Origin of the sequence: Nonomuraea sp. NPDC048892 (genome assembly GCF_040649735.1) — a bacterium.
In the GTDB taxonomy this organism is placed as follows: domain Bacteria; phylum Actinomycetota; class Actinomycetes; order Streptosporangiales; family Streptosporangiaceae; genus Nonomuraea; species Nonomuraea maheshkhaliensis.
The window spans coordinates 1-57,671 of sequence record NZ_JBEZFZ010000041.1; the positions used below are offsets into that span (position 1 = coordinate 1).

Annotated in this window: 46 protein-coding genes and 2 pseudogenes (1 of these 48 running past the window's edge); 14 read left to right on the plus strand and 34 right to left on the minus strand. The window is 67.8% G+C overall.

Annotated features, from left to right (window positions below; translation table 11 throughout):
- Positions 1-53: 53 nt before the first annotated feature.
- The 9 genes from AB0C28_RS52395 to pglW form a co-directional block, all read right to left on the minus strand.
- Positions 54-488: a tyrosine-type recombinase/integrase gene (locus AB0C28_RS52395; protein ID WP_358084650.1), complete on the minus strand. Its 435-nt coding sequence runs from the start codon at positions 486-488 to the stop codon at positions 54-56.
- A 3-nt stretch (positions 489-491) separates the two neighbouring features.
- Positions 492-806, minus strand: a complete 315-nt coding sequence (locus tag AB0C28_RS52400; protein WP_358084499.1) for a hypothetical protein — start codon at positions 804-806, stop codon at positions 492-494.
- Positions 807-1,069: 263 nt separating this feature from the next.
- On the minus strand, positions 1,070-1,984 hold the full coding sequence (locus AB0C28_RS52405) for an ISAs1 family transposase (protein WP_358084502.1): 915 nt from the start codon (positions 1,982-1,984) through the stop codon (positions 1,070-1,072).
- Between the two features lie 54 nt (positions 1,985-2,038).
- A complete protein-coding gene (locus AB0C28_RS52410; protein ID WP_358084505.1) occupies positions 2,039-4,219 on the minus strand; it encodes a DEAD/DEAH box helicase in 2,181 nt (726 codons plus the stop codon).
- Positions 4,219-5,547, minus strand: coding sequence for a BREX system ATP-binding protein BrxD (brxD, locus tag AB0C28_RS52415; protein ID WP_358084508.1), 1,329 nt, complete (start codon positions 5,545-5,547; stop codon positions 4,219-4,221). Before brxD ends, AB0C28_RS52410 begins: the two co-directional genes overlap by 1 nt.
- A 25-nt stretch (positions 5,548-5,572) precedes the next feature.
- The gene (gene pglZ, locus AB0C28_RS52420) at positions 5,573-8,422 is read right to left on the minus strand and encodes a BREX-2 system phosphatase PglZ (RefSeq protein ID WP_358084511.1); all 2,850 of its coding nucleotides are present in this window, start codon (positions 8,420-8,422) and stop codon (positions 5,573-5,575) included.
- Between the two features lie 35 nt (positions 8,423-8,457).
- Positions 8,458-12,342: a hypothetical protein gene (locus tag AB0C28_RS52425; protein WP_358084514.1), complete on the minus strand. Its 3,885-nt coding sequence runs from the start codon at positions 12,340-12,342 to the stop codon at positions 8,458-8,460.
- A gap of 33 nt (positions 12,343-12,375) precedes the next feature.
- Positions 12,376-15,957, minus strand: a complete 3,582-nt coding sequence (gene pglX, locus AB0C28_RS52430) for a BREX-2 system adenine-specific DNA-methyltransferase PglX (RefSeq protein ID WP_358084517.1) — start codon at positions 15,955-15,957, stop codon at positions 12,376-12,378.
- Positions 15,954-20,756 (minus strand): BREX system serine/threonine kinase PglW, encoded by a 4,803-nt coding sequence (pglW, locus tag AB0C28_RS52435; protein WP_358084520.1) that lies wholly within the window; start codon positions 20,754-20,756, stop codon positions 15,954-15,956. Before pglW ends, pglX begins: the two co-directional genes overlap by 4 nt.
- Before the next feature lie 461 nt (positions 20,757-21,217).
- Between pglW and AB0C28_RS52440 the strand changes: the two genes are divergently transcribed.
- Positions 21,218-21,769, plus strand: coding sequence for a hypothetical protein (locus AB0C28_RS52440; protein ID WP_358084523.1), 552 nt, complete (start codon positions 21,218-21,220; stop codon positions 21,767-21,769).
- Here AB0C28_RS52440 and AB0C28_RS52445 read toward each other — a convergent pair.
- From AB0C28_RS52445 to AB0C28_RS52525, 17 genes and pseudogenes are all read right to left on the minus strand, one after another.
- Positions 21,766-22,908: a hypothetical protein gene (locus AB0C28_RS52445; protein WP_358084526.1), complete on the minus strand. Its 1,143-nt coding sequence runs from the start codon at positions 22,906-22,908 to the stop codon at positions 21,766-21,768. The two genes, AB0C28_RS52440 and AB0C28_RS52445, sit on opposite strands and share 4 nt — an antisense overlap.
- Positions 22,905-23,819, minus strand: a complete 915-nt coding sequence (locus tag AB0C28_RS52450; RefSeq protein WP_358084529.1) for a thiopeptide-type bacteriocin biosynthesis protein — start codon at positions 23,817-23,819, stop codon at positions 22,905-22,907. Before AB0C28_RS52450 ends, AB0C28_RS52445 begins: the two co-directional genes overlap by 4 nt.
- A gap of 32 nt (positions 23,820-23,851) precedes the next feature.
- Positions 23,852-24,991, minus strand: a complete 1,140-nt coding sequence (locus AB0C28_RS52455) for a lanthionine synthetase C family protein (RefSeq protein ID WP_358084532.1) — start codon at positions 24,989-24,991, stop codon at positions 23,852-23,854.
- Entirely contained in the window at positions 24,988-27,990 is a 3,003-nt protein-coding gene (locus tag AB0C28_RS52460; protein ID WP_358084535.1) for a lantibiotic dehydratase, read from the minus strand. The genes AB0C28_RS52455 and AB0C28_RS52460 overlap by 4 nt, the downstream gene beginning before the upstream one ends.
- 121 nt (positions 27,991-28,111) lie before the next feature.
- Positions 28,112-28,285: an FxLD family lanthipeptide gene (locus AB0C28_RS52465; protein WP_358084537.1), complete on the minus strand. Its 174-nt coding sequence runs from the start codon at positions 28,283-28,285 to the stop codon at positions 28,112-28,114.
- Between the two features lie 11 nt (positions 28,286-28,296).
- On the minus strand, positions 28,297-29,565 hold the full coding sequence (gene fxlM / locus AB0C28_RS52470; RefSeq protein ID WP_358084539.1) for a methyltransferase, FxLD system: 1,269 nt from the start codon (positions 29,563-29,565) through the stop codon (positions 28,297-28,299).
- Between the two features lie 72 nt (positions 29,566-29,637).
- A complete protein-coding gene (locus AB0C28_RS52475; RefSeq protein ID WP_358084541.1) occupies positions 29,638-29,985 on the minus strand; it encodes a hypothetical protein in 348 nt (115 codons plus the stop codon).
- Between the two features lie 497 nt (positions 29,986-30,482).
- Complete coding sequence (locus AB0C28_RS52480; protein ID WP_358084544.1) at positions 30,483-30,821, minus strand: hypothetical protein; 339 nt, start codon at positions 30,819-30,821, stop codon at positions 30,483-30,485.
- Positions 30,818-31,677: pseudogene (locus tag AB0C28_RS52485) on the minus strand (SAM-dependent methyltransferase). The gene AB0C28_RS52480 and the pseudogene AB0C28_RS52485 overlap by 4 nt, the downstream one beginning before the upstream one ends.
- 46 nt (positions 31,678-31,723) lie before the next feature.
- Entirely contained in the window at positions 31,724-32,392 is a 669-nt protein-coding gene (gene tmk / locus AB0C28_RS52490; RefSeq protein WP_358084547.1) for a dTMP kinase, read from the minus strand.
- Positions 32,367-32,987, minus strand: a complete 621-nt coding sequence (locus tag AB0C28_RS52495; RefSeq protein WP_358084550.1) for a 3'-5' exonuclease — start codon at positions 32,985-32,987, stop codon at positions 32,367-32,369. Before AB0C28_RS52495 ends, tmk begins: the two co-directional genes overlap by 26 nt.
- The gene (locus AB0C28_RS52500; protein WP_358084552.1) at positions 32,980-34,146 is read right to left on the minus strand and encodes a hypothetical protein; all 1,167 of its coding nucleotides are present in this window, start codon (positions 34,144-34,146) and stop codon (positions 32,980-32,982) included. The genes AB0C28_RS52495 and AB0C28_RS52500 overlap by 8 nt, the downstream gene beginning before the upstream one ends.
- A 126-nt stretch (positions 34,147-34,272) precedes the next feature.
- Entirely contained in the window at positions 34,273-35,151 is an 879-nt protein-coding gene (locus tag AB0C28_RS52505) for a helix-turn-helix transcriptional regulator (RefSeq protein WP_358084555.1), read from the minus strand.
- Between the two features lie 23 nt (positions 35,152-35,174).
- Positions 35,175-35,699, minus strand: coding sequence for a DUF6879 family protein (locus AB0C28_RS52510; RefSeq protein WP_358084558.1), 525 nt, complete (start codon positions 35,697-35,699; stop codon positions 35,175-35,177).
- Entirely contained in the window at positions 35,696-35,950 is a 255-nt protein-coding gene (locus tag AB0C28_RS52515) for a hypothetical protein (protein ID WP_358084561.1), read from the minus strand. Before AB0C28_RS52515 ends, AB0C28_RS52510 begins: the two co-directional genes overlap by 4 nt.
- 505 nt (positions 35,951-36,455) lie before the next feature.
- Positions 36,456-36,596: a hypothetical protein gene (locus AB0C28_RS52520; protein ID WP_358084564.1), complete on the minus strand. Its 141-nt coding sequence runs from the start codon at positions 36,594-36,596 to the stop codon at positions 36,456-36,458.
- 219 nt (positions 36,597-36,815) lie between these two features.
- Positions 36,816-37,346 carry a hypothetical protein gene (locus tag AB0C28_RS52525; protein ID WP_358084567.1) on the minus strand — a complete coding sequence of 177 codons (531 nt, stop codon included), beginning with the start codon at positions 37,344-37,346 and terminating at the stop codon, positions 36,816-36,818.
- Between the two features lie 189 nt (positions 37,347-37,535).
- On the opposite strand from AB0C28_RS52525, the gene AB0C28_RS52530 reads away from it, so the two are divergent.
- Together AB0C28_RS52530 and AB0C28_RS52535 are read left to right on the plus strand one after the other, a co-directional pair.
- Positions 37,536-38,965, plus strand: a protein-coding gene (locus AB0C28_RS52530; protein WP_358084653.1) for an IS3 family transposase whose coding sequence is annotated in 2 segments (ribosomal slippage) — positions 37,536-37,887 and positions 37,887-38,965 — 1,431 coding nt in all. Because the reading frame shifts where the segments join, the coding sequence is not laid out codon by codon here.
- A 73-nt stretch (positions 38,966-39,038) separates the two neighbouring features.
- Positions 39,039-39,197: a hypothetical protein gene (locus AB0C28_RS52535; RefSeq protein ID WP_358084569.1), complete on the plus strand. Its 159-nt coding sequence runs from the start codon at positions 39,039-39,041 to the stop codon at positions 39,195-39,197.
- A 59-nt stretch (positions 39,198-39,256) separates the two neighbouring features.
- Here AB0C28_RS52535 and AB0C28_RS52540 read toward each other — a convergent pair whose 3' ends face one another.
- Together AB0C28_RS52540 and AB0C28_RS52545 are read right to left on the minus strand one after the other, a co-directional pair.
- Positions 39,257-40,600 carry a hypothetical protein gene (locus tag AB0C28_RS52540; protein ID WP_358084572.1) on the minus strand — a complete coding sequence of 448 codons (1,344 nt, stop codon included), beginning with the start codon at positions 40,598-40,600 and terminating at the stop codon, positions 39,257-39,259.
- Positions 40,601-40,625: 25 nt separating this feature from the next.
- A complete protein-coding gene (locus tag AB0C28_RS52545; protein ID WP_358084574.1) occupies positions 40,626-41,090 on the minus strand; it encodes a hypothetical protein in 465 nt (154 codons plus the stop codon).
- A gap of 57 nt (positions 41,091-41,147) precedes the next feature.
- Between AB0C28_RS52545 and AB0C28_RS52550 the strand changes: the two genes are divergently transcribed.
- From AB0C28_RS52550 to AB0C28_RS52595, 10 genes and pseudogenes are all read left to right on the plus strand, one after another.
- Positions 41,148-41,525 carry a hypothetical protein gene (locus AB0C28_RS52550; protein ID WP_358084577.1) on the plus strand — a complete coding sequence of 126 codons (378 nt, stop codon included), beginning with the start codon at positions 41,148-41,150 and terminating at the stop codon, positions 41,523-41,525.
- Positions 41,522-42,349 (plus strand): SAM-dependent methyltransferase, encoded by an 828-nt coding sequence (locus AB0C28_RS52555; RefSeq protein WP_358084580.1) that lies wholly within the window; start codon positions 41,522-41,524, stop codon positions 42,347-42,349. Before AB0C28_RS52550 ends, AB0C28_RS52555 begins: the two co-directional genes overlap by 4 nt.
- Positions 42,350-42,544: 195 nt before the next feature.
- Complete coding sequence (locus tag AB0C28_RS52560; RefSeq protein ID WP_358084583.1) at positions 42,545-43,486, plus strand: phosphotransferase; 942 nt, start codon at positions 42,545-42,547, stop codon at positions 43,484-43,486.
- Positions 43,487-43,571: 85 nt separating this feature from the next.
- Positions 43,572-44,498, plus strand: a complete 927-nt coding sequence (locus AB0C28_RS52565; RefSeq protein ID WP_358084586.1) for a hypothetical protein — start codon at positions 43,572-43,574, stop codon at positions 44,496-44,498.
- Between the two features lie 352 nt (positions 44,499-44,850).
- A pseudogene (locus AB0C28_RS52570) lies at positions 44,851-45,792 on the plus strand (NrtA/SsuA/CpmA family ABC transporter substrate-binding protein); the annotation flags it as partial.
- On the plus strand, positions 45,789-46,895 hold the full coding sequence (locus tag AB0C28_RS52575; RefSeq protein WP_358084589.1) for a methyltransferase: 1,107 nt from the start codon (positions 45,789-45,791) through the stop codon (positions 46,893-46,895). The pseudogene AB0C28_RS52570 and the gene AB0C28_RS52575, both read left to right, overlap by 4 nt.
- Before the next feature lie 107 nt (positions 46,896-47,002).
- A complete protein-coding gene (locus AB0C28_RS52580; protein ID WP_358084592.1) occupies positions 47,003-47,788 on the plus strand; it encodes an ABC transporter permease subunit in 786 nt (261 codons plus the stop codon).
- A gap of 137 nt (positions 47,789-47,925) precedes the next feature.
- A complete protein-coding gene (locus AB0C28_RS52585; RefSeq protein WP_358084595.1) occupies positions 47,926-48,672 on the plus strand; it encodes an ABC transporter permease subunit in 747 nt (248 codons plus the stop codon).
- A gap of 48 nt (positions 48,673-48,720) precedes the next feature.
- Complete coding sequence (locus tag AB0C28_RS52590) at positions 48,721-49,677, plus strand: hypothetical protein (RefSeq protein WP_358084598.1); 957 nt, start codon at positions 48,721-48,723, stop codon at positions 49,675-49,677.
- Positions 49,678-49,919: 242 nt separating this feature from the next.
- The gene (locus AB0C28_RS52595) at positions 49,920-50,588 is read left to right on the plus strand and encodes a hypothetical protein (protein ID WP_358084601.1); all 669 of its coding nucleotides are present in this window, start codon (positions 49,920-49,922) and stop codon (positions 50,586-50,588) included.
- A 539-nt stretch (positions 50,589-51,127) separates the two neighbouring features.
- On the opposite strand, the gene AB0C28_RS52600 is transcribed toward AB0C28_RS52595, so the two are convergent.
- Positions 51,128-51,685, minus strand: coding sequence for an NUDIX domain-containing protein (locus AB0C28_RS52600; protein ID WP_358084604.1), 558 nt, complete (start codon positions 51,683-51,685; stop codon positions 51,128-51,130).
- A gap of 379 nt (positions 51,686-52,064) precedes the next feature.
- On the opposite strand from AB0C28_RS52600, the gene cobF reads away from it, so the two are divergent.
- Complete coding sequence (gene cobF / locus AB0C28_RS52605; protein ID WP_358084607.1) at positions 52,065-52,958, plus strand: precorrin-6A synthase (deacetylating); 894 nt, start codon at positions 52,065-52,067, stop codon at positions 52,956-52,958.
- Here the strand turns inward: cobF and AB0C28_RS52610 are convergent.
- The 5 genes in view from AB0C28_RS52610 to AB0C28_RS52630 are tightly spaced (each overlapping or abutting the next) and all read right to left on the minus strand, a layout consistent with a single transcriptional unit that may run on beyond the window.
- Positions 52,912-53,607 carry an ATP-binding cassette domain-containing protein gene (locus AB0C28_RS52610; RefSeq protein WP_358084610.1) on the minus strand — a complete coding sequence of 232 codons (696 nt, stop codon included), beginning with the start codon at positions 53,605-53,607 and terminating at the stop codon, positions 52,912-52,914. The two genes, cobF and AB0C28_RS52610, sit on opposite strands and share 47 nt — an antisense overlap.
- Positions 53,600-54,490 (minus strand): ABC transporter ATP-binding protein, encoded by an 891-nt coding sequence (locus tag AB0C28_RS52615; protein WP_358084613.1) that lies wholly within the window; start codon positions 54,488-54,490, stop codon positions 53,600-53,602. The genes AB0C28_RS52610 and AB0C28_RS52615 overlap by 8 nt, the downstream gene beginning before the upstream one ends.
- Complete coding sequence (locus AB0C28_RS52620; protein ID WP_358084616.1) at positions 54,487-55,371, minus strand: ABC transporter permease; 885 nt, start codon at positions 55,369-55,371, stop codon at positions 54,487-54,489. The genes AB0C28_RS52615 and AB0C28_RS52620 overlap by 4 nt, the downstream gene beginning before the upstream one ends.
- Entirely contained in the window at positions 55,371-56,363 is a 993-nt protein-coding gene (locus tag AB0C28_RS52625) for an ABC transporter permease (protein ID WP_358084618.1), read from the minus strand. Before AB0C28_RS52625 ends, AB0C28_RS52620 begins: the two co-directional genes overlap by 1 nt.
- Positions 56,345-57,671, minus strand: the 3' portion of a protein-coding gene (locus AB0C28_RS52630; RefSeq protein ID WP_358084621.1) for an ABC transporter substrate-binding protein. The gene runs 218 nt beyond the window's last position; 1,327 of the gene's 1,545 nt are visible here — the last part of the coding sequence; the start codon falls outside the window, past its right edge; the stop codon is at positions 56,345-56,347. Before AB0C28_RS52630 ends, AB0C28_RS52625 begins: the two co-directional genes overlap by 19 nt.

Below are 57,671 nucleotides of genomic sequence, written 5' to 3' on the forward strand. Positions count from 1 at the left end.
AACGGCATCTGGGCTCTCAAACCGATCACTGCATAGCAAGAGGGTGAGCCAGCTCATGCCGACCCACCCATCAAGATCTTCAGGACATTCCTAGGCCGGTGTCGGGGCAGATGCCGCGGGGGCTGACGATCTTGCCGGGGCCGGGACGCCGGTGGGTGACAAAGACTGGACCGCGGGCGGCCTTTGAGCAGGCGAGGGAGCAGCCGGGCGGCGCCGGCGTCCCAGTAGACGGTCTCCAGCACGAAGTCCTCGCGGGCCTGGCCGCGGCGGCGGGTCTTGGCGCGGGCGCCCTTGGCCTTGACCCGCGCCTGGCGGGCGATCAGGTCCAGGTCCTCGATGTTGAGGGTGAGGATTTCCTCGGCCCGGGCGGCGGTCTCGTACAGGAGCCGGTAGAGGGTCTTCTCCCGGATGCCGACGTCGCGGCGGGCGATCAGCCGGTCGATCGCGGTCTTGGAGTGGGCGGGGGTCTGGCTGTCGGGTGCGGCCAGCCGCTAGGCCCAGGCGGGTACGGCTGGTGCGGTGTGGCCGTGCTCGCTGCACCAGGCCAGCCAGGACAGTACGGCGGCGCGGCGGGCGTTCCAGGTGTTGACCGCCGCGCCGCCCCACAGGGCTTCCAGGGCCTCGCCGATCTCGTCGTCGGCCACTGCCGAGAGCGGGCGGTGCTCGCCGAGCTGGAGCGCGATCTTGCCGACGCCGGCGGCGTAGGCGCGCACGGTGTTGGGATTGGGCAGGGTGTCGAGGAAGGCGTCGGCCGCGGTGCGGACCGTCAGGCGCTGGGCGGCCGACAGCGACGTCACGGCGGGCACGGCGTCCTCCTTGCCGCAGATAACAGGGGCGCTTCACGTAGCGGCTCGCCTTCATTGCCGCAGGTCGTGATCAGCGATCCCCCAGATAATAGAGTGTTATCTGTGGCGAGGCTATGGCCTGCGACTGTGTCTCCGAAGCGGGATGAGCGACAGGCGGACGCCCTCGGACACACCCTCCGCATTGGTCAGCGATCCCCCAGGGCTCCGGGGTTCTCGCGTTTTCTGGCTTGATGTCCGGTTCGGTTAGGTGATGCCGAGGGTGGTCAGGCAGCGATGCGCTTGGCGGGCGTGGTCTCGGTGGCTTTGGCGATGTTGGTCGCTCCGGCGGCTTTGAGCAGGCCGATGGCCAGGGTGCGCAGGGCAGACATGACAGCGGGGCCGTTGCCAGTGCGGATGCGGCTGGAGTCTTCGCGGTAGGTCACGTCTTTCACGTGGTGCAGTGCCTCGACCTGCCAGTGTGCGCGGATCCAGACGGCCAGCTCGGCGGGGCCGGCCTGGTGGGTGGCCAGGCTGGTGATGGCGTAGACGGTGACGGTTTTCCATCGGCCGCCATGCCTGGGGCGGGTCTTCCGGATGATAGCGATCGCCTGGGCGGCATACGGAAAGGCGATGCCGGAACGCACGGTCAGCACCTTGAGCTGACGGCGTTCAGACCGCCCGTGCCCGTGATGATCCTCACTGTGCATGATCGGGGCTTGCCGCCACAACAGGCCCTTGACCTGGCGATACAGGTTCAGTTGGTTCTTCTTCACCACCAAGATGTAGTGGGCGCGCTTGTTCTCGACCAGGAAGGTCGCGTGCTCACGCTGAGTGTGCAGCGCGTCCACGGTCACCACAACGCCGGCCAGGTCGAGCGGGGCCAGCATCGGAGCGAACGCGGTTATTTCGTTACTCTTGCCGTCCACCTCGGTCTGGGCCAGCAATCCCATGGTGCGGGCGGTGACGGCGGTCAATACGTGGGCTGCGCGGCCGGTCGCGTTGCCGTGCCTCGTACCGCGCAGTGCCTTTCCGTCGACAGCGACATGCCGACGTCCGCCCACCGAGCGGCTCACCGGGTTGTGCAGTGGCCCGTCCTGCTGTTCGCCCGCTTGTTCGCGCTCGGCGGTCAGGTCGGTCAGCCAGCTGCCGCACGCGGCGGCGAACGCGGTCGCATCCACCGCTTCCAGCAGGTCACGCACCGTGGACTCATCGGGCGGGGAGCAGCCGTGGGAGTAGGTGGGTAGTATCACGCCTCACGCCGGGGCAAGTTGTAAGCGCACCGGCTCGGTCAGAGCGGCGCGGGCTCCGGCGAAATCGGCCAGCCGGGCCGAGGCCGTCGCGATCGCCAGCCGTTCCGGCAAAACAGCGGAGAACTTTAGCCCAGCAACGGCGCGGCGGTCGACGTCGGGCAGTACCAGGAGTTCCCCGTCGCCCACTCTGCCGCGAGCCTCTCGCCAGGCGTCGGGACTCAGGTCCTGACGCAGCCGCACGGAGAAGTCTGTCGGCCGCTGGATCGGGTCGGCGATCGACGGCAGTGTGGCAGTGAGCGTTGCGTTCGCGCGGTATCCGGCCCAAGTCCACCAGTGAACGCCGTCACCTGCGCGGGTGATCAGTGTTCCTCCAGGATGCACGGTGCCGGGCGCCTCCTCCTCTCGCCATTCGGCGAGCTTGGCCTGGGCACGGCGAGTCAATGACACCGGTGGATCCGCCCCAAGAAGGACCTCACGCATCGCTCGTGTCAAGCTGTAGGACAGTCCGGCGATGCCGTAACTCGTCCACTTGGCGACGCCACCGCCTTCGGCCGGCTCGACGAAGGCCCGTTTGCGCGTCCAGTCGATGAAGGTCACCCGCCAGCTCCGGCCACCGAGTAGGAGCAGGCGCGGTCCCGCTCTCTCCTCGGTCAGCACCGAGGGGTCGGTCTGCCCGATCTCCTGGCGGCCAGCCAGCACGGTGAACTGCGGTGGTTCCGTGAAGGAGGCAGTCAGCTCGATGAAGTGGCGTCGGCCGAAGCGTTCGTCGGCCTCGGGACCGATGAACAACAGCCCGCCGTCCTCGTTGAGAAACCCCTTGTCAAGCATGTGCCGCAGGATGGGAGCCGCCGAGCGGTCAAAGGGGGCCAGGCTGTTCCACTCCTCGGGCCACAACTGGTCGCCGATCCGGTGCTGCTGGAGGGTGACGGCGAGCAGTTGCTGTGCCACTATGTGGCGTGGTTCCGGCGGTGCGGTCACTGGTTCGACCCACCCCCGTCCCCACAGCAGGAGCAGCCCCGCGGCCTGGAGCAGCGTCTCTCCTCTGGTTGCGAGGAAGAGGCAGTTGCGTACGGTGCCGGTTCGCCGTCCGGTGCGGCCGATGCGCTGCAGGAATGATGCGACAGTAGTTGGTGCGTCGATCTGGATCACCCGGTCCAGGTCGCCGACGTCGATACCGAGTTCAAGCGTGGAGGTGGAGACGATGACGCAGTCGCGGGCCTCCGCGAAGGCGCGCTCCGAGCGGGCACGCTCTTCTGTGGAAAGCGAGGCGTGAGAGAGAAACACATTCACCTCGCGGGCGCGCAGAGCAGCGCCGAGCTGCTCCACCTGCCACCGCGAGTCGCAGAACACCAGCCGTTTCTCGCCTTGATGCAGCGAGGCGATCAGCTTCGCGGCATTGTCGAGCGAGCCGACATAGTCGAGTTCGACGTCGCTGGCCGGGTGAGAGCCTTCCGAGCCGGAAAGCTCGGAGCCAGAAGCGTTTGAGCCGCGCGCGGCCGCGACCGCGCGCGGGATGTCGGGTGCGACCACCTGACCGATCCGTTTTCCGGCGCCGGATCCCTGCAGCCACGTGAGCAGTTCCTCCGGATTCCCCACTGTTGCTGATAGGCCGATCCGCTGAATGGCGCGGTTGGTCACGCGCTCCAGCCGTTCCAGCACGGCCAGCAGGTGCCAGCCGCGGTCGTCACCGGCGAAGGCGTGAACCTCGTCGACGACCACCGCACGGACGTGGCCAAGTAGGTGCGTGTGGTCGGTCTTCACGCTGATCAGCATCGCCTCGAGAGACTCGGGGGTGGTGAGCAGGATGTCGGGTGGGTCGGTCCTGATCCGCTGCCGCTGCGACGCACGGACGTCACCGTGCCAGAGCGCGGCCCGGCGTCCGAGCCACTGGGCGTAGGAGTCGATGCGCGGGAGGAGATTGTTGAGCAGTGCCTTGAGCGGGCACAGGTAAAGCACCGATGCGCCGGTCCAGTGTTGTTGCACCATCATGGACAACAGGGGGAAACAAGCGGCCTCGGTCTTGCCCCCTGCGGTCGGGGCTAGCAGAACCGCGTCCTCACTATCCATCAGCGGCCTGATCGCCGCGCGCTGCAGCGAACGCAGGTCGGGCCAGCCGAGGCTGTTCACGATGTGGTGCAGGACGACCGGGTCCAGTCTGTCCAGGGCGTCACCGCGGTCCGCCATCACAGGTCCAGGTCGACATCGTCGGCCGAGGTGGCCAAATTCCGTTCAGTGTCAGTGAGTTCGCTGCTCTGCATCGTCAGGGTGTAGTGCTGCCGGGGATCGAAGTCCTCGAACTGGTCGATGCGGTCGAGCACGTCGCCGACAAGCTTCTTCAGAAACAGCCGGGGAACTACGCCGACCTTGCCACCCAGGGCCCCGCCGACCGCCCGTGCCAGGTCGGTTATATACGCGTCGTCGGCGAGGTCCTTGATCCTTTGCGGAGCATCGGCTCCGGCGGTGTAGAGGTCGCGGACGGTCACTCCTAGATCCACCAGTGATTCCCGGGTGAAGCCAGGCAGCCGGATCTGCACCGCGCGCGGATTGTCGAAGCGCGGGTCGGCGGTGAAGTTGGTTGCCAGCCGCTGAGACAGAGGCGCGAGGCGCTGTGCTCCCTGCTGTCCGTCGTAGAACGCAGGGGTCCCAGTGATCATCAGATACAGTCCGGGGAAGCGGCCCGAGTGCACCTCGTCGATGAGCTGCCGCAGTGCGTTGAGCGCCTTGTCGCGTGCGTCGGTACGTACCCGCTGCAGGGTCTCGACCTCATCCAGCACAACGAGAAGCCCGGGGTGTCCGGAGTCGCGCAGCACGGTCAGTAGTCCCTGCAGGAAGCCGAGTGCGCCGAAGTGGTCGAGGTCCCCCCGCACGCCTGCGAACCGACGCGCAGCTGAGGCGACGTGCGGCTGCCCGCCGAGCCAGGCCAGCACCGCGGCGGCGGTGGTCTCGTCTCCGACGGCGAGCGCGGCCCGGTAGCCGCGGAGCGCGGGTGCGAAGGACGGCGCGTGCCGTGACACCTCGGTGAGCCGGGCGGCCAGTAGCTTCTCCACCTCGGTAGACAACTCGTCCTCGTCCGCCCCGGCCGCGAGGGCGTCCTCCTCCAGCGCGTAGAACCACGCGTCCACCACCGACCGCAGCGCGCTCGGCGGGAAACTGGCGGTGGAGAGTCGCTCGGTCAGCCGCCGGTAGACGGTCTCCAGTCGGTGCAGGGGCGTCTCGGTCTCCGAGACCTGGATCTCGGCGACGGCGAAGTTCCTCCGTTTGGCCCGCTCTCCTAGCCATCGCGCGAAGAACGTCTTCCCGGATCCGTACTCTCCTCGCACGGCCTTGAACACTGACGCGCCGGAGCCGACCGCGTCCAGTTCGGCGTCGAGCGCCGACTCAAATCGGTCGAGGCCGGTGGCAAGCATGTCCAGTCCGCTCTCAGGGACGGCACCGCGCCGCAGCGCGTCAATCACCGCGCGCCGGCGCACCGCACTGACCTGGGGGAAACGAGGTGGCGGAGCGGTGTTCACGCCTGCCAGCCTCCCATCGTGCTCGTCATGCCAATTCGAACTGGTCTCGCAGCAGTCCCGTGTTCAACCGCAGTGTGCGCCCATCGGGCAAGGTCTCCAGAACCTGCACTCCGTCATAGTTGAGTAGCTGGCGCAGGACGGCGGCAAAACCGTCGGCCCGGCCCGCCGGGTAGCCGACGCGCTGAGCCAGGGCGGTGACCGGGAGCGCACCGGTGTCGGTCAGTGCCCGCACCGCCGCTTCAACCTTGTCCATGGGAGGCTTGCGCGCCAGCAGCGACACCTGAGCCCGGAAGATCTCTGACGCCAGCAGAGCATCTACCAGGGCGTCAGCGGGCGATGTCAAGCGAGGAGTGAGAAGGGCCTCGTCGCCTCCTAGCTCAAGTACCACATCGAAGAGCGCTTCACCCATCGCAGCCGGCGCTTTCGACGCCTTCGAAGCGCGCCGCTTCGGCTCCGGCGCCGCCGTGGGGACCAGAGCGGCGGGGCAGGGGGTCTCCGACTCCTCAGACCACCATGCCGGACGTTGGTCGCCGAGTTCACGCCAGCCCTTGGGCGGCTCCGCGCCGAAGGGCAGGAACGCCAGGATGGGGATGGTGACCTCGGCCAGCGAGGCTCCGCCGTGGTAGCCGGCCTTCTGCGACGTGTAGCGGGAATCCGCGTCCCACAGCGCCACGATCGAGGCACCCGGGTCCGGCCACACCACCCGCGGGCCGGACAACGCGACCTCGTTCTCGCACAGCGAGCCGCCGAGGGTGCGGTGTCGGGCGGAGGCGATGCCGTCGCCGTCGATCTTTGCGCCGTGGCGGTCCACGACATGCCCGTGGTCGCTGGTGAGGATCACCGCCATGCCCTGGGCCGCGGCAACACGCAGTAATTCCCGCAGCTTTCCGATCTGGTCGAGCCGCCACGCGCCGTCGCCGAGCTTCTGCTCTTTGGCGAGCCTGTCGTCGATGGTGTTGAGCACGACCGCCACATGTGTCTGCTCGTCGGCGAGGGCCTCGGTCAGTTCCGGCCCGAACGCGTCGCCAGCGTTCTCTCCTCGCAGGTCGTCCTTATGGAAGATTGCGGCCCGGATCCCGCCCCAGAATCGGTGACCGGGGAACAACCGCTTCTCGTCAGCCTGTGCGCCCGTAACCAATTTCCCGGCGAACAGAGACGTCCGTGAGATCGCGGTCAGCGTTGGGAGGGCGGCAGCCATAGCGCGCCGCCTCGGTGGTTGGTCCGCAAGGTCCGGCACCGGGTCGTACTCGGCCCAGTGCCGGCGGAGTTCCTCACCCAGTTCGGTGGCGATCGCCGCGCTCATTCCATCCAGGAGCAGCAGCAGCGTGCGCCGCCCCGTCTTCGCGGCTACGACCGGTTTCACGACGCGGGTAAGGAAGGACTCCACGGTCAGCATCGAGCCGGCCTCCGTACCCGCCGCAGTCCAGGTGGCGAGCGTACGCGCGAAGGTCTGGTCGATTTTGCGTCGTTGCTTGCGCACCCGGGAGCCCAGCGTGTCGTAGGCGGCTTTCAAGTGGGGGTTGGGGTCACCCCCGGCTTCGATGTGCTCCAGGGCCTGGTCAACCCAGCCGGTTTCGGCGATGTGGCGTTCGATTGCCGCAGCGACCGTCTCAGCGCCGGTGGGTGGGTCAGTGGCAAGCCACCGCGCGAGCCGCTGTCCCATCCGCGTCCGCTCAATGCGCACTCGCACGTCCGGGCCGGCCGCCAGGAGATGAGCGTCCAGAACCTGTACGGCCTCCGTGAGTGTCTTCGCCTTCCCAGCAGCCAGTGCCTGCCCAGCATGCGCGAACCGGGCCTCCAGCCCAGCCACCAGTACTGGGCTGGCCTCCACGGCGGTCTCGGCGCCGAATTGTCGGGTCAGGGAGGCGGCCCGGTCCAGCACCGTGCCCGTGATCCGTCTTGCCTCGCGCGCCGTGTCCTCGTCGCCCCCTGTACGGCCCGCCTCCAGCAGGTTGATCATGAACTTCTCGCAAGAGCCCGCGAAAGCGGCAACGAGCGTGTCGAGGGCTTCACCGGCCGCGTACGCCGCCTCCCCGAACCACCGCTCGGCCCGCCCCCGCACGCGGTACGTCTGGGTGTCTGCCTCGGCGTGCAGCCACAGTGCCGCGCACACCAGCCCGAACGGGACCGCGTCAGCGCCGTGCTCGGCCTCCGCCAGTGCGAGCAGCGCCCGCCCAGCGAGGCCCGCCTGGTCCTCTTCGCCGAGGAACGCTGCAAGTCCGGTGCGCTCCGGGCCGCGCAGCATAAGCAGCCGCTCCAGTGCGCCAGGGGCGAGCGACCATCGCAGCAGGGTGTGGGTGTCCAGGCCGTCATCGCTCCGGGCGCGGCCGGTTGCCAGCTCCCCTTCAGTGTCGTAGCGGCCGAGGCGCAGGCGGCGCAGCGCGAGCGCCGACAGCGCGGTACGGCGGGACAGTATCCCTCCGGCGAGCGGCGGCCATCCGCCCGGGGGTGTGGCGTCGAGGAGGGCTTCGGCAGCCCAGCCGTCGGCCCTCAGACGAGAGTCGATCTGTTCGGCGCCGAACGCGTCCCGGACGACGCTCCAGCCGTCGACTGTCTCGATGCGCTGCTTGTGTGTGCGGGCGAGGATTGCCGGGTCCAGTTCGCTCTGCTCCCGGTCGGTCAGTACCACCAGCACCGCCGGTCCTGCGGCGTGCGCCGCTAGGTGGCCGAGCACCAGTTCGTGTACGGCCAGCGGCGAGGGAGCGACCGCGATCCGGGCTCGCCGTTCCTCGCCCCAGGCCAGTTCCTCAGGCCCATCCCATTCAGGTGCTGAGCGCAGCAGCACGACCCGCCGCCGCTCGCCGCCGGTCAGGGAGTCCGTCAGCGACGACTGGGCGGACAGGAATTGGGCGACGGTTGCGGAAGTGAGCCGCATAGCGCCTGTGTACTCCTGGATAGGACCTGTGACCATCAGTCCACGACCCGCCAATGGATCTCGATGTTGGCGCCCGGGTTTGTCTTCGCCAATTCGGCCAGGTCAGACTGCAGGTCGATGGCCGCCTTGGCCGCCGTCGTGCGTTTCGTTCCTTGCCGGCTCCCCCCGCTGGAAGTGCCACCGCCAGGGATAGGGATGGTTTCGGAGCCGGTGTTGGCCGGCACACGGGGATGGCTCGAAGGCGTGTCCAGGTCCACATCCACCGCTCGGCGGCCCGGCGAAACGGGTAGAGGCTGGTTGCGCTTGACCAGCGCGGTGACCTCGCGGCGGGTTCTGTCCAGAGCTCCGATGAGGTCGGCCGTCAGTTGATCGGCCTGCGCGACCCCGCGCAGGGACTCCAGCAGTGCCTGCCCTTCGGCGCCCTGTCCCTCGGCCAGCTCCAGCGTGTCCCAAGCCGCTGCCGTCAGCGCTTGTGTGACGTCATGCGCCCGCGTGATGGAGGTACCGTAACGCTCGGCGCTCATCTCTCCGAGATCGAATCGGGCCAGTGACTCGGTGATCTTCTTCGCTCCGCCTGCCCCTGCTGCTCCCTGACTGACGGCCAGCAGTTCCTTCAGCAGATCACGGGAGCGACGGGCAAGCGTCAGGCGCCCCTTCTCGTCGGTCTCGTCCAAGGCGAGGAACGCGGCGTGCGCCTCCAAGCGGCGAACCAGCTCCGCCGCGGCTTCCTGGCGCCCTCGGGCGCTCTCGACGATCTGCCGAGCGAACTGGTTCACCATCCGCCCACGTCGCAGCGCCGGTGCCTTGTTCCCAAAGATGGCCTCGTATCGCCCCCGGGCTTCGATCCAGTCATCCTCACTCGGCAGTGGCTGGTTGCGTAGCGCATCACCCGCCTTGACCTGTGATAGCTCCGGCGCTGGGTCCAGCGGGACCCCTCCGCGCACCCACACACGGTCGTCCATCTCCGCGAACGCGGCGATGACCAGGTTGGCGAGGAACGGCTCCAGCCCGCGCTTGTTCGGCTCGTCCGTCCAGTCCACGAGAGTGATCAGACTGAGGTCCCCGGTGAAGCCTTCACGCTGCGCCATCCGGCGGAAGTGATCCACCCATCGGGTGGACAGCTCGAAGTATGCCTCCTTCTGGTGCCCGAGCTCCAATTGCTCCGCCACCCGCGCCATCAACTTGCGGTCCTTCTCAGGGACCTCGACCCGCCGGTCGCGGGCCTCCGCAGCCGTACGTATGTGAGCGAAGACGATCCTGGCGTCAGCCGGTTTCACCGCGACGCCAGTGCCGTCCCGGTCCAGATTCGGGTGCGCGGGGAACTGGTGGGCGAGCAGCTTGCTTGCGATGTCCCTGATGGCGTCTCGCATCGGTTTGGCGAAGGAGAGGGTCAGGTTGCCGATGTCGGGCAGCGCCACAAGGTGGTCGTCGAAGTCCAGCTCTACGTCGGACGCCTTCTTGTCCGCCAGACCGTACGCCTGCTTGAAAGCCGTCTTCACCTGTCTGAGCAGGGCTGCGTGCTGGGTCTCCAACATGCCCTTGGCGCGAGCCCGGTTGTCGGCGTTGAGATGGGCGGCGTATTGCGTGGCGAACCGGTGTTCGTTGTCGAGCGCCTTATCGATGACGAGAAGCCTGTGGAAGTCCGCGAACCGCTGAGCGGACAGGTGGGTGGGCACCCAGGCGACTGTGCGGGCGGGCTCGCCCTGCCGCTCCCGCAAGGCACGCATACGGTTAACGTCGTCGACGGGACCGTACGCCCCCTCATCGAAGGGCAGGTCGACGACGATACGCCACCGACCGTCGAGCTGCGGCTGCAGCTCGTGGTCGGGCAGGTCGTCCTCGTCAGCGATGTTGCCGAAGATCACCTCTGTTGAGCGGTTGGAACCGCGCCAGACGAAGTTCAGGTCGTCGGCGCCGAGCCTGCCGTCCGACCGGTCCACGCCCAGTTCATCGGCGAGCAGCCGCTTGACGAGTGCCATCCGGTTGCCTGGGTTGTCGTTGACGGCGGCGTTGGCGATGATCGAGTCGACGTCGACGCCGGACAGCTCCAGCCGCACACCCGCGTTGGCCCCGGTACCGGTCTCCTTGATCTCGGGGAAGCGGGCGGCCCACTCGGCCACCTTGCTCTTGATGATGCCGACCTCGCTGCCCGGGATCGGCGCAGTTACCGAACCATGGTTGAGCGCGCCGAGGCGGCGGTTCGTCAGATCGCTGAGAGCGGGCACGCTGGGCGCGAGCGCCGAGAGCAGCAGTGTGCAGATCAGGCGGTTGTCTCCGACGAACGACTTGCAGCGCTGGGTCAAACCAGAGTCGGTGACGCTCTCGGGCCGGTGCACGTACCGCTCGACGTCGTCCTCACTGACGTCGTATGAGGTCAGCAGGTACGGCCGGAGCTTCGTCTTGTACAGCTTATCGGCGGCTTCGAAGACCACCTTCAGGCTGTCCACGAACGGCTTGTCACCACCATCGGCGAGCACCGAGTACAGGTCGCCCACCGGGACCAGATCCCCAAGCCGAAGGTCGTCCCGGCGACGGGCGAGTAGCTGGCCCATCAGCTTCAGACCAGTGCGAGAGCGCTGCAGGGCGGAGGAGATGTGGACCAGCGTGTCCATGAAGGCGGGCGAGAAGGGATAGGTCAGCCGGAACGACTCCTCGTCCGCCCCCGTCATCCCCTTGTCCGAGCCGAGCAGGGTGTCCCACACCTGCGGGCCGACCTTCTTGGTCCGCTCGAATGCTGCGGCGATCAGCGCCTCCTGGCCTGGCCTGGGCTTCAGCAGGCGGGCGTGTGCGATCCGAGGGAGGTCCCGGTCCTCAAGTGTGATCTTGTCGAACCTTCCTGAGGCGAGGTTCAGCGTGTCCTGGATCGACGCCTCCGCTGCGCCCGAGACCTCCTCGCCGACCAACTCGCGCAGATCGCGCTGGCGGGCGATGAACGACACGATCGGGATGGCCCGCCTGGCGTCCCCGCCCTCCACAAAATTCGTGATCTTGCTGGCCTCGCGGGCCACGAACCTTTGGTCGTGGATGAGCGTCGCCAGCCACAGGATCAGCTCGTCCATGAAGAGGATTAGACCGTGGTAGCCCAGCGACCGGGCATGCTCCGCGATGACGGACAGGCCGGCGTCGAGAGAGATGAACCCGTGCTCGTCCTCGGCCGCGTTCTTGGCGAACCCGGGCAGCAGATAGGTGCTCGCGTCATGTACGAGCTTGGCCCGCAATTCGGCCGGGGTGTTCGGGTGCACGAGGTCCAGCGGTGTACTTCCGTCGTGCGCCTCCTCGGCGGAGAGCGCCGCGTCGAGCAGCGCGGGCGTCCAAGCGAACGACTCGCCCCACTCGTCGTACTCATCCACCTCCCCGCCGCTGTAGCCCAGCCCGCTGATGACTGCCGCGTCGCCCATGCTCTCCCGCATGGCTCGGATATCGATGAACAGCGCATCCGTCCGGTACACCTGCGGGATTGTCGCGTCCGGGTGCAGCTTCTTGACATGGCTGACATATCCGCCCAGCACCCGCTGTTCCAGGGCCTTGGCACCGAGCATGTGGTACGGCACCAGTAGGAACTTCTTACCGTCGGTGTCCAGCCATTCATGCTTGGCCAGCACGGGATCGAACTCGCGGCGTGCGCGGGCTGCCGAGTTCCCACTGAGCAGCGCGTACAGCACGGCCATGAAGTGCGACTTACCGGAGCCGAACGAACCGTGCAGGTAGGAGGCCTTCGAAGTGCGCCCATCGAGAGCGGACTTGATTAGCCCGAGTGCCTCGTCGAAGTTCTCCAGCAGTCGCTCGGTGACGACGTAGTTCTTGAGGGCGTGCTCGGCCCCCTCGGTGGTCACCGCCTCGGCGAGGCTCAGCACGAAGTCCGAGGTGGAGATGGACTCCTTGATGTCGATGACATCCCTCAGAAGTAGCTGCTCTGCCATGGACTGTCTCGTTCTCCTTCGCTACCTGTGCCGTTAGTTCTTGCTGGCAGTACGCCGCCTGCGGGCCACCGCGACTGGCCGCCAGTTCCGCAGGTCGTCGTCAGTCAGCCCGTGCTCGCCTTGAATCTGCTGCCGATAGGCTGCGAAGAACTCAGCAGGGGAGCCGCTATACATCGCGTCGAACTCGTGGTGCCACTGGTACAACCACGGCTGCAGTTCCAGCAAACCCGCCAGGAGCGGCGTGATCTCCTCGGTGGTCTGGGCATGGTTGGTGAAGTACGTGGCGAGCGCCTGTGCCTGCTCCCGATGATCCCAGCCAGCCCAGCCGTACAGGTCGGGGGCGGAGTAGGAGATGAACCGCTCCTTCGGCACGTCGAGCTTCCCGCGCGCTCGCCAGTAGGACGGCTTCACGAAGTCAGCGGAGGTGTACTTCGGCGGCACCAGGATCGACTCTTGGATCTTCCGCTTGGTTGCCCCATTTTCGGCAGCGTCTTCTTGACGCTGCTGCTCCCAGACGAGCTCCCAATCGTCGCGCTTTTTCAGCCCGGACGGCTTGTAGCGGAGGGCCGTAAGGAACGGCACGTGCTGGTCAGCCATCAAATCGGCAACCACGGCCGCCAACTCCAGGCGCGGAGCGTAGAGGCCGGCAACGGAGACGAAGTCCTCGTCACGGGAGAGGGTGTCAACGAACTGAGCAAGCGTGAGGATGGCGGGCTGCCCGCTCTCGTCATACCAGTGCTCACGCCTCTCGATCCGCTCCAGCAGCCAGGACCGCAGCGCCTTTTCCTGGAGCGCGTCCCACCCCTCGGTCGCCCACCGCCTCTTGTACTCCGGCCGCTCAATCATCCTGATAGCCCGGGATGACTCGATTGCTGTGATGCGCCTTTGCACGACCTGCTTATACGGCTCAGGCCAGTGGGCCGGAATCTCTGTGATCATCGTTGATCCGTGCCGCCTGAACCACTCGTCGGACGCCTCTCCCATGGCCACCTTGCGGGCGAGCACGATTTCGAAGGTCCGCTCTCCAAGGGCCAGTTCAGGAATGCGGGCCTTGTCAGGGGCGCACAGGTCCTCCGGGCTGAGGTCGTAGAGATGATAGACCTGCCAGTCCAGCTCTTCCTGGAGGGAGATCATTTTGGCGCGGATGGAGTGCCAAGCCTTTCTGGCATCACGGAGAGCAGCAGCGGTGGGAGGTCCAGTACAAGTGATAGCCGAAGGGCCTGTGGTGGCCAACTCCCTAGCGAAGTTGTCTAGGATGGTGGCGATTTCCGTGGGGTATTCAGCGGGGAGTGGAAATTCCTGTAGTTTCGTGCCAGTGAATTCGTAGAAGCGTTCCCATTCCTGCGCCTTGAATCCTTCGTTAACCCCTTGGCTGCCCTTATTGTGACTCACCATCTTGAGCCAGAAGCATGCAGCAGAGCTGTTTAGTAGTCCGAGTAGCCCGAGATGCTCTTCTATGCTCGCCCCCTCTCGCAACTTGATCACTGGCGCAGTGCGGATAAATACCTTGCCGCCTCTGTCCAAGCTAAAATGGTTGTGAGTTGAGACGAACGGAAAAGCTATCGAGAGCGGGAACTGATAACGCTTCTTGAAGAACATCGAATACTCGAACCAATTGAGACCACGCTTCAACTGGGTCATCCCGAATGCCGTGCGGCCCCTCAGATGTGCACGGTACGGCCAAAGAAACGGTTCGGTCATTGGAGACGCTGCCGCACTAAGATCGGCTTCACTATAAGGCCAAAGCGACATCACGGGATCCCAGATAAGGAAGTCTCTAACTTCGGAGCCTTCAACAAGTGGCCGTTGTTGGCTCCGCGGAATGCGATGTCTGCGAAGCGCGCCAGCTCCGACCATATAAACGTTGTCTTCGCGAGTTACCGCTCCAGCGCCGATGTCATCAATCGCTGTTGACAATCTCATCTGCGCCCGAGACTCCAACTGTTCGACCATCTCTAGGCCGCCATCTGCCAGAATCCACGGCTGTTTCCCAAAGTAACGTTTGCGTCCCAGGTCGTCTACGGACACCCAATGGCTAACCGAGCCCGGCTTGTCTATCTGGTTGACAATGGCACGCCAGACTAGCCCGTCCTCGCCATTCTCTGGCTCGGATGGCTCACCCTGGACGTTCCGGACTGTGCGGACGACCTCCGACCTGCCACTACCAGCGCGGCATCTACCAATCAAAATAACCGTCGGCGTGCCGTGCCCCGGTATGTACGCCCCCGAGGTGTCGATGACCTCTGTCAACTCGACAGTGTGCGCGAAGAACTCCTCAATTAATTTCGTCCCGAACTCACGCTTCATGAAGGAGTTCGCCGTGATCTGGCCAACCATGCCGTAGCCGCGCCCATCCGCATCACCCTGCTTAGCCAGCTGGTAGAACAGCTGGGCGAACGGCACCGAAAGTGCGTACGCTCCCGCACAGGCGTTGTAGCGCTCCCGGTACTTCTCGTTCAGTTTCTTGTCCTTGACCGTGATGTACGGCGGGTTGCCGACCACTACGTGGTAACGCTCTCGCCCCAGGATGCCCGGGTGCTCGTGTATGTCCTCCACTGAGTAGGCGAACTCCGCCAGTGGGTCGCGCGGTACTTCGTCGCCCAGGGGTAGCTCGAGCTGCCGCTCCCTTATGAGGGAGTCGCCGATTGCGAGATGAATTGGCCAGTCGTACTTAGCGGCGTCCGCCAACGTTCGCATTCCTGCTGCCGACATCGCAACGACCAGCAGACGAAACCGGGCGATCGCGACCGCGAACGGGTTCACGTCCACCCCGTGGACGGAATCCAACGCCGCCTTCACTCGCTCGTACCGGTCGGCATCCGGCCGACGGTCGGCCCAGAGTCGTGCCAGCCGACGGAATGCGCCCAACACGAAGTGGCCCGATCCGCAGGTCGGGTCGATCATCTTCAGCTTTTCGAAGCCGAACTCTCGCACCGCAGGGTCCATTGCTCGATCGAGGATGAACTCCTCCACGAACTCCGGCGTTTGCAACAGTGCGTACGTCTTGCGCGCCGCCTCCGACAGGTCCTGGTAAAGGTCTCCGAGGAAGCGGGTGTCCCAGCCCTGCGTGCCGCTGTCGTCCAGCGGGTCGGTGAAGTCGTGGACGAGCACGCCTGCCTCGTCCCGTTCCCGCCAGAACTCCACCAGCGTGCGAGCGCCGTCGTGCGAGAGCGGGATCTGGAAGAGCGGGTTGTGCACCCGGTCGAACAGCAGCTTGCCCGCTTGGCCCTCGCTCAGCTCCGAGAAGGCACGTTCCAACCAGCCGCGATACGTGGGATCGAGGTCGTCCTCGACATACGCCTCGTACCGCGCCTGCGCTAGGTCCCGGCGCTCGGCGTCTGACGCGGTGAGGTACGGCTCAGGGATCAGCCGATTGTCCTCGCAAAAGCGCACGAAGACCGTGCCCAGCACCCAGGCCACTGCGATCTGGGTGATGCGCTCGTCGAGCCAGGAGGACCAAGTCGCCGCCGTACGGCCCAGTGTGCGCGCCTGTTCGTACTCGGCGCGCAGTCGTGTCCCGATCTCTGGCAGGCCCTTGGCCTGCTTGGCAAGGTCGTTCTCGACCGCCTTGACCTGCTGCTTCAAGTCATTCAACAGCGCTTTGCGGTCGATCATCTCGCCCCTTCGGCTGTCTTCTGGCCATTCACGCCGGCTCGGTGCTGATTGCTCACCCACGAGTCCGATAGTTCGATCCACTCGCCCAACCCCGCCTGGTATGGCACGGCGACCCTGCCCAGCCGGGGCTCGCGCCCCGGGTCGCCCTGCGGGCAGAGGAGCCAGAGGCCGCGCCTGCCCTGTCGGGCTGCCGCCGCGAGCCGATCGAGCACGCCCATTGCGTCGTAGCGGGCGAACACTCCGGCGTCCGTCAGCAGCACCGGGCCGGTGCCGGTCTCCAGCAGCTCTTGAATGTTGCGTTCGATCCGGCCCCAGGCCGTGCGGGCGTACTCGGCGAACTTCAGCGCCGCCCGTGTGCCAGGCTCGGCGACATCCGCGCGGAGGATTGTCTCCCAGGTGGGCCTCGTGCCCGGCGGCACCAGCTCATGCATGACCTGGAGGAACAGCTCGGTCACGGAGACTTCCTGCGCCTCGAACCTGCTGGACGCTTCCGAGATCTCGGAGACGGCTGCCCGGGTCAGTCCCGCGCGTACGGTCAGCACACGGAAGCCGTCTCGCCGTGCCGAGGCAGCGAGCCGTTCCTCCGTGTGGGCCGCACTGGCGATCTGCGGATCGTCGGCGTACCGAGTGATGCCGGCGCTGGCCGTGGTCTGCCGCCAGGCGCGCACGGTGAGGTAGCTGGAGGCGATGTCCATGCGTGTGGGCAGATAGCGCAGGGTCCCGGTGTCCTCCCGGGTGGACAGGGCAAGGTCGAACCCGGCGTCCCGCAGGGCCTTGGTCAGCGCACCTCCGGTCGGCAGGTCATGCCCGCCTCGGCGGTCCGTCAGCTCGGGGAAGCGGGCGCGCACTCGCTCGTGAACATCGTCGGTGGTAAGGCCCGGCTGCCGTCCCTCAGGCACGCCAGGAATGAGCCGTACCAGACCAGCCTGCGTGAGCCGCAGAGCCCGCACCAGCGCCAGGCCGCGGGGATAGATCTCCAGCCGCGGGGTGGCGGCGGCGTTCCGAGAGGCGGCAACGGCGAGCTCGACCATACGGCGCTCGTCCCACTCGATCGCACCCGACGGAGGGGGGATCGCCCCTAGCTCGGTCAGTGCGGTCGTAGCGGTCGGCAGCGTGTCGAGCTCTGCGAGGCGGTCCGCCACCCGACCCAGGCGATTTGCGTATTCGAGCAGACCAGGAGCGGAGGGGGTGTCAGGGGCGTCATCGTCGCCGACCTCCAGCGCAAGTAGGCCCGCGCCCATCGCCTCATCCACGGCTTCTCGGTTGGCGGTGTGCCGGAACGCGCTCTCCTCGGGTGCGAGCTGCTCGACCTCCACGACGGCCCGCACGGCGGCCAGGGCCAGGGTCCGCCGCTGCTCGCGCCCTTGCAAGCGGGTGCCGCGCCGTACCGCCAGCGCGTCCGCGATCTCAGCAGCAGAGGCGACTCGGCCGAGTGCGAACAGCAGTGAAAGAATCTCTTCCCGCAGCGCCTGCACGGCCGGAAGCTTCTTCCATCGCGTCCGCTGTGCCTTTAGCATCTGCGGGATACGTCCACGACTCAGGCCGAGGGCGTCGGCGACATCTTTCTGCTTCGGCCAGACGCCGATGCCGGGCAGCTCGCCCCGTACGTCGGGCAGGCGCAGCAGCAGCCGCACCATTTCGACCTCGTTCTGGTTCGACCCATTCTTCTTCAGCTCCGGCACAAACAGCGCAGCGAGGGTGTCGAGACTGACAGAGCGCAGGGCACGCTGGGGAAGGTCATCCGCGCCAGCGGCGACAGCGAGGGTGTCCACCAGGGTGGACTCCGCAGCGCTGAGCCTCTCCAGCTCTTCCTTCGCGGCGCGGCGGCCCTCGGGGGTGAGCGGAGAGAGGGGCTCCTGGCGCAGCCGCTCACCCCACTCGCGCTGGCGGCGCTGGATCTCGTTGCGCGTCTTGGCGCCCAGTCCAGGGGCGTTAACGAGGGTGCGCTGGCTGTAGTCCAGTAGCTCGCCCACGGTCGTCACGCTCAGGCCGTACAGGAACGATTCGGCGGCCGGGGTCAGGCCGGCGGCTGACAGGTGTGTTTCGCGGGAGACCTCGGCAGCGAGCCGGTCACGCTGCTGCTCGGCGGACTCCGGCTCGGCGTTCTCAATCGTCGGGACGACCTCCGCCGAGCTTGCCTGCTCGGCCGGGGCGAGCGCTGGGTGTCTGGATATGCGGGGGCCGGACGGTGCCGTCTGCGCCATGTCCAGAAAGATCTTCTTCCAGGCGTCCCGCATGGGCCTGAGGTCCCGGAATCGTTGCCCAGCATCCCTGTGCAGGGCCCTCCGGAAGAACGCGACGAGCCCGTCGCGGACCGCAGGGTCGAAGGCGTCAGCGGCGATCGTGGGGAACCGCCACTCCTCGGGATCGGTCTGGCGGGGGGAGACCTTGCCGTCGCCCCATATGGGCAGCTCTCCGGAGGACATCTCGTGAAGGGTGACAGCTAGGGCGTACCGCTCGGCGTGGGCGTCGTACACGGAGCGGGTCAGCGTCCCGATGAAAGGGTCGAGGTAGCCATCCGTCCCGGCATCCGTCTCCTGCACTGGGTATCCGGCCAGCGAGAAGTCGATCAGGACCAATTCTCGGGTGCGGTTAGGGCGAACGCGGATCGCGATGTTGTCCGGCTTGATGTCGCGGTGCCAGACGCCCTCGCCCTCCAGGAAATCGACCGCGCCGAACAGGTAGTCGCCGTACGCATCCAGCTGGTCAACCTGGAGTCGGCCGCGCTCGCGCAGCTGGCGCGCCACGGTCTCCTCGCGGCGGCGCGTTCCGCCCGCGGATTCCCCGTTCTCTTCTGGATCTCGCTCGTCGCCGACATATTCCAGGACGAGAGCCGTGCGGCCGCCGATGACCAGCGGCTCCGGCTCGACCAACCGGATAATGCGGGAGTCGGCGCGGAGCCGTCCCATGACTTCGGCTTCCCGGGCCAAGACCTCGCCTCGGCTGTCGGATAGGGCGACCTTCAGTACGGAGAGTGCGCGGGCACCGCGCATCGCCGGGTCCGCCCGCAGGTCGCGGACGAGAAAGGCGCGGCTCGTCGAGCCGGTTCCTAGACGACGCCGTACCTCCCAGCGACCGGCCAGCACGTCGCCTGCCACGGCCTCCAGCGGATCCTTCTCCGAGGCCTGCGCCATCGCGTCGTTGTCGGCCGGGCCGGAGACGGGGGCCGTCAGCGCGTCCTCGACATACTCCAGCATCTCCAGGAATTCGTCGACCGTGGCGAGCCTCTGCGCCGGTCGGTAGGCGGTCGCGGCCTGGACCAGATCGTCGATGTCCTCCGACAGGCCGTCCACGATCGTGCTGGGTCGCAGTCCTTCCCCAGCCTCCAGTCGCGCCAGCAGCTCGGCCTGGCTCGTGGCCGGGGGCCTGCCTGTCACCAGCAGGTAGGCGAGGACGCCGAGCCCGTACACGTCGAGGGCGATGGGGTCGGGGCTCACCGCGGTCAGCTCGGGGGCGAGGTACGCGTCCGAGTCGTCGGCCAAGTGGATTGTTGACAGAGTTGTCGGGGCGAACCTCGTCATGCCCTGCGATGGCCCACTGCCGTTGCGTTGAGTGGCGATCTGCCAGTCGGAGATCTGTAGGTGTGGGGCACGCCAAGCAGCCTCCTCCCCGATGGTCCTGCCCTCGCTGCCTCGGTCGCGGGGAATCACGTGCACGGATCGCGCGGCTAGCGCGCGGTGATGGATGCGGCTAGAGTGCGCCGAGCGCATCGTCTCGGCCAGTTGCCGGATCAGGGCCATTCGGCCGAGGATGTCGATCTTGTCGCCGTGCTGAACCAGGTAGTCATCCAGGCGCAGGGTCTGAGGGCGGTACTCGAAGATCAGCGCAGGGCCGGCCGAGTGTCCTGAGGGGTCATACTGCTTCAACTGGACGACGCCGGGATGGTGAAAGCGGCGTAGTACGGCCGCCTCACGCCGGGCAGCGTTCTCCACCGAAGTGCGGATCGAAGCGTCCGAGCCACGCTCACGCAGGTAAATGCGAACCCGGGCCACCTCGGGCAGTTCGCTGTGGCGGGCCAGATAGTCAGCCCAGGTGGGGCCGGTGTCGAAGGACTTGCGTTCCAGGAGGTACGGGCCGACCTTGTACTCGGCGTCACTGCGGCGGATGCCCACCTGCTCCAGGGCGGCTTTGACCTCCCGGGAGTCTCTCGGGGTGATCCGCCGCCGGTCGTCGTGCGCTGGCCGATGCAGCATTTCCACGAGCCCGTTGATCGTGTAGACGCCGTTCTGATCGTGGGCGGGCAGGCGAACCCTGAGCGAGGAGTCGGTGAAGCAGACCGCAGCGGACACCCACACGCGCTTGCCGTACTGCCCCAGCAGCGCTCCCAGTTCCTTGGCCTTCTTGTTCACCAGGTGCAGGGGGTTCCCATGGGGGATGCGGCGGCCATCCTTGGTAGTTTGCACCCAAGTGCCGTTTTCGGTGGTGAGGCTGCCGCGCCAGTCCTTCAGCTCGACAATGCACACGCCGCCGGGAGTGACGACGAGAAGGTCGACTTCACGCACGTGCCCGGCGTGTGCAGTGAAGGTGAAGTTCGACCAGGCCCGCCAAGGCTCGGCGTCCGGGAGCTTCTCACGGATGACCTCCAGGCCACGGCGCTCATGGTCAAACTCGGACTCAGTGACTGTGGTCCACCGACCTTCGAGCATGCAGTCTCTCCGCTGTCGTATCGGGCCCTGTCGGTCGCTGAACTGAAGCTGAATTGTCCGCCCAAAGGTAAAGCAACGGCAATAGTTGCGAGCCAAGTCTTTGCGATTGTTGGCGCGTTCGGGAGTTCCGCCGTTGATGCGGAACTCGTTCACATGGACCGAAGCGACGAGACAGGGCATCCTGATCGGCCGCTAGCGGGGGCTGTGATGGCCCTAGAAGTCGCATGTGCCCGTTAAACAGGATTGCGAGGTGTATCACCGAACCCTCATGGTCAAGCTCGTTTGCTACTCCCCGATCCTTTCCGCCCTTGCAGGCTGGTTGCGATAAACGGGCAGCAGCAGGCGAACATGTGAACGATAATCTGCTCATGTGCCTTGTCTATTCCCTGGATGCTTGAGCTATTGGGTGCTATTGTTCTAATAGATGGATGCGTTCGAGGCTTTGTGTGTAGACGGCACCTGCTGATTAAGATGCATGCCTTGGCCGAGATAGGGCTCAACCTAAATTCACAGCTAGTGCGAAGTAGGTGCCTTTATGGCCGTTTCGAGAGGGTTGGTCAATTGACTCCTTGTCACCATGAGTAACGCCCCTCTCAAGAAGGGGTAATGCGAGGATGGCCTGCACGATCGAGGCGGTGCGGCGTGAGGAGCGGCTCAGCGCGGACGACCGCATGCCCGGCTTTCCGATCCCGAACTCCTCCGGCCCGGACGTGGCCCAGGCCTTCATCCGGATGGACGACCCGGAACACATCCGCCTGCGCGGGATGCTCACCGGCGAGTTCACCGTCAAGCAGATGGAGCGACTGCGCTCGCCGATCCAGGAGCAGGTCGACGCCGCTGACGACCCGCAGGCTCTCCGCACCGCCCTGACCGCCACAATCCCCATGGGCCGCATGGGACGGCCGAGGAGATCGCCGCAGCCTCGCGACCCACGGCCAGCGCGGCGACCCGTCCGGCGGCACCCGGCCGTAGAAGCCGCCGTCGGGGCTGGGAGGGAGATCCATGGCGGTGTCCTTGCCTGCCGGGGTGCCTTTAGGAGCGGGGGCGGCCGCGGGACGGCGGTACAGCAGCGATGTCCCACGGCCGCGCCGTCCGGTTCGGGCTTGTGCCGGGCGGCTGCCGTGGTCTACATGCGGGTTCGCAACCACGGCCGGGATGGCTCCTAAGCTGGCGCGTGGCCGCTGCCGGCCCTCATGGGCGTGTCCAGGGTGCGCTCTATCGCTGTCTCGCTGCTCTCCACGGCGGCGAGGAGATCCGCCATCAGCGGGTCCGGGATGGCGCTGTGCCCGAGCCCGGCGGCTTCCGCTGCGGAGGTGAACGCCTTCTCGTCGGCGTGGTTGAGGAACGCTCGGCACCCGTCGTGGGCGAGCACTTCCCGCGCCACGTAGCCGTCTGCGGAGTCGAGGGCGTCTTCTACGACGTGGGCGTACGCCGGGTGGACCCTGGCGGGGGCGGCGCAGGTGGTGAGATCGACGACGGCCAGGCCCAGACGGGCGCGGAAGACGGCGTGTCCAGGCTCAGGCCTACCGGCGAGGTACCGTTCGACCATCAGAGCGGTCTCCCGGTCGGCGTGCGGGTTGTCCACGAGGCGGCACAGCACCTCCAGGCACGCGGAAACCTGGGCTTCCCACGGCTGCGTGATCGTGCTGCCGTCCAGCACGGCCAGGGCGGCGTCCGCATCCCCGGCGAGGCAGGCGTTCACGATCTTGACCTGGCGGCCGTCCAGCAGGTGCAGGCCGATCCCCTTGTTCTGTTCGACGTGAGCGAGCGCTTCCCGCCACCGGTCGAGGCGTACGAGGGCGCGGGTGCCTTCGGACAGGTAGACGCGATACGCCCAGATGCGCAGCTCCCGCTGCTCCTCCGGGCTGCCGGTCAGGTCCTGGGTCGGCAGCGACCGGCCCTCGATGACGGCAAGAGTGTTGGTCTTCAGGGCGTGGTAGAGGGTGCTGAGTGAGGCCCAAGCCGTCTCGGCGTCGCCTGCCCGGATGCGCAGCCGTGCCAGGTTCACCACGGGTTCGAGCATGTGCATGGCTTGCCGGACGGTGAGACGGCCAGCGTTGCAGTAGGGGGCGATCTGCCGCCAGCACAGTTCCCACGCCAGGTCGGGCAGGCCACAGTCGCTGGCAATCAGGGCAGCCCGATTGAGCACTCGGGCAGCGCTGAGAAGCGGGTCGGCGGCGTCCTCGATGTCGCGGGCGAGGGTACGGACCTCGGCCACCCGTTCGGCGAGTGGCGGGTACGTGGGGCGCGGCCGGTCGACCAGCGGGAACCAGCGTGCGAGCTGGGCGATGTCGGCCGCCGTCATGGCCGGCTCCCGGCCGGGAGGAGCGCTTCGCACGCCGCACGGCTGAGAACGCCCTGTGCGGTTGCGGACAGGCCGAGCCGGTTCCAGTGGAAGATCACGTGGTGGACGAAGACGTTGCGGATGCCCCGGGCAAGGCGCCCTGCGGTGGCGGCCCCGTAGAGGGAGTGCCCAGCCTGGCGGAAGTCGTCTGACCAAGGTGCGGCAAAGGCGAGCGGCCCGGCAGGGGTAGTGGGGCTGAGAGGAGAGGCGACCAGAGGGCGGATCTTGTCAGCCAGCGCCTCCACCTGGCCGGGAGGCGGGGGCGTGGGCAGAGGGCGTAGTTCGGCGACGCGGTGCCAGACGTCGCCGCGTTCAAAGCGGTCCAGACAGGTGCTCAGCATGGTGCCGAGAAGCAGCATCGAAACCTCCTTGCGGCCTACGTCCGGCGCCGATTGCTGCAGGTAGGTGACGATGTGGCGGCTGTCGGCACAGAACAGGTCATGGGCGATGTCCATGCCGGTGGGGCCACCGAACGCGGCGGTTTCCGGCTCGTAGATGGCCGATCGCCAGCATGTGATCACCCCAGAGGTGGCGAGGTCGTTCAGCGCGGCGTTGACTGCCGCTCTCATGGCGGTGGGGTCGGAGCGTGGGCGTAGCCGTAGCCGCAGACCGGGCTGCTTGCGGATGAACCACCAGGCGTCGACCAGTTCGTGAAGGCGGTCCAGTTGCTGGCCAATGGCAGCGGCTGCGGCATCGGCTGTGTCGGGGAAATCCGCGTTAACCTGGTGCCAGGCACGGTCGGCGCTGCGGGCCTCCAGCGCCTCGCATCCGGCCCCCTGGTAGACCTCGATCGCGTCGATGAGGTCGCCGGGCTGTGCGTCGATCGCCGCCGCAGCCACGGCTACGGGGGTGCCGGACAGAACCGCCAGCACGGCATCGGTTAGCCGACTTGGCGGGACAGCGGTCAGGTGATCAGTAGGCATGTGTCCCATCCCGAGTGCGGGGGTGTGTTGTACGCGGAGGTGTGCACGGCCAGAGCAAGGCCAGCGGATCCGTCTAGCAGGCTGCCGTCGTAGTACCGCTCTGCTACGTCGTGCTTGTTGAGCAAGATGGCCAGCCCGGGAAGGCGGGCGGTGATCCCAGGGCCGAGGGCGTCACGGGACGCGTGCCATGCGGTCTGGTAGACGCCGGCGACGCCGTGACAGAGCCCCGGTTCGGTGAGGTGCCCGAGCTGGGTGGGGTCCGCGAGGCAGGCGGCCATGGCGTGCTCGGCCATGTGCTGGCGGGCTGTGTCGTGGAGGGCGATGCCGGCCAACTGGAGAGCGCGGGCGATCCCCGGAGTGCTGTAGCACCATGAGGGGCGTAGCGGTTCCTTCTGCTGGACGTGGCCGGTCTCCAGCTCCGAGCGGGTGATCCACTGCGGCCACCACGGTCCGGTCTCGCCGTCCTGGCGCCACTGGTCCAGCCAGTCACAGACGCGCTGGATGGCGTCGGCCTGCCCGTCCACGGCGATGCCGTCGCGCGACGCTATGGAGAGCAGGGCGAGCACGCCCGCGATGCCGTGGGCCATGCCGAAGTTGGCGTGCCCGCCAGGGGTGGGTGAGGCTGGACCGGGGTCGTGGCCGACCCACCAGCCGGGCAGTCCGTCGTCGGCCGACTGGGTCAGCCGTACCAGGTGGGACAGGATCGAGGGCAGGACGTCGGCGTCCGGGATGTAGCGGATGAGCAGCGCGGCGATCCCGGTCAGGCCATTGAACACGTCGTATTCCGCGAACGTCGCCGCCGCGCCCCGATCGACGCGGGCGGTCGCGTGTGCCAGCCGCCGTTCAGCGAGCCGGGTGACGGAGCCGTCGATAGCGGCGGTGTCATAGCGGCGGGCGTGGCCGATCTGGGCGGCGTGCAGGATGAAGCTGATGGCCGGGGCGCCGAAGTAGAGTCCGGCGTCGTCGGCCGCGCTGATGTCGTCGCGGGTGGCAGCCTGAATCCAGGTGTGCACAGCGCGCCATGACTGCGCTCCCGTGTGGGCGCGTTCGATGTGCAGCAGCGCCGTTCCGGCAACACCCCTGGCCAGCGACTGCGCCGGTGCATGGGGTGGCGTGGTCATGGCGTAGTCCGTTCGGTGAGGGCCAGGCGGTGCATGGCGGCGGCGCGGGCCAGACGGTTGGTGACGGTCTCGACGGCGGGGTCGACGCCGAGGGCGCGCACGTGATGGTCGTGCAGCAGGGACCGCAGCACGGTGATGGGCAGACGGTGGTGGCGGCCGAGTTGGGCGCGGTAGGCGTTCAGCGCGGCCCGCCGCGCCGTCCATGCGTCGGCCGCCGCCACGCCTCCCGGGTGGCCGCGCAGGACCTGATCGTGGTCGGCGGGGTCGGCCAGGCGCAGTGTCGTGTCCCGCAGCGCCCGGTCGAGCTCCCCGAACGTGCGGTCGAGCTGGTTGACCAGCCACCCGTACCCCTCGTCGGACGCGGCGAGGCCGGCGGCGAGATCGGCCATCGACGCCGCAGCGATCGCCTGGCCGGGCAGCCCGGTGAGCGTGGCCATCGTGATTTGTGTCAGCACTGCAGCGGAGTCGGCGGCGGCCACCCGGTGCGCCGCCGCCATCGCCGTCCCGGGCCCGTATCGGCCGGTCTGCGGCTGGTGGGCGGCGAGCGACAGGTGGGCGAGCAGTCCCCGCGCTTGCAGATCGCTCGCGAAGTCGGCCAGGTGGGCGGCGGCTGCGCCGTACTGGTTGGGGTCGGCGAGCTGGAGGTAGAGCCACAGCTCTTGGATGCTGTCGGGCCGGAGGGTGTCGCGGTGGCGGCGGAACCACCAGCCATCGAGGTCGAGGGTTTCCAGGAGTCGGGGCAGGTGGTCGGTCAGGATCTCGTCGTAGCGGGCGGGGTGACCGTGTAACTGCGCGTGGATCACGTCGCCGGCGCCGGGCATCAGCATCGCGGTGGGTCGCTCCAGGACAGCGGGCGGGGCAGGGCGGCGGGTGGATGGTGCGGCGGTCAGCGTGGCGAGGAACTCACAAGCCCGGCCGGTCCAGTTCCCGGAGGGGTGTTCGCGAAGTTCGATCTGCCCGGCGCGGTCGAGGCGGCTGCGCAGCAGGATCCGGTCCAGACGAGAGTCGAGGTCGAGCGGGAGCCGGGCTTCTTCCTGGTACAGCACGACCGAGGAGGGGACGCACCATCGGTCACGCCACGCTTCGAGGTGCTTCTCCCACACCTGCGCGGGGTCGCGCGACGTGCCCAGGTCGGACGCGTTGAGGATCCAGCGGGCCGGGGCCAGCACCGTACGGCCGTAGCGCAGCCGCGGCAGGTGCGGCAGCTTGCGGGCCGCGCCCCAGTCGAACAGCCCGTAGACGGCGTGGCGAGCACGCGGTACTCCGGCGAGGAACCGGACCAGCGGCGGGGTGTGTAGCGACGCCTCCAGCGCGTGTAAGGCCCAGGGCATGACGCGGCAGCCGGTCGACATCTGGATCAGGTACATCTGGGTCGCGTCGGCGGTCACGGCGAGGTCGTCCACGCTGATCGGGTCGGTGCCGGTGGCGGGATGCTCGGCCAGGGAAATAGCCGCGGGCAGGAGCTGCGGGACGCGCACGACGTTTTCGTTGTGCCTGCGGCGGGGCGGGAAGGACAACTGCGCCGCCACCGCGTCATCATCAGGCGCGAAGGAGGCCGCCAGTAGGTCGCGCTCCTCCTGTGGTAGCAGGTGGGCGAATCGGCCGATCATGCTGCTGCTCGTTCTCGGCGCGCCGGTGACCCACAAAGTGAACGCACCCCGGGCGAGCGCGTCCGCCGATTCCGCGTCCACCTGGAAGGGCAACTCGGCGCGCTGCGCGACGACCATCTCGGCGGGGTCGCCGACCGTCAACTGTCGGATCAGCGGCTCGGTCAGCGTGATCTCTGGACGGCCGTCCACCGTGGCCTGCTGGATGAGCGCCAGCAGGGTGCTGTCGCGGTCGCTCAGATGCCGCAGAGGCCGCTCCCGCGCCGCGCCGAGGAATCCGGCGGGAAGCCCGAGCCCTGAATCGGCGATCAGGTCCCGCACCGGCACCAGAGCGCCCGGTCCATACCGGGCCCGGAACGCGAGGTGGAAGTCCCGCCAGACCTCCGGCCCGAACGGGCGCGTGGTCAGGCGCAGCAGCACCGACGCGGCGGCGGCTGCCTCGTCCAGCACCGTGCGCGGCAGGCTGATCCGCCCGTCCACCGCGGTGTCGGCGGCCAGCACGGTATCGGTGCCGCTGCAGACGGAGATCATCCGGTCCGCGACGGCGGCCATGTCGGCGTGCGCCAGCGGGTCCCCCGCGGGAGGGCGGGTGAGCTCGTCCTGAATGCCTTCGAGATCCTTCAGTAGGTCCGCGATATCGGCAAGGTCTTCGCCGACGGCGTGCAGTTGGGCGATCAAATGCGGCAGGCCGTCCACGACGGTCGAGGGTGGACGCAGGGCGGTCAGCAGAAATCCTTGCGTGACGAGGTCGGCCAGCATGGTGGTGATCGCGGTGAGCGTGGCGTTCTGGAATGCCGCGTGGAGCTGCTCGGCGAGGTGTCCGAACGGGACCGGCGCGTTTGCCGCCTTCAGAGCGAGCCGTGCGGGCCGGATGTGGCGGATCGAGATTTCGGTCAGCGGACCTGGCTGCCCGGCGCTGGGTCGGCCGGGGATGATGAGCCGGTCGCCACGTAGGAAGCACGTGTTGTTGGCCATCACCGGCAGACGGGCCAGGAGCTCGGGGTGCCGCTCCAGCCGGTCAACGAGCGTGGCGAGCCACTGACCGTCGGCGCGCATCACCACCCGATGGTCTGAGCCGAAGCAGGGCTTCGTAGCGTTTCCGACGTGTACTGGTGCGATCCCGGCGAACAGCCCGAAGGGGACGGGGCGGCGCTGCCAGCGCAGCAGATAGGCCGCCACCGTCAGCGTGAGCCGCCGTAGCCGCTCGGCACTCGCCTCTTCGGAGGTGACGATGTCGAGCTGGCCGGCGAGGGACGGGCTGGCCAGGCGCAGGGCTGCCCGGACGTCGGGACGCGCCCAGGTCTGGGTCAGCCACCGCCGATCGGCATCCGCCTGAGCGTCGGCATTGTTGAGGTGATCGGGCGCTTCCAACCCGTCCGGGTAGGTACTCACCCGGGTCACTACTGGGCCGGAGGGCTGGAAGAACGGCGCTGATCTCATGATCCTCCGCCTCAGGGGATGGAGCTGTCGGCGCCGCCAAGGGCAGGCGCCAACAGCGGGGGTTACTCCGTCGTTAGAACGGGTCGGCGACGGCGGTGGCGCAGGAACTCGCACACGAGGGGTTGCAGCCGTCGCTGGTGTCGCAGGCCAGCACGGGCATCGGCATGCTTGCCTCGATCACACGCATGTCGAGCTCGAACTCCTCGGCAGGCAACCCGTTGGATGCCTCGATGGTGTCGATTGACATTGCTTCCTCCTTCACTGGGTGGGTGGGGCTACCTGGCTCCGAGCAGCTACGTCGGGCCAGGAGATCGTGATCTTCGTGTGGCGCTTGTCGATGACCATCGCGCCCTCAGGCAGCGCCTTCTCGGGGGTGTCGATCGGCCAGACGGCGAAGTCGGGGCTGGGGCCGTTGCGATAGTCGCGGTCCCACACCCGCACCTGCTCCACGATGGACTCAGCGATTTGAGAACCGTGAGGCCCGTAGCCATGCGCGCCCATTTCGACGCCCTCGCCCGTCGGCCGGACCGACAGGTAGCCGAAGGAGTCGCCGTCGTCATCGACCGCGGCGAATGGGAACCGGCGTCCACCCGGCTCGACCGCGACTCCGGGGTCACCGTTACTGGTGTCCACGACCAGGTGGCAGAAGCCAGGGAACGCGGTCGCCATCCACAGCGCCAGGTCCGGGAATGGTTCCGACCTCTGAACGGTCACCCCGGACCAGGCCGCGGCGGGCTCGCTGTCCAGGACGCCATCGAGAGCGCTGGGCCGCTCCAGATTCCCGTCGTCGAAGCGCAGCCCGACTTTCTTCCCGCGCAGCAGCCACAGATGACCGTCATTGGCGCCGGCGCCCTGCATCCAGACGAAGCCGGAGACCACCTGCGACACGGCGACGAGGTGGTCGTTCGCAGGTTCCAGGGCGAGCGACCGGCTGATGCCCTTCATCCGAAGGGGGACGACGATCCTGCCGCGCGGGGTGAGCTGCTCACGCCAGGCCGGAGGGATATCCCAGGCGCCGACAGTGACCATGATGCGGTCGTAGGGGGCATCGCCTTTCAGGCCGTACTCGCCGTCGCCGGTGGCAACCCGCACCCGCTCATAGCCGGCCGCGTCCAGGCAAGCGCGGGCCCGGCTGATCACGTCGGCGTCGATGTCCATGGACGTGACCTGACCGGTCGGGCCAACCAGCTCCGAGATCAGGGCCGCGAAGTAACCACCCGAGCCGATTTCCAGCACCCGCATCCCCGGACTGATGTCAGCCTGCATCAACTGTACGGCCTGGGTCTCGGGCGCGGACATCGTGGAGGTCAACACGCCGTGCTCGCTGCGCTTGACCTCGACGATGTCCAGCGCGTACGCCTTCTCCGCAGACACCTCGGGGGCGAAGAGATGCCGGGGAACAGTACGGAACGTGGCCTCGACCTGCACCGGGAGTGGAAAGCCCCACTCCGCGCACGTGGTTGCCACGGCGGTGGTCATGGCGTCACGCAGGGCGGCGACGTCCTGGACGTCGTTGTCGGTGGTCACAGATGAGGTCCCCTCTTCTTAGTCGTGATGGGCAACTGGTCGATGGTGGCTGCCGACGGGCTGCTGAGCGGGTTAGCCACGCCGTCCCCTCCGCTTGAGGAAGGTGTCGGGCTCCGGCGCCTCGCCGCGGCGCAGGTGCTGGGCTTGGTGCGCTTCGGCGAGAGCGATGTAGATGTCGAGGGCCTGGCGGTAGAGGCCGCGGCCGGTCTCCTCATAGCGGTCGCCGGTGCGGCGCAGCACGAAGAACTGGCCGCCCTCGGACGCCCACTCGTACAGGCCGCAGCACGAGGTGTGGGAGACCCGCAGCAGGCTGCCGACCGTCCTGTGCGGCTCCCACTTGAACGCGGGTTGGTCCTGCTCGTCCTGCTCAGGCTCAACCGTCTGTTGGCGGGCTCTGGCCATCGTCTGTACTCTCCGCACGGGTCTGACTGTCTTCTGCCGTGGGGTGAGAAGTAACGGGAGGGCGGTCCGCGCCGTCCTCGGCGGGTGGCGGGCGCTGGCTCCTCTTGACGGTGTCGAGGGTGAGGAGGGCAGCGCATGCGATACCGGCGTCCATGTCAGGCCCTTCGCGTACGAGGTCCGGGCGTCGTACACCCGGAGGTGGTGAGGGAGGCGGGCAGACCCCCGCCTAGATCCGCCTCCCTCGGTCCCGGCCACGGAGGCGCCAAGGGGTGCGGCGCACAGGTGGGATGACGACCGGGAGGTGGGGCTCGCAGCCCACGGCGGCCAGAGGCTCCACCGTGGGACTGCGAGTTGTAGGCGACGCGGACCACGACGGGTGCTCGGATTCTGGACCTGGGTCCGCGCCGGAGCGCACGGCCGGCCATGGACGAGCGGTCCTCGACCGGCCGCGCCAAGACACGACGTGACGTTCCCGCCTGCGCGCGGGATCGCCTGCCTGGCCGTGTCTCGTCTTGTCACCCGTGCCTCCCAAGGAGGCCGGGAAGTATCTCGTGGACGATGGGGTACTGCACGGGGGCCGACCTGGACAACTGCAGCTCGCCGAGTCTCGCGGACACGCGCTGTCGCAGATCCTGCGGGGTACGCCCCTTGACGAAGATGCCTTCGGGCGTGTGGCCCTTGTAGAACGCGGTCAGGTGCTTGCCCGCGGGCTCCCAAAGCACGAGCACGGTCACGCCGTACTCGTTCTGCAGCTCGGCCGCCCACTCGGCGCCCTTCACGTCGTCGGGGTACTCGTCCTGGTTGTCGGCGTACTGGTCATCAACGGATGCCACGCCCTTGCGTCGGTGCCTCATGCCGCGTCTCCAATCGGGCCCGCCTCGCCCTCGTGCTCCGCGCACGAGTCGAACGCGGCCACTGCGGCGACGAAGTGCGCTCTGCCGACATCACGCAGGATCGGGTCGGAGGGCCGCCACGTCGACGCCTCCACAAGGCCGGGCTCCAGCAGGGGCAGGCCGTCAAGGAACATGCTCCGGATCGTGTTGAGCGGGCGCGGGTAGATGTCGGCGGTCCGCTTGTACGCGGTGAGAAGCCGGTCGAGCTCGTCAGCGGTCAGGAGGTCGCTCCGGGCGTGGCTGAAAACGAGGTAGCCGCCGGGGAACGCTGCCATGTACCGGCGCAGGATGTCTCCCGGCTTCTGCTCGTCCGGCCAGAAGTGCGCGAGCGCTGTGGCCACGATCCCCACGCGTTGGCGAAGGTCGAGGTGAGCGCGAACGTGCGCGAGCACTGTGTCCACGTCCCGCGCGTCCGCCTCCAACATCATTGCGCCTTCCATCGCGAGCAGCGCCCGCCCGAAGATGGCGACGGAGGGGTCTTGTCCACGTACGCGACCCGGTCGCCCAGGTGAACGCGGCGGGCCGTCTCCAGCGTGGTTTCCTCGCCTACCTGCGGCAGGCCGCAGCCGAGGTTCAGCCACTGCGTGACGCCCAGCTTGGCGGCGGCCTCAACTCCGCGGGGGACGAACTCGAGGTTCGCGCGGGCCGCCTCCGGGAGCTCTGGGGCGATCTCCGTCATCGCCTTGACCACGTCCCGATCGCTGGCCCGGTTGTCCTTGCCCTTGGTCACGGCGTCGTAGACACGGGCGATCGATGGGGCATCGCCGGGGATTCCTGGGCCGGCCGAGGTCACCGAGGTTGCGCTACGGGAGTCCATAAGTTGAGACCTTCAGAGGGGAAGGGGCGGATTGGGGTTCGAGGTGTCACCATGCGCCGGTCCTCAGTGGCTGGTCGTCGGGCACGGCGAAGAAGTCTTTGAGCCGGTTCCTGATCGTGACCGCGATCTGGTGCGCGTCGTCGGAGTTGATATCGATGCGTAGGACGTCGTATCCGGCCTGGATGAGCCGCTCGCATGCCTGCCGGTAAAAGTGGGCCTCGGCATGGCTGGAGCTGGGGGCGAGCTGAAACCGGTTGTGCGCTCCTCGCTCCGCCAGCCGTGTTGCGATCAGTTCGGGTGTGCCTTCGAGGACGACAGCTAAGTCCGGCCGGTCGGCCAGGGAGTTCAGGCCCCACAGGAATGTCGGGTCCACTCCGTCGAAGCGCTGCATGACCAGGGCGGACGGTACGTATCTGTCGCAGAGGACGATTTCGCCGGCGTCTAGGTGAGGTTTGATCTCGGTCTCAAGGTGGTGGTAGCGGTCCGCGGCGTACAGGCAGGCCAGTGCGGGGCCGGTGACGGTCTCGGTCATCTCGCGGGCGATCTTGCCGAGGACTCCGTTGGACGGTTCGGCGGTGGTGTGGACGTGTTCGCCATCGGCCACCAGCAGTTGCGACAGGTGCGCGACGATGGTCGACTTCCCGGCGCCGGAGGGGCCGTCGATGCTGATGAATAGGCCGCGTCGGTGATCAGAAAAGGGTCTGAGCTGCGTCATCGGTCGGTCCTTCGCAGGAGGTCATTTTCGCTTCGGTCAGGAGGGCGGCCAGCGGCAGCGGGCCCGCGTTGGCGGCGAGGTGCGCAAGGAGGCGGGTGCACATCAGAGCGTCGTAGGCCGCCCGGTGGGGTTTCAGGCCGACGGGCATGTTCGCGGCGAGCTTGAGTTCCTTCGCGAGCGCGCCCAGCTTGTACGAGGGCAGTCCGGGCACAAGGCGGCGGGCCAGCTTCAGGGTGTCGATGACCTGGTCGGGCTGGAAGCTGGGCAGTTCTCGGGCCAGCACGCTGAGATCCACGTGAGCGTTGTGCGCCACGAAGATGGCGCCGTCGAAGACCGCCATGATGTCCGCGGCGTACTCCACGACAGGCGGGTCAGACGCCACCTGCTGGTTGGAAATGCCGTGGATGCGGCAGGCCAGCGGCGTGATCGGCCTCGGAGGCTTCACCATCCACGTCAGCGGCTCTCCCACCGTGCCCTGGTCGATCAGGACGATGGCCAGCTCAACGAGATCGGGAGGCTGTTGGCCGTTGCCTTCGACGTCCGCGACCGCGTAGCGGAACTCCGTCCATGGGGCCTGACCGTCGATGTCAGCCATCCGCGTTCTCCCATCCGATCTCGGCTCGGCCGTGCCGTCGTTGCCGATGTGGGTGTGCGGCGTCATGGATCTGGAAGCCGAACCGGTGTTGGAGGTAGTAGCGCGGCTGCTCGGATGGCAGCCCCTCAACCTGCGCTGCCCGCTCCGTGATCTCGATGACCCGCATGCCGGCCGCTTCGGGCAGGACGGCGGCGGCCCCCCGGAGTTGGCGAACGGTCGGCTCTTGATGCGCCTGGGCGCACCGGTCGAGCTGGGCGGCCGGGCAGATGTCGCACAGCTCATTGATGCCGTAGTGGCCGTTGTAGTCCGGCAGCCCGTGGGCGTACGAGACGGCGCACGAAGTCTTGCGGAACAGCGGCGGGGCGTCGGATGGCCGGCGGGCGAATGCCGCGAGGATGCGTTCCTCCAGCGTCTCGGGGACGATCTTGCGGCGCATGGTCTCCTGATACGGCTCAGGCAGGCCGTTGGCCCGGTAGTAGTCCGCGATCTCGTCCCGATAGAACAACCCGGTGAACACCGTGGCGTCTGCCCATTTGGACAGACTCGCGGCCCGCGCCAGGTGGGCTGCGGTGTCGTTCAGGCCGGGCACCAGGGGCCGCCAGTAGAAGATCGTCCGATAGCGGCGTGGCCCGTACGTCGTGGCAAGCCGCATGGATCGCACGGCGATGCCCGAGGGGTGCGGCTCGATCCGCTTGTCGTAGATCCCTGAGTACGTGAACAGCAGCGTCACCTTCACGTTCGTCAAGGCGTTGAGGCGCTCGCAGTCGCGGACGTCCACGTGAGCGCGGGTGATCACCAGCACGGGGTTCGTAAGCCCGCGGTGGTCGAGGTCCTCCAGCACCGCGAACAGGTGGTCCCGTACGCCCGGCAGGAACGGGTCGGTGGCACGGTTGAAGACCTGCAACGGGGTGTCGTGCGGCCGGAAGTACCGATGGCTGACGAGCTGCTCGACCGCCTCACTGTCGCTCATCAAGGCCCGCGGCCGGCGTGCGTCCCAGAGCCCGTAGGTGTGCCGGATGCAGTACGCGCACCCGAGCGAGCAGCCCTGGACGTGATTGAGGGACAGCCCCGACTTCCGGTACTCGACGACCTCGCGGGCCCGCTCTGGGAGCGCGGCCACGGCTTCCTCGGACAACAAGGGGACGAACGCTGAACTCACGACAATCTCCAGGTCAGGACCGCCGATGGCGCTGTCAGCGTGACACGGGGCCGTGGAGAACAGCGAGGAAAGTTCTAGAGATTTCTCGAATCTGGCCAGCCAGGAGAGGTTAGGCGAAACATCGAGCTACGACGTCGCGGCGCTTTCTTCATTGTCGTCGGGCAGCGCCGAACGCAGTTCCTCCATCACCTGGGTGATGACCGCCCGAGCGCTGGCACCGTAGGCCGCGACGGACGCCATGGCCCCGAAGACCTTCTCGTGCAGGTTGATCTCCTGCGCTTGGGTCAACGTCAACTCGGCCGAGAAGATCTCCACAAGTACCTGACGGTCATCGAAGATCCAGAAGCCGCACCCAGGGGCGATGACGAACGGCGTGCCGAACGGGATGACTCCGAGCCGCACATTGGGCAGCGTCGAGGCGGCCACCAGCCGATCGAGCTGGGGGAGCATCAACTCCGGCGGGCACAGCCTGTACCGGAGAACGGCCTCGGTGATCACGAAGTGGAAGCGTTTCCGCGGATCGTAGAGGATCTCCTGACGGGCCAGCCGGGCGCGGACGGCGTCGTCGATGTCGTTCGTGATCCCGAACACGGTGATGGCCTGAGCCAGCCGATGACGGGCATATCCCGCTGTCTGAAGCAGCCCGGGAACGAAGGCGGGCTCGAAGACCCGAAGACGAGTAGCCCGCCGTTCCATGTCGGCCCAGGTGCCCTGATGGTGCCTGGTGCCCCCGCTCAGGAGGCGCTGCCACTCCGCGTGCGCAGACTCCATCGTGCGCAGCATGGCCAGCACCGAGGCGCTGTCCTGCTCGTCGCCGGTCGTCGCGCCGACCCAGCCGATGACGTCGGCCTCTGTGGGGGTCTGCTTCCCCGTCTCCAGCTTCGAGATCTTCGAGGCAGGCCAGGACAGACGCTCGGCAAGTTCACGGCCGGTCAGGCCGGCGGACGCACGCAGGGTCCGCAGTTTGTTGCCGAGCGCCTCTCTGGCTTGCTGGACGCTGGTCACGCCCCCTTTTCTACTCAGCCGTCCTACTCTCGTGCCAAGTCGGCGAGGAACCGCTCACGAGTGACCGCCCGATGCCAGGCGTCGTCACGAGCCGCCGCCAGTTTGACCACGGTGGCCGGGTCCGTGACGATCTCGGCACCGAGCAGTACGTCATCATTGTCGAACACCAGCCGAGCGGCCCACTTGGAGTCGAACAGCCAATAGTCGAACTCCGGCAGACCGGCCGCCTGCGCCCGGTTCAGATAGCGGATGTCCTCCCCGGCCTGGATGGCGAACTCCGCACACCACAGGCCGAAGCGGGAGTAGTCCGACAGCGGAACGGAGACGACCCGCACGCGGTGGACGAACTTGTCCTTGGCAGCGTGTTCGGCCATGAGGTCTAGCCAGGGCCGATTCCATGCCAGGTCGTCGGGCTCGTCGGCGAGGAACCTGCGGAGCGGTTCGTGCTCGCCCGGGGAGTTGTAGCGCTCCCTCGGCTCCAGCCGGAACGCGGTGTGCTCGAATGACCTGAACAGATCCCCGAACGCGTCGCCGGAAACCAGGGTCAACGCCCCTCCCCGGCGCTTTCGTCCGCCGCCGTGGTCGTGGTGGCGTCGTGGGTTGCGGGGGCCTGGTAGAAGCTCAGCAACTCCAGGGGGATCTCGATGTCGGCCTCACCGGCAGGAACCTCCCCCAGATCGGCGAGCGCCTGCGGGTCAGTGATGCAATAGCCACGCACCACGAGACTGCCCCGGTCTGTGGCGTACAGCGTGGGGGAGCCGCCGTTCTGCGAGTTTGAACCGAGGAACGTAACCCTCATACCTGCCTCCGGAGAGAAGATTTCGAGAACATTCACCACGAGGGGACTACGACTCGGCGTAACCGTCAACCCTCCAGACGCGATCGTTCTAGGACGTTCGGGGAGCTCGCGTCACCGCCGCATAGCCCGTATGCCGCATAGCCCGTACAAGGGAGCAGAAGTTACCGCGCTCCAGACAGCGCCGCTCCAACTCGGCGAACCAGCGTTCGATGGAGAAGCAGGGCACCTCCACCGTGTACCGGATCAACGAAGCCTGTGTGAGCTGCTTCCCGACCGTCGCAGACGTGGTCATGGGTAACCTCGCCCCGGCCGCGCCCATCTGTGAGTGAAGGAGACCGCCATGGCGCGACGGGATCGTGGACCACTACTCCCAGTTGGCCAACGCCGCTGCTGCGCCGACGATCACCATGTGTCGGCCGCGGAACGGCTCAGGGCCGCGGTAGCCGGCTGTGTGGAGCTGCTCGCCCTAGAAGTCGCGGATGCCGGGGTAATGCGGGACGTAAGGTCATGACCGGGTGCCGGTCGCGCTGATGACGATCCAGGCCTGCCAGGTGCCGGCGTCGGTTTCGACCGTCAGGCGTTCACCACCGCGCCGTACCGCATGGATGGCGGCCCGATGGAGTGCGAAGCACAGCGGCGTGGACACGGTCATTAGTCAGCGGCCGCCCGTGCGCACCATGCCCGAACGACTCCCCTGCCAACCCGGCCGACGCCGTCGTCCTCCAGCGCCGAGAACATGGTCACCGGAGGGTTGGTTACGTACAGCGTCTTTTGTTGAGTGCGCAGATATTGACAGTGGTCGACGCGGAAAGCGGCTCAACCTGGCCAGACGCTGGAGGCGACGTTCTCGCTCACCGATCGGCGGTCACCATGGAGGGACAGGGACGACGACCGGCGAGGAAGCGCCATCCCAGGTCACCCTGATCTCCCGCGGGGTGTCGTGCACCAGTGACGAGCTGAGCATCACCTTGGCCGAAGCACCCGGCTCCAGTGTGACACCGTCCGGGGCCTGATCTACGCCGGGCACGGTCGTGTCGACCGTCACGCCGGTCACGGTCTCGGTGCCGGCGTTCCGGAGATAGGCGGCGAACTGCGACTCGCGCGTCACCTCCCACGCGACCGTCGGCTGCATGTCCCGCATCGCCTCGATCTCGGCGACCTGCTCGGCTGCGAGCGCCGAGCGCTCCGCTGCACCCGCGGAACGCGCGCCGGCCGCTGCCGATTCTTCGGCGGCGACCGCCGACCGCTTGGCTTCCTCGACAGCTCGTTTGGCCGCCTGGGCAGAGTCGCGCTGGTACTTGAGACCGACCAGCGACACCGCGAAGGCTGCCAAGGAAAACACGAGAGCGACGACGACTCCGGCCCAGGTGGCGAGATCTCCAGTAGCGGCTTCCATGACCGCTCCTTCGCGGCTTGGCGGTTGAGCGGCGCTTACCCTATCGCCGACCAGCGAGCGCCGCGTAGGCCCTCTCTGTCAGACTCTTGTGAGACCTGGGGACGAAGTAGTCTTCTGTGACTCAAGCAGGGCGAGAACAGGATCTTTTGGACAGTGACGTTGACTGTGGCCGACCTTCGTGGGGATCTCATCGATGATGGTGAGGTGGGCAAGGGTGACAGACCTCGATCGGATCGGCCGAAGCGGCGCTCGTTCACGTCGGAGTACAAGCTGGCGATGGTCGAGGCCTACGACGCGGCGAGCGAGCCGGGTGCCAAGGGCGCGTTGCTGCGCCGCGAGGGGCTGTATCACTCCCACATCATCGAGTGGCGCAAGGCCCGCGACGCGGGGGCGTTGAATGCGCTGGCGGCCAAGCCGTCCGGGCCGAGGACGCGCAAGAGCGAGGCCGAGAAGGAGAACGAGCGGCTGCGGGCGCGGGCGGAGAAGGCCGAGCGTGAGCTGGCCAAGACCAAGGCCGCGCTGGACATTATGGGAAAAGCGCACGCGCTCTTGGAACTGCTCTCCGAGAGCGCGGACAGCGACGCGCCGCCCAGGAAGTGATCGATGAGGCGTTCGCCGCGCTGGAGCCGGTGCTCGGTGTGAGCGCGGCGTGCGCGGTGTCGGGCAAGTCGCGGGCCACCGTGCACCGCCATCGCCATCCCGCCCCGGTCGTGCTCGGGCCGCGCCCGGCGCCGGCGCCGCATCCGGCGGCGCTGAGCCCGGACGAGCGGGCGGAGGTGCTGGCCGTCTTACGCTCGCCGCGGTTCGTCGACAAGGCGCCGGCGCAGATGTGGGCCACGCTGCTGGACGAGGGCGTTTACCTGTGTTCGATCTCCACGATGTATCGGCTGCTGCGCGGGTGCGGTGAGGTGCGCGAGCGCCGGCGGCAGGCCACTCATGCGGCCCGGGCGCGGCCCGAGTTGGTCGCCCGAGCTCCGTCCCAGGTGTTCACCTGGGATATCACCAAGTTGAAGGGGCCGGTCAAGGGCGTCTACTACGACCTCTACGTGATGATCGACATCTACTCGCGCTACGTCGTGCACTGGGAGGTCCATGCCCGCGAGAACGCCGAGCTGGCCGAGCAGTTCATCGCCGCCGCCATCGCTGCCAACGGCGGCCGGGCACCTGCGCACGTGCACGCCGACCGGGGCACCTCGATGACCTCCAAGCCGGTCGCCGCGCTGCTGGCCGAGCTGAACATCGCGCAAAGCCACAGCCGGCCGCGGGTGTCCAACGACAATCCGTACTCCGAGGCGCAGTTCCGGACGCTGAAGTACTGTCCGGCCTTCCCCGAGCGCTTCGGCTCCCTTGCTCACGCCCGCACCTTCTGCACCGAGTTCTTCGCCTACTACAACCACGAACACCGGCACTCGGGAATCGGCCTGCACACCCCGGCCTCGGTCCATCTGGGCACCGCCGGCCAAATCCGGGCCGAGCGCGCCCGAACCCTCCAGGCCTCCTACGCCGCCAACCCCGGCCGGTTCCGACGCAAGCCCACCCCGCCCAAACTGCCGCAGGCTGTCTGGATCAACGAACCCGCCAAGGAGGAAACCAGCTCCGATACAGAACAAGTCGCCTGAAACGTCTCAAACGGTTTGACAGTCACCAAACGCAGCAGCTGCTCTCGTCCCAGATCCGCTGCTGGTGTGGTTGATGCTCACGCAGGTCGCGTTGGGGAACTACCAGGAAGCCGATGTAATCATCACCGCATCTGGACTGAATCCATGGCTCGCCGCGGCGGGCGCCTGGTGTCTCGCCGGGCTCGCCTTCGACAAGCTGTACCCGCCAGACGGCAAGGGAGACGAGAAGTAAGTCTGGCCTTGCTCGACTCAGCCATCGGTGTGCAGTAATCGCCTTCCATCGCCAAGGGCTTACCGACCGATCGATTCGATCAAATGATCATCCAGGTCAGCGATGAATCCTTCCCTCCGCCACGGCCGCAGATCCTGGCGCGCATGGCGCAGGCGGATCATGGCAACTCGCCCCCCAGTTTCGGATGCGGCATCAATGCAGCCGTGCAGCAGCTCGGCTGCTGAGTGCGGGTCTCCAAGGCGGATTCGGGCGAGTGCCTGATCTGCCGACACGATCGCTCGCTGCACTCGCTCACGCGGCGCGACCAATGCCTGAGCCGAGCGGGCGAAGTAGTCATGCGCTTGGGAGGGATCTCCGACATACAACGAGGTGACCCCCTCGAAGCCGCGCAGATGAGCAGGCGAGAACGAGCTTGTGGCTGGGTCAGCGGCGCGGTCTTGGTCCAGGTCATACCATGCGAGCGCGAGCGCCGCCTTCGCGTGCTTCTCCGCACCGGCTCGGGCAGCGATCTCCGCCTGCAACGCGTGCGCTCGGGCTCGGACGGTGACGCTCTGGCCGACACGCGCATCACGCACCGCGGCGTCGATGAGAGCCTTGGCGGCGTCCAAGCCGGGCGTCGAGTACAGCGTGACGAGCGCGTTGCTCATGTGGACGACCGCGCGCCGCCACGGGACTCCAAGGCTGCCGGCCATGTCCGTCGCTGCCGAATACAGAGCCCGGGAGGCGTCATCGTCTCGGGTCTCGAATGCGAATCGGCCAGCGAGCGTGTACGCCTGCGCGGAGATGAGCTGTAGATCCGGCAGGAATAGGCTAGGGACGGACATGTCCAGCAGCCGCCGGCAGGACTCGATGATCGGTGCGAGCAGTAGCTGCAACCGCACGAACGGGACGCTCCCGACCTGGCCGTTCACGTGCGAGATGGAATCTCGCATCGCGGCCAAAAGCCCCTCGTCAAGGCGTGACGGGTCAGCGAGAGCCACAGAAAGGGCGGCCTGCGTGGATGGGCCGAGCAGCGCAAGCAGTTCCACCCCGGTGCCGGTCGCCGTTCGGACAAGAATCGTGCGCAGCTCGTTGAGGCGCCCCTCGCTCACGCCGAAGTACCCGAGCGCCTCCAGCAGCTCTGCGAGGTCGCTACCAGAGCCGAGAGACATCTGTCCTCGGGCATCGTGGGCATAAAGGTGGGCGAGCAGCAGTTGGTACCGCTCTCCGGGCACGATGGGACCGGTGCTGCTCTCCCATCGGGCGACGGAGCGTTGCACGCTCGCGATGCTGGTGTCGAATGGCTGCCCAAGCCGGGCAGCCATATCGACAAGGGCTCGTGCGACGTTGGCGAGGGACCATCCACGGGACCGCCGCAGCCGCTTGAGCATGGCAGCGCCGGTTAACCGGCTGTGCGTGCTCATGCACTAATGATGCCCGTAATTGCGTTCACACAGGCACGATCAGTCGAGGTCTTCCTTGCGAAGCCCCGTAGTTGATGGTCTGCCACGTGCCCGATGTCGTCTCGTCCCCTTCTCGGGGGAACCCGATCACCATGCGGCCGCGATCGACCATCCAGCGATTTCGCGCGTGATAGGCCGGTGTCTTGAGCTCTGCGGCGCGCAGCTCGACGATCTCGGTGATTCGGTCATGGCACTGGGCGATGGCTTGCCGGGCCTCGGCAGGCTGGTCCTGAACAGTGCATGGCACGACGACCGTGATCCGGGCTTTGGTGCTACCGGCCAGCCATAGCAGGCTCAGGCTGTCGATGCCGACCGCGCCTCCGATGTAGAAGTGTGCGTCATCAGTCGCGAACGGCGACAGATAGGTATCGAACACATTTGCGTACCAAGTGAGCTCGCGGTGCCCGGTTGATCGTGTCCCCGTGATAGCCGCCACCAGAGGCATGATCATCTCCGTGTCATAGGTTGTCATATCCCGCTCGCCTACCAGTGGCAGTGGGATTGAGGCATGGACGCGAATCCCACGGCAATTCTGCACGACCTCCTCGAAGCGCGCGGACTATCCGTCGCGGAAGGAGACGGCGGCACGGTGGCTGTGGGAAACCCCCTGCATCCGCGAATCAAGGCAGTAGTAACAGCCACAAACGGCCGCTACCTCACAGACTACGGATACGAGCTCGGTGAGCAGGGCGATGAGCGTGCAACTGCTGACCGTGTCGCTTTCCTGCTCGCCGCGCCCGCGGCTGCCATCGCGGATGGCGTACAGACATCCCCCTTCGAGGTTTCCATGACCGCTGACCGCACCACATCGCCCCCATCCGGGGTGGACCCGAACACGCCCAGCATCGCCCGCGTGCTTGGCCCTGCGGGTGGTGGTTCTTCATGACCACCGATCCGTCCGCCACTGGCCCGGGCAGCACGTTCAAGCCGCAGGAGGCCACTGTTGCCGGCACGTATGCCGCGTTGCGGGGATCGAAGAATCCGTTGGATCCTTCGCGAACCGCGGGTGATGGCATCGCAAAGGAGGTGCCGAACGTAGACCTGGTCGTGGAGGAGAACGCGGCTGCGCTCGTCCGCGCGGTCGAGCACCTGGCGCGTGCCGGGCACGATCGGTTCGCCGACCTGGGTGGCGGCATTCCCGAGCAGGAGCTGGACCGGCGCAAGCTGCCGGATCTGTGCATGGTGGCTGCCAGGCATCAGCCGGGGCGGCGGTGGCTGATGCTGGATTCTGACGTGCTGGCCATCATGCACAGCACGCAGTTGTACGGCAAGTTGCCGGGCATGGCCGTGGTCCAGCAGGACCTGCGGCGTACCGACGCGGTCGTGAAGGCTCTGGAGGCGCACCTGGGCCATGACAAGCCCATCGTGGCGATCTTGGGTGCGGTCCTGCACTTCCTCACCGACCACGAGGTCACCGCTTTGATGGCGGCGCTGCGGACGTTTCTGCCGCCCGGCAGTGTCGTGGTCGTCACCCATGCGACCAGCACGGGCGTGGACCCGGACATGGTCGTCAATGGCTCGGCCCGGTATGAGAAGGAGACCGGCGTCCCCATCTACCTGCGCGCCAAAGAGGACATCACCGCATACGCGGACGGCCTCGAACTCCTCCCTCCGGGTGTGGTGCCCACGCCCAGCTTCCTGCCCCCTCGACCAGAGGGACCGCCTCCGAAAGAGGCACCCTACTTCCTCATGTGGATGGCCAGGAAATGACCTCACACGACGACACCACCGCCGGTGCAACGCGGGCTGTCGGGTACCCCCTGTGGTTCTCGTTCTGGGCGGCGCTGTGCTCGATGACCGGCTTTCCTCTTCTCGCGTTCTGGTGGTACCCGCCCCAGCCCCCGTCCTTGCCGCCGCGAAAGCAGGCCGGCGAACCGCGTACGAGCTCTCCTGTTGGAGGTATCCGTGACAGTGACTGACCGTCCGACTTGGGAAATGCTGCCTTTGGCCGTCCGCGATGCCGTCGAGGATCGTCTGAGCACGGTGATAGACGTCCAGTGCATAGCCGGTCGGCGGCCGGGGTTCACCGCGCGGGTGTACGGGGCCCGCCAGAATGCGTTCGTCAAGGCGGTGTCGCTGGAGAACGCAGACCACGTCCTGGAGCCGTTCCTGCGGGAGCGTCAGGTGGCCGCCTTTCTGCCCGAGCCTGCCGCGCCGGCGCCGTGCCTGTTGCAGGTGCGGAAGGTGGACGGATGGCTGCTGATGTTCTGGGAACTGATCAACGACAACGCCTGTTATGTCAATTTGCGGCCGGGGGATCTGGATGTCCCGGTCGTGGTGGATGCGGTGGGGTGGCTGTCGCGGCAGCCGTGCCGGGCGGGCTGGGAGAACACCGTTCGATCGGTGCAGCAGTATGTCCATGCTCTCCGGGCTGCGGTGGACCCGCTCCTTGAGCGGCCGCCGGTGACGTTGGCTGATCCTCACCGCTACCGCCGGGCGGTGGATCTGCTGAAGATGGATCGGCTCGCGGCCTCGGTGCCCACGCTGCTGCACGGGGATCTGTGCCGCAAGAACATGCTGAGCAAGAATTCCCTGGTCTACCTGGTCGACTGGTCGAAGGCGCTCGTCGGCCCGGCGTGGCTGGATCTGGCGAGCGGTCTGGGCCCGCTGCTCGTGGCCGAGGGCCACGAACCCGAGGAGGCTGACAAGTACCTGCACGCCGCCTCGCCGCAGGTCTGGGCGGCGGCGCACCCGGGGGATGTGGCAGCGGTGGCCGCCCTGACCAGCCTGCGCCACTGGCGCCGGACCACGGCCCCCTACCCGGCCGACCTGATGTATCGGCAGGACGCAAAGATGCTGGCCCAGGCCGGCCAGGACTGGCTGGACTACCGGCTGGATGCCCTGTAGCCGGACCGACCGCAACAGCACGTTCGACATCACCAGAAAGGAGAGACATGAACTCGCACGGTGGCTATTGCATCTGGGAGACGTCATGGCCCGTCTGACCATGGAGGACCTGCCCGGTCCGGTGTTCGAAGCGATCAACTTCCAGTGCGGACAACTGCTGCGCACTCCCCAGTTCCGGCCTGCCAGCCCGGACGGCAGCGCGCTGCTGGCCCGGCTGGAGTTCGCTGACGGCAGTCGCGCGGTGTTGAAGGCGGGGATCAAGGGCACCGACGCCGGTGAACTGCTGCGGCGAGAGATGTGGGTCCGCACCCACTGCGCCAGCGTGCCCGGTCCCGATGTGCGGCTGGTCGCCACCATTGACCAGGCTCATCTGCTCGTGACGAGCTACGTCAACGACATGTACCATCAGCCGAGCCTCATGGCCGGAACGCGTGACCTGGAGTTGGTGATGGAAGGGCTGGGGGAGCTGAGCTTGCGGTTCACCGTCACCAGCGTGCCCAGCGGTGCCGCGCGGGCTGAGGACGACCTTCGCGAGGAGGTGCGCAGCGCCGTCAAGGTTCTCAGTTCAGGGGTACTGCCCGTCGGCGAACTGAACATCTGGCAGGCAGCGGTCCGCCTGTTCGACGACGCGGCCATCGCGGGCACGACTCTGCTTCACCGGCAGTGGGTGCCGCGGCACCTGCTGGTGACCGTGGGATGTCCCCTCGTCGTCACCGACTGGTCCCGGGCCGCGTACGGGGCCGCCTGGGTAGACCTGATCCCGTTGGGGGTGCATCTCGTGCAGGCCGGCCATCCGGGGGAGCAGGTGGAGGACCTGTTCGCGCGTTCCTTCCCCTGCTGGCGTCGGGCGCCCTACAGGGCGGTCACCGGCTATATCGCCACATGGGCACTTCATCAGATGCTCGTGGCATCCCGCACGCCCCGGCCGCAGGACCCTCCTCAGCCTGGCCCCACTCCGGCCCTACAGCCCGCGGCGTTGGCCTGGGTACAGCACCGCCTGCGCTCAAGCTAACCAACCGGCCTTTCTCCGGCTGAGGACCGCTCCTCTCCCGCCGGCCCTCGGATGGCCAGGCCGTGAGGCGGCATCTCATTACCATCTCGCCGTCGCCACTCGGCTGATCTCGGCACAGGCGTGAGACCGGGCCGCGACCGCATTCCCAGCTTCACCCCTCCTTCACCCCCCTTCTGTTTGGACATTCATGAAACGACTACTATCGGTTACATTATCGGCGCTGTACGTGCTCGTGATCGGGTGCGCGCCACCGAGCAGCACCACAACGCCTCGCTCGACAGGGATCTGCGGCCCGAACACCGCACCCACGCCATCGGCAACCACGGACACGGCTAGCGACCTCGTCACCCTCCAGGTGGCCATCATCTCCATCCCGGACGTCGCGCCCGCGAAGCTGGCGGAGCACTGCGGCTATTTCGCCCAGGAGGGCCTGAAGATCCGCTGGACCGAGATCCGCGGCAGCTCCGACGCGGTCCCCGGCCTGGCAAGCGGCGACACCCACGTAGCCCTGTGGAACTACGTCACCGGGTACGCGGTCGAAAACCGGCAGCCGGGCCTGGCCCGCCTCATTGCAGACGCTTATCAAGCCGAAAACAACTGCTTCCTGCTGATGGTCCGCAAGGACTCCCCGATCAAGAGCCTGGCGGAACTGAAGTGGAACGGCACCGGCAAGAAGAAGACCATCGGTGTAGGCACGTTCAAGAGCGTCTCCACCCTCACGGCGGAAAGCACCCTGCGCATCGCCGGAGTCACCGCGGACGACATCGAATTCGTGCAGGTTCCGCTACCGCAGATGGCCGCAGCTGTCCAAAACCGCCGCATCGACGTGGGATGGATGACCGAACCGTTCATCACCTTCTTCAAGACGGAGTACGGCGGCCAGCCACTGGCGGACGTCGCCACGGCGGGCACCAGCCAGTGGCCGATCGCCGGCTGGGCGGTCTCCACGAAATGGGCCGACGCGCATCCCGACCTCGTCGCGCGCTTCCAGCGCGCTCTGGCCCGCGGGCAGGAACGGGCCGCGCGGGACGACAGCACGGTCAAGAAGATCCTGCCCTCCTATACGCACATCGACGAAAAGACGGCCAGATCGATCACGCTGGGCTCGTTTCCGCTCACGCTCAACCCGAACCGGCTGCAACGGGTCGCCGACGCGATGATCGAGTTCTCCAAAAGCAAGCCGGCAGCGGACAAGTACCTCACCCAGCCGATCAACGTCACCGATCTCCTGTGGCGGGCGCCCGGCTCGGCCTCCACCTCCTCCCCCTTCTCTTCTCCCGGAGTCACTCCATGAGCGTCGACGACCGCGACATGCCCGCCCCGTCGGTAGAAGACCCCACCGGTGCCCGCCAGATCGACGCCGACCCGTTCGCCGCCGCCCGGCTGCAGGCCCTCACGACGCAAGAGGCCATCCAGCAGATGACCGGCGCCGACATGCGACAGCACGCGTTGAAGGCATTCAGCACCCTCGGCATCGCCGACAGCCTGGACGACGACGAGTTCCGCACCAGCGACGAACTCGCCGAGATCTGCCAGGCCGAGCCGCAGATGATGGCCCGCTTCCTGTACGCCATGCACGCCCGCGGCGTGCTGACCACCGACGAGCACGGCCGCTACGGGCTGACCTCGCTCGGCCAGGCCCTGCGCTCCGGCGGCGCGATGTGGGCCGCCCTCGGCGTGATCACCTCGCCGCTGTGGCAGCAGGCAGGCGACAACCTGGCCGCCACCATCTGCACCGGACACCCCCACGCCCTGAACGGCGAGGAAACCCCCTACCCGCTCCTGGCCGCCCACCCCGGCCTGGCCGGTATGTTCGACACGTTCATGAGCAGCCGCACCACCGGCCTGGCCGCCACGCTGGCCGCCCGCTCCTTCGCCGGCTTCCGCACCGTGGCCGACCTCGGCGGCGGGGACGGCACCCTGCTGGCCGCCCTCCTCACCGCCCACGAGCACCTGGACAGCATCCTCATCGAGCAGGCCGACGTCACCGCCCGCACCGAACACCGACTCATCGAGCGGGGCTTGGCCGGAAGGGTCGAGATCATCGCGGGCGACATCTTCAACGACCCCTGCCCAGCCGCTGACCTGATCATCCTTTCGTCCATCCTGCACAACTGGGATGACCCCACCAACCTGCGACTGCTGTCCAACGCCCGCCAGGCGATGCTGTCGGCCGGGCCGCACGCCAAACTGTGGATCGTCGAAGTGCCGCTGCCGGTGCCTGGTATCCACAACCACGGTATCGACCTGGACCTGCGCATGATGAGCCTGTTCGCCGGCGGCCAGGAACGCACCATGCCGCAGTACTACGACCTGCTGGCGCGTGCCGGACTCAAGATCATCGACGTCTCACCCTTGCCGAGCGACCATGCCCTCATGATCGCCATGGTCAACTGACCCCTCCAGCCATCTCCCCGAGGGGGCGGGCGATCGGCCACACTCCAGTCCGCACCCGATCGCCCGCCCCCACCTCTTCCAGCCACCCCACCCCTCATGGAGAATCCGTGAGCACACTGACGTGGCAGCGTCGCGCCCTGCTCGGCGCAGCCGGCCTGGCCCTGCTCGGCGTGACCGCTGAGCTGGCTTACCGTCTCGGCCCGCCCGGCCCTCGCGTGCTGCCCGCCCCCTCCAGCGTGGCAGCCGCCGCCGCCGGCCTTTTGAGCGACGGCGAGTTCGCCGCGCACACCTACGCCACGCTGCATGCCTGCGCTGCCGGCCTGACCGCCGCCTTCGGGCTCGGCGTCACAACGGGACTACTCCTGGGCGCTCTTCCCGGCCTCGAACACGTGCTGCGGCCCATCATCGAATTCCTGCGCTCGGTCCCGTCGCTGGTGCTCATCCCTCTAGCGCTGTCCCTGCTCGGCGAGCCGAGTGCCGCCAAGACCGCGCTCATCGTCTACAGCTGCTCCTGGCCCATTCTGATCACCACCCTGTACGGCATGCTGGAAGTCGAACCGCAACTGAAGGAGACCCTGCGCGCCTACGGCTTCGGCCCGCTCGCCATCATCTGGCGCGCCTGCCTGCCCAGCACCGCACCCCACATCGCCACCGGCGTACGCCTGGCCATCCCCGTCGCCCTGATCGTGTCGGTCAGCGTGGAGGTCATCACCGGCGCCACACCCGGCATCGGCACCTACATCGTCAACTCCTACAGCGCATTCGACACCGCCCACGGCCTAGCCGCCACCCTCGCCGCCGGACTGCTCGCCCTAGCCGCCACCGAACTGTGCGCCGCCGGCGAACACCGCCTGTTCACCTGGCACCGGCACACCACCGGAGCACCCCGATGACCGCCCCACACCAGCGCCACTACCGGCCCCACGCTGCGCGACCAGGAGACCATGGGTGGGGTGCTGCGCAAGCACATCACCGGCGTCACCTCCTGCTCCCGGTTTTTCTCTCCCAAGCGCTGCCCGCTCTGGCCGCGGTGATCGCCTGGGAGGTGATCGCCCGCATCCACCACCTGCTCTACTTCCCACCACCCAGCACGATCATCGACCGCGCCTACCACCTGTGGTTCGCCGCCCCGGCCAGCCGCACCTTCCTCACCGACCAGGCGCTTCAAGATCTGCTGCCCAGCCTGGCCCGCCTCGCGCTCGGATGGACCCTGGCCGCCGCCCTCGGCCTGGCCGCCGGAATCACCCTCGGCTGCCTGCCCGTGCTAGCCGCACTCACCAATTCGATCCTGCACATCGGCCGCGCCATCCCACCACCCGCACTCCTGCCCCTCTTCCTCGCCATACTGCCGATAGGCACCCCAACCCAGCTCGCCACCATCGTCTACGCCGTCACCTGGCCCATTCTCATCGCCACCGCAGACGGCATCCGCAGCATCGACCGCGCTTTCCTCGACACCGCCACGGTCTTCCGGCTCCAACGCCGTCGGCGACTGCTGTCGGTGCTCATCCCCGCCGCCGCCCCCAGAATCCTGGCCGGTCTACGGCTGAGTGTCTCCCTCGCCCTGATCATGATGGTGGTCTCCGAACTGGCCGCCAGCACCAACGGGCTCGGCTACCGGCTCCAGCAAGCCGCTGGCACCCTGGACATCCCCGCCATGTGGGCAGTGATCGTCCTGCTCGGCGGCCTCGGCATCACCGCCAACGCCCTCTTCCTGCTGCTCCAACATCGTCTTTTGCGATCACGCCAGTCCACACCCGCCCACGGCCACGCCTGACCCTCTCGTCTATCCGCTACCGAGACCGCTTCCACGGAGTGCCCTTCTATGGCCACCACCCCTACCCGCCCCGCCTCCAAGCCCCGCAAACCCCAACAGCGGACGTTCCGCGAACTGGGCGAAGAACTCACCGCCAAGGCGAACAGCCTCTCTTCCCAGAGCGCTCCCTTCGTGATGCCCGTGCTGTTCATTGCCTTCGGCTTCGCACTGAGCGCCCTGGCCGGCCAGCTGATCGCGCTGGCATGCTGGGCCGGCCTCGTCCTGCTGTCCCAGATCGGGTGGGCGATCAAAAGGAGCCAGATCAGGCGCTCCCCGACCATCGACTGGGACAGCGCCGCCTCCTACGAGCAAGACCTTCTCTCGGTGGTGCACCCGGACGTGGCCGACGTCGTCGCCCAGTCACGTACGGCGGCCCGGCAACGCGACTATGACCTCCACCTCTACCCCATCAGGTGCTCTTGCGGGCACCCAGACGACGCGTGCATCTGCGTGATGCGCTGGTCAGCGGGCACATACCCGGTCCCCGGCACCCGTCACGTCATACTCCTCGTCGGCGACCAGCTCATGCAGCCCGCCAACCTGGAGGTGCTGCGATTCGTCCTTACGCACGAGCGCGCTCATCTCAGGCGTACGTATATGGCGGCGCACTGGATCAGAATGACCGTCCTCGCCGACGTCGCCGTCCTCGCCGGAATCTTTTCACCTGGACTGATCGTACTGGCCGGCCTCGCCGGAGTGCTGCTCCTGCACGTCACGGTCAGCTGGACGCTCGAAATCGCCTGCGACATCAACGCCGCCATGACCCACGGAGGCGCCGCTCCCGCGTACTGGATCCTTAACCGACCGATCCGCCGTCGGCGCACAGCCGCGCTGCGCTGGTGGCAGCGCCCTCTCCTCCTGACGCCGATGCTCATCCACCCGCCGAAGGCGCTCCGGTTGCGCATCTGTGCTTACATCCACAGGCTTTCACCCACCATTGCCGGTAGCCGCGGGACAGGGAACTGAGTCCTGTACCGGTGATCTCTCCGGGCGGCGACTTCTACAGGAGAATACGCCCCCACCCTCCGGGCTGCCGGCCAAACTGCCGATGCCGCCCGGACACATGCTCGACTCCGGCGTGACTTTGACGCGCCAGAACGCGGGCGCGCGACGGAACAGGTCAGCCGCAGGGCCGGCGCGCGTCCGCATCTGCGGCCTCTCCTTCCACGCCGACGTGGAACTTCTGACCTCGCACGAAAGGGCCCATCATGACCACGCGCGGATCAGCCACCACACGACGACAGCCTAAGCCGCTGCGGACCGCCCTGGTCAACGAGCTGAGCGCACAGGGGATCATCCGTACGCCGTCGGTAAAGAACGCCTTGCGCGCCGTTCCCCGCCACATCCTCGTACGGGACGTGTCGCTGGAGGAGGCCTACGCCGTACATTGGCCCGCTGCGGACGATGGGCATCCCATGCCGAACGGGCCCACCATCGCCGCCGTACTGCTGGAACTCGCACAGACGCTGCCCGGAATGCGGGTGCTGAAGATCGGCTCCACCACCGCCTATCCTTCCGCCCTTCTGTCCCACCTCACGGGTGAACACGGCGAGGTGACCAGCATGAACACCGACGGCGACCTGGGACAGGCAACCGCCGACCAGCTGTCGCTGACCGGCTACGACACCATTCGGGTGATCAACGGCAACACTCGCGACGGCTACGCCGACACCGCCCCCTATGACCGGCTGATCAGCTTCAACGGCATATGGGATGTACCGCCCGCCTGGCTGTGCCAGACCGCGCCGGACGGGCGACTGGTCGTCCCCCTACGCATGCGCGGCAGTGTGTACCGCGTGCTGGCCCTCACCCGCGCCAACGACCACTGGGAGGCCGCCCCACCTGCCAGCCAGCGCGGGCATGGCGAGCCGGTCTGAGACAGGACGATGACAGCGGGATCGCGAGGAAGTCCCGCTCTGGTTCGATCCGCTGTGCCTCCGGGCATGGGTCACTTCTCGTTGGCTACTGCAGGTCGAGCAAGTCCGGCCGGTGCGCGCCGACTGGCGACTGATGTCGCTGATCCACCTGAAGCTCGTCCAGCGCAAGGGCAAAGGGCTCAGCGAGCAGTACCGCGGTCTGATGGAGCGGGCCTGGAGTCCGGTGCGCGGCCGCCGCGGAGCACGCCGGCTGCGGCATTCTCGGCCAGCTGTACACCGCCCTCGGCACCCGATGCGTGGCACGGCCATGTTCCGCCCTGTGATCAGACAAGTCCCCTGGGGCGGAGCAGTCGACCGGTTGGGGAACGGCTTGGTCCTGCTCGCCGGGACAGAGGGCTGCTTCGACCTCAAGCGGAGCCGGAACGTCAGTCCTACTTCGACTGAGTAGACGCAAGACCTCGGCCGGCTACACTGCTGCTACAACCGTCAACGTTCTGTCGACCATGACCGAACGGCGACTGGAGAAGCCTCGACGGTCCTTAACCGATCCGGGCCGGTACAGCTCGCGCCATGCGACGCCCGACAAGGCGCTCGGCCTCGGCGAGCGGATACCAGGCGGCACCCGTCACCTCAGACTCCTGGATCAATCCCATGTCCGCATCCGTGACGAACGCGTACCCGATATCAAGGTGGTGGTGCTCCGGCTCGCCTTTTTGCGGCCGTGCCGGAACCTTGCCGTACTCGATGTAGACGGGGGTCCGTGACGCAGAGGTGACCTGGGCGGGGTCGATCCCGGTCTCCTCCGCCAGCTCGCGCACCGCTGCGTCCAGCAGCGAGGTGTCAGTCGGTTCAAGGTGACCTCCGGGCTGCAACGGAATCCCATACGCGCGGTGATCGACCAGCAGTACCTCGGCGCCACCGCGAACCAGCAGCGCACCGGCGGTCACGTGCATCCGGAAATTCCTCCGCGAGGTGAAGTCTCCGCCCTCGGACAGAAGTCGCACCGGCTCGGACAGCAACACGGCCTCGTCCGGGTAGCGACCAAGGTAGGCGGAGACGGCGCTGGAGATGTCCGCGTCACTGATCGCATTGCTCACCCCCGCACCTGCCCCTGAGCAGCGCTCTGCGTGACCGGCTGGTCGGAAGTGGCGAGCGACGAGCACTGACACAATCCGCTCCTTTGACGCGCGTGTGGCATACGAGGAAGGAGGTACGCACCTTACAGGTGGGACCGGTCAGCACACGCCTGCCACGCCGAGTAGATGCCGCGGGCCCATCCCCCAGGTCCCGGACGGGCGCGGAGCCGGCCCTTAATCGGAGTCGAGTCCGAATAGGACTTCCGCTCTCAGCAACGGCGAGCAGGCATAGTTCAGCGCTGATCGGCCTCACAGGCGTTCCGGGGACGGGCGTTCTCGCCTGGCACCCGTTGCCCTCGCCGCCTCCACCGCCGCGGCCTCAGCCGCTTCCGCCACGGCCTTGGCCGCGCCGACGTTCAACGCCGGCGGTGACTGGCAGATCTTCCAGAGCAGCGGCACGACGGTGACGGTCAACATCACACAGAACGGAAGTAGACGGCTCTTCGGGTCCGCCACCTTCGGCAGCACGATCGAGCAAGGCGCGGTGGACGGCTTCGGCATCTCCTTCGTCATCGGCTGGTCGAACAGAGCCCGGGGCCGCTACACCGGTTCGCTAGGCACCGACCGCCTCCTGTGCGGCACGACAGTCAATCTGAACCTGATCGCCGAGCACGGCCGCCCGCCGTACCGGATCGCCGAGGCCCGCGACCCGGAACGCGACCGAGATGCCGCCGCCTACACCGCCGCCGTCGCGGACTGGCGCTCGCGCAGAGCGCTGGCCTGCGAAGCGCTCATCGGCGAGGAGCTGGCCGACGGCGAGACGGGGGCGTTCCTGGTTTGGGGAGATCCGGGCGTGTACGACAGCACGCTGGCCATCGTCGAGGAGATCCTCCAGCGCGGCAACGTCACGTTCGCCTACGAGGTGATTCCCGGCATCAGCAGCGTGGCCGCGCTGACCGCCCGCCACCGCACGAGCCTCACCCAGGTCGGGCGGCCCGTTCACCTCACCACCGGGCGCCGGCTGGCCGAGGAGGGCGCCACCGCCGACGACGTGGTCGTCATACTGGACGCCCACTGCTCCTTCGACGGCCTGGACGACGGTGACATCTCCGGTGACAGCTCCTGGGACATCTATTGGGGCGCCTATCTGGGCACGCCCGACGAGATCCTGGTCTCCGGGAAGGTCTCCGAGGTCGGCGACCGCATCCGCGAAGTCCGCGCCGAGGCGCGCGCCCGCAAGGGATGGATCATGGACACCTACCTGCTACGCCGGGCTCCTCGCGCCGGCCGTTGAGACGCCCGAGGGCGGGACGGCTCCGCCAGGCGCGGACGTTCCCGCTCGCCCAGCGGCCGAGCAGCTCGGCGTCGTGGCTGATGGCCAGCACGCCCGCACGTGTGCGCTCGCGGTAGGCCTCGATGCGGGCGACCAGATGGGCCTGGGTGGAGGCGTCGAGCATGGTGGTCATCTCGTCGCAGATGAGGTAGCGGGGTTCGAGTGCCAGGGCACGGGCCACGCAGGCGCGCTGGAGCTGGCCGTCGGACACCTCGTGCGGGCGGCGGGTGAACAGCTCGGCGGTCAGGCCCAGCTCCTCGGCCAGCTCGTGCGCCCGGCCCAGGGGACGGCGGGCGGCACGCAGCGGTTCGGCGATCACGTCCAGGAGAGTGAAGCGCGGGTCCACGGCGAGCCGGGGCTGCTGGAAGATCAGGCCGATGGAGGTGCGCTGATGCGCGCGGTGCCGCCAGCGCGTGATCGGCCGCCCGTCGAGACTGACCGTGCCGCCGGAAGGCCGCAGCAGCAGGGCGAGCACGCGCGCCAGGGTGGACTTGCCGCATCCGCTCGGCCCGGCCAGGCCGAGCGTCTCCCCGGGCCTGACGGCCAGGGACACGCCGTCCAGGACCTTGTGGCGGCCGAAGGCGAGGGTGACGACGGCGGCTTCAAGCATGGTGGCAGGCCACTCCGTTCAGTACGGGCCGCTCGTCGCATCGCGCGGTGGCGCGCGGGCAGCGTGGCTGGAAGGCGCAGCCGTCGGGAAGTCGGGTGAGTTCGGGCGGTTGTCCCGGGACCGGGGTGAAGGCGCGGGTGGGCAGCGCGTCCAGGAGCCCCTGCGCGTACGGGTGGCGGGGCCGGTCGAAGAAGCGCCGGGCCGGGGCGAGTTCGACGATGCGGCTGGCGTACATGACGGCGATGTCGTCGGCCACCTGCTCGGCGGCACGCAGGTCGTGGGTGATGAGCAGCACCGCGCGGCCCTCGTCACAGAGCCGCCGCAACTCGGCCATGGTGGCGTCCACCAGCGGGCGGTCCAGGCCGGTGGTGGGCTCGTCGGCGAGCAGCAGCGGTGGATCGCCGGCCAGGGCGAGGGCGTTGGCCACGCGCTGGGCCATCCCGCCGGACAACTGGTGAGGGTAGTGGTCCAGGTCGGCGGGCCGCAGTCCGGCGCGCTGGGCGAGCGTGTCGGGGGCGTCGGGGCGGCCCAGCTCGCGCAGCGTCTCGGCGAGCTGGGAGCGGGCGGTGCGGACCGGCGTGAGGTGGGCGGCGGGGCTCTGCGGGATGAGCCCGATCCGGCGTCCGCGTACCTGCCGGGCCAGGACCTGCTCGGGTGCGGCGATCAGGTCGAGGGAGTCGAGCCAGGCCTGGCCGGTGACGGTGGCGTTGGCGGGCAGCAGGCCGAGCAGGGCGTGGGCCATCACGGACTTGCCGCAACCGGACTCGCCGACCAGCGCGAGGCAGCGGCCCTGGTCTAGGGTGAAACGGGCGTCGGTGACCGCCCGCACGGTGGCGCCGGGGATCTGGAACCGCACCGACAGCCCTTCGACGCGCAGCTTCACAGGGTCAGCTCCGATCTCCACCGCGGGTTGGCGCGGTCGCGCAGGTGCTGGGCGAGCACGGAGACGGCCAGCGTGGGAGCCAGGATGAGCAGGCCGGGGAACAGGCTGGACCACCAGTCCCCCGCCAGCAGCGAGCGCTGCCCGTCGTTGATCATGTTGCCGAGTGAGGCCAGGTGGGCGGGCAGGCCGAGGCCGAGGAAGCTGAGCGCGGTCTCGTGCCAGATGGCGTGCGGGATCATCAGCACGGTGGCCAGCAGCAGGTGCGGCGCGAGATTGGGCAGGAAGTGGCGCCGGACGACGCGCAGCCGGGACGAGCCGCCGGAGATGGCGGCGTCGACGAACAACCGGCCGCGCAGCGACAGCACCTCCGCGCGGACGATGCGGGCGGAGGTGGTCCAGTGGGTGACGGCCACCGACACGACCACCGCGACCGCGCTGGGCGCGAACAGGGCCACGATGAAGACGCCGAACAGCAGGTGCGGCAGGGCGTTGAAGCCGTCGACCACGCGCATCAGCAGCCGGTCCACCGACCCGCCGATCGCGCCCGCGGCGAGCCCGACCAGACCGCCGATGGTCACGCTCGACACCGCTGCGACCAGCCCGACCAGCAGCGAGACGCGCAGGCCGTAGATCGAGCGCAGCAGCACGTCCCTGCCGACCTCGTCGGTGCCGAACGGGTGCGCGAGCGAGGGCGGCAGGCCGGCCGAGCGCAGGTCCACCAGTTGCTGATCCAGCCGGGCGACCAGCGGCACCAGCACCACGGCCAGCGCGAGCAGCACCAGGATGCTCAGCGCGAAGGAATGACGGCGGGCGAGCCCGGTTCGCCGCGTCCGAGGGCCGGCCGCCGTGGTCCTGGCGTCCTGCCGTGGCGTCGTGGTCATCAGCTCACCCCCAGCACCCGCACGCGCGGGTCGGCCATCATGTACGCCAGGTCGGCCAGCAGGTTGCCCAGCAGGACCGCCACCGTGGCCAGCAGGGTGAGCGCGGCGAGCAGCGGGAAGTCGACCGCCAGCGCCGCCTTGATGGTGGTCCCGGCCACCCCCGGCCAGGAGAACACCGCCTCGACCAGGATCGCCCCGGTCACCAGCTCCGGCACTCGCGCCCCCATGATCGTGATGAACGGCAGCAGTGCCGAGCGCAGCGTGTGCCGCAGCAGCACGGTGCGCTCGCGCAACCCGCGCGCCCGCGCCCCGGTGACGAAGTCCTCCCGCATGACCCCGATGACGGACTCCCGCACGAACAGCAGCAGCCAGGAGGACTGTGAGAACGCCAGCACCACCACCGGCAGCACCAGGTGCCGGGCCAGGTCGGGCAGGGCGACGGTGGCGGAGGCCGCGTCGGTGAGCCCGCCGGCGGGCAGCCAGCCGAGCGTCACGGAGAACACCCAGATCGCCAGCAGCCCGACCCAGAACACGGGCGCGGCCTCGTTGGCGAACGCCGTCCCGGTGACCAGCCGGTCCAGCCACGAGTCGCGCCGCCAGGCGGCCAGCGTCCCGATCGCCAGCCCGGCGGCGAGCATGAGGACCAGCGCGCAGCCGACCACGAGCAGCGTCCAGCCCAGCCGTTCACCGATCACCTGGGCCACGGGCAGCCGCAGCGAGCGGGACTCGCCGAGGTCGCCGGTGACCAGGTTGCCGAGCCAGGTCGTGTACTGCTCGAGCAGCGGCCGGTCCAGCCCCCAGTTCGCCCTGATCTCGGCCATGATCCGGGGATCCGTGATCATCGCCCGCTCGCCCAGATACTGCCGCACCGGATCGAACGGGGACGCCTTGGCCAGTGCGAACATCGCGAACGTCACCGCCAGCAGCAGCGGCACCGCGAACGCCAGCCGCCAGAGCACCATCCTGAGCCAGGTCACGACGCCGGCTTCCACTCGGGGACGGTGTTGAACAGGCCGCCGGTGGCGTGTTCGTGCGCCTCCACCCCGACGGTGATACCGGACCAATCGCCTCGCACGACGTAGGTGTGCTTGAGGTAGACCAGGTACACCCACACCTGATCGTCGCTGACGCGCTGCTGGAAAGCGTCGTAGGCCTTCTTGCGCGCGTTCTGGTCGGTCGTCCGGCGGCCGGTGTCGAGCAACTCGTCCACCTCGGGCACCTTGTAGTGGCCCGGGTTGAAGGAGCCCTGGCCGATGTAGGAGGAGTGGAACAGCTCGTAGTTGACGTAGTCCGGGTCGTACGGGCTGCCCCAGCCCATGATCAGGGCGTCCTTGGACATGCGCGGGTAGATGGCGTCCCAGTCCAGACCCGCGAGCCGGACGTCGATGCCGATCTGCTTGGCGTCCGAGACCACGGCCAGCGCCAGTTCCTTACGCAGCGAGTCGCCCGCCGGGTACATGAGCGTGAAGCGGGCCGTCGTGCCGTCCTTGGCGCGGATGCCGCCCGCGCCCGCCTTCCACCCGGCCTCCTCCAGGACCCGTACGGCCGCGGCGCGGTCGGACGCGGGCGAGCCGGCCACGGCGGCGTTGTGCCAGTCGGTGCCGGGCGCGATCGGCCCGAAGGCGGGACTGCCCGCGCCGGCCAGAATCGCCGAGACCATCGCCGCGCGGTCCACGGCCAGGTTGAGCGCCTTGCGGATGGCCAGGTCGCCCGTGACGGGCTGTTCCAGCGGGAACATCACGCCGCGGTAGTCGGCGCTGGGCGCCTCGTACACGGTCACGCCCTGCTGGTCCTTGAACTGTCGTACGGCCTTGGGCGGCAGTTCGGTGGCCGTGAACTCGCCGGCCGCCATGCGGGTGGCCCGCGCGTTGTCGTCAGCGGCGTACGCCAGCACCAGCGTCCTGATCGCGGGCTTGGCACCCCAGTAACGGTCGTTGGCCTTGAGCGTGATCTTATCGCCCTTGGTCCACGACACGAACGTGTACGGCCCCGTCCCCACGGGAGTGCCGTTCAGGTCGGAGCCGTCCGGCACGATCCCGAGCGTGGCCCGCTGCAGGATCGCCGCGTAGGGATACCTCAGCCGGAACACGACCGTACGCGGGTCCGGTGCCTCCACCTTCTCGATCGCGGCATAGTCACCGCGGATGGTCGAGTTGTTGGCCGACTTGAGCAGTTCACCATAGGTGTAGGCCACATCCGCGCTGGTCAGCGCCTTGCCGTTGTGGAAGGTGGCGTCCTGGCGGAGCGTGAAGGTCACCCGCTTCCCCTTCAGCTCGGGTAACGCCTCCGCCAGGGCGGGC

What these genes read in the sequence shown, in the direction of transcription:
- AB0C28_RS52480 (WP_358084544.1), bottom strand. Translation starts at nt 30,821, where the DNA reads ATGAGGCACCGACGCAAGGGCGTGGCATCCGTTGATGACCAGTACGCC.
- AB0C28_RS52465 (WP_358084537.1), bottom strand. Translation starts at nt 28,285, where the DNA reads ATGTCAATCGACACCATCGAGGCATCCAACGGGTTGCCTGCCGAGGAG.
- AB0C28_RS52545 (WP_358084574.1), bottom strand. Translation starts at nt 41,090, where the DNA reads ATGATCATGCCTCTGGTGGCGGCTATCACGGGGACACGATCAACCGGG.
- AB0C28_RS52445 (WP_358084526.1), bottom strand. Translation starts at nt 22,908, where the DNA reads ATGACGGCGGCCGACATCGCCCAGCTCGCACGCTGGTTCCCGCTGGTC.
- AB0C28_RS52565 (WP_358084586.1), top strand. Translation starts at nt 43,572, where the DNA reads ATGGCCCGTCTGACCATGGAGGACCTGCCCGGTCCGGTGTTCGAAGCG.
- AB0C28_RS52550 (WP_358084577.1), top strand. Translation starts at nt 41,148, where the DNA reads ATGGACGCGAATCCCACGGCAATTCTGCACGACCTCCTCGAAGCGCGC.
- AB0C28_RS52555 (WP_358084580.1), top strand. Translation starts at nt 41,522, where the DNA reads ATGACCACCGATCCGTCCGCCACTGGCCCGGGCAGCACGTTCAAGCCG.
- AB0C28_RS52590 (WP_358084598.1), top strand. Translation starts at nt 48,721, where the DNA reads ATGGCCACCACCCCTACCCGCCCCGCCTCCAAGCCCCGCAAACCCCAA.
- AB0C28_RS52410 (WP_358084505.1), bottom strand. Translation starts at nt 4,219, where the DNA reads ATGGCGGACCGCGGTGACGCCCTGGACAGACTGGACCCGGTCGTCCTG.
- AB0C28_RS52620 (WP_358084616.1), bottom strand. Translation starts at nt 55,371, where the DNA reads ATGACCACGACGCCACGGCAGGACGCCAGGACCACGGCGGCCGGCCCT.
- AB0C28_RS52425 (WP_358084514.1), bottom strand. Translation starts at nt 12,342, where the DNA reads ATGGCAGAGCAGCTACTTCTGAGGGATGTCATCGACATCAAGGAGTCC.
- AB0C28_RS52440 (WP_358084523.1), top strand. Translation starts at nt 21,218, where the DNA reads ATGGCCTGCACGATCGAGGCGGTGCGGCGTGAGGAGCGGCTCAGCGCG.
- AB0C28_RS52610 (WP_358084610.1), bottom strand. Translation starts at nt 53,607, where the DNA reads ATGCTTGAAGCCGCCGTCGTCACCCTCGCCTTCGGCCGCCACAAGGTC.
- tmk (WP_358084547.1), bottom strand. Translation starts at nt 32,392, where the DNA reads ATGACGCAGCTCAGACCCTTTTCTGATCACCGACGCGGCCTATTCATC.
- pglX (WP_358084517.1), bottom strand. Translation starts at nt 15,957, where the DNA reads ATGATCGACCGCAAAGCGCTGTTGAATGACTTGAAGCAGCAGGTCAAG.
- AB0C28_RS52495 (WP_358084550.1), bottom strand. Translation starts at nt 32,987, where the DNA reads ATGGCTGACATCGACGGTCAGGCCCCATGGACGGAGTTCCGCTACGCG.
- AB0C28_RS52535 (WP_358084569.1), top strand. Translation starts at nt 39,039, where the DNA reads ATGCTCACGCAGGTCGCGTTGGGGAACTACCAGGAAGCCGATGTAATC.
- AB0C28_RS52595 (WP_358084601.1), top strand. Translation starts at nt 49,920, where the DNA reads ATGACCACGCGCGGATCAGCCACCACACGACGACAGCCTAAGCCGCTG.
- AB0C28_RS52540 (WP_358084572.1), bottom strand. Translation starts at nt 40,600, where the DNA reads ATGAGCACGCACAGCCGGTTAACCGGCGCTGCCATGCTCAAGCGGCTG.
- AB0C28_RS52455 (WP_358084532.1), bottom strand. Translation starts at nt 24,991, where the DNA reads ATGACCACGCCACCCCATGCACCGGCGCAGTCGCTGGCCAGGGGTGTT.
- AB0C28_RS52525 (WP_358084567.1), bottom strand. Translation starts at nt 37,346, where the DNA reads ATGGAAGCCGCTACTGGAGATCTCGCCACCTGGGCCGGAGTCGTCGTC.
- pglZ (WP_358084511.1), bottom strand. Translation starts at nt 8,422, where the DNA reads ATGCGGCTCACTTCCGCAACCGTCGCCCAATTCCTGTCCGCCCAGTCG.
- AB0C28_RS52515 (WP_358084561.1), bottom strand. Translation starts at nt 35,950, where the DNA reads ATGAGGGTTACGTTCCTCGGTTCAAACTCGCAGAACGGCGGCTCCCCC.
- AB0C28_RS52575 (WP_358084589.1), top strand. Translation starts at nt 45,789, where the DNA reads ATGAGCGTCGACGACCGCGACATGCCCGCCCCGTCGGTAGAAGACCCC.